Annotated in this window: 53 protein-coding genes (2 of these 53 only partly in view); 24 read left to right on the top strand and 29 right to left on the bottom strand. The window is 59.8% G+C overall.

Features of this window, described 5'->3' with window-relative positions; all coding sequences use genetic code 11:
* Window positions 1–539, top strand: the 3' portion of a protein-coding gene (gene hisF / locus ACQUQP_RS01675; RefSeq protein WP_432697090.1) for an imidazole glycerol phosphate synthase subunit HisF. It extends 235 nt beyond the left edge of the window; only the last 539 of its 774 coding nucleotides appear in the window; its start codon lies beyond the left edge, outside the window; its stop codon occupies window positions 537–539.
* A 204-nt stretch (window positions 540–743) separates the two neighbouring features.
* Here the strand turns inward: hisF and ACQUQP_RS01670 are convergent, their stop codons facing one another.
* The 5 genes from ACQUQP_RS01670 to ACQUQP_RS01650 all read right to left on the bottom strand — a co-directional run bounded on the left by ACQUQP_RS01670 (window position 744) and on the right by ACQUQP_RS01650 (window position 6,298).
* Window positions 744–1,598 carry a DNA ligase gene (locus tag ACQUQP_RS01670; RefSeq protein ID WP_432697089.1) on the bottom strand — a complete coding sequence of 285 codons (855 nt, stop codon included), beginning with the start codon at window positions 1,596–1,598 and terminating at the stop codon, window positions 744–746.
* 69 nt (window positions 1,599–1,667) lie between these two features.
* Window positions 1,668–2,582, bottom strand: a complete 915-nt coding sequence (locus ACQUQP_RS01665; protein WP_432697088.1) for a hypothetical protein — start codon at window positions 2,580–2,582, stop codon at window positions 1,668–1,670.
* Window positions 2,579–4,711 (bottom strand): putative bifunctional diguanylate cyclase/phosphodiesterase, encoded by a 2,133-nt coding sequence (locus ACQUQP_RS01660; protein ID WP_432697087.1) that lies wholly within the window; start codon window positions 4,709–4,711, stop codon window positions 2,579–2,581. The genes ACQUQP_RS01665 and ACQUQP_RS01660 overlap by 4 nt, the downstream gene beginning before the upstream one ends.
* On the bottom strand, window positions 4,708–5,469 hold the full coding sequence (locus tag ACQUQP_RS01655) for a phosphate/phosphite/phosphonate ABC transporter substrate-binding protein (RefSeq protein WP_432697086.1): 762 nt from the start codon (window positions 5,467–5,469) through the stop codon (window positions 4,708–4,710). The genes ACQUQP_RS01660 and ACQUQP_RS01655 overlap by 4 nt, the downstream gene beginning before the upstream one ends.
* Window positions 5,470–5,716: 247 nt before the next feature.
* On the bottom strand, window positions 5,717–6,298 hold the full coding sequence (locus ACQUQP_RS01650; protein WP_432697085.1) for a TIGR00730 family Rossman fold protein: 582 nt from the start codon (window positions 6,296–6,298) through the stop codon (window positions 5,717–5,719).
* Window positions 6,299–6,662: 364 nt separating this feature from the next.
* Between ACQUQP_RS01650 and ACQUQP_RS01645 the strand changes: the two genes are divergently transcribed.
* The 3 genes from ACQUQP_RS01645 to ACQUQP_RS01635 are packed head-to-tail and all read left to right on the top strand — an operon-like array spanning window position 6,663 to window position 8,030.
* Complete coding sequence (locus ACQUQP_RS01645) at window positions 6,663–7,271, top strand: YjaG family protein (protein ID WP_432697084.1); 609 nt, start codon at window positions 6,663–6,665, stop codon at window positions 7,269–7,271.
* Window positions 7,271–7,531: a hypothetical protein gene (locus ACQUQP_RS01640; RefSeq protein WP_432697083.1), complete on the top strand. Its 261-nt coding sequence runs from the start codon at window positions 7,271–7,273 to the stop codon at window positions 7,529–7,531. The genes ACQUQP_RS01645 and ACQUQP_RS01640 overlap by 1 nt, the downstream gene beginning before the upstream one ends.
* Window positions 7,532–7,550: 19 nt before the next feature.
* A complete protein-coding gene (locus ACQUQP_RS01635; RefSeq protein ID WP_432697082.1) occupies window positions 7,551–8,030 on the top strand; it encodes a hypothetical protein in 480 nt (159 codons plus the stop codon).
* A gap of 15 nt (window positions 8,031–8,045) precedes the next feature.
* On the opposite strand, the gene ACQUQP_RS01630 is transcribed toward ACQUQP_RS01635, so the two are convergent.
* Window positions 8,046–8,987: an NADP-dependent oxidoreductase gene (locus ACQUQP_RS01630; RefSeq protein WP_432697081.1), complete on the bottom strand. Its 942-nt coding sequence runs from the start codon at window positions 8,985–8,987 to the stop codon at window positions 8,046–8,048.
* Between the two features lie 94 nt (window positions 8,988–9,081).
* On the opposite strand from ACQUQP_RS01630, the gene ACQUQP_RS01625 reads away from it, so the two are divergent.
* Together ACQUQP_RS01625 and cysZ are read left to right on the top strand one after the other, a co-directional pair.
* Window positions 9,082–9,309 (top strand): hypothetical protein, encoded by a 228-nt coding sequence (locus ACQUQP_RS01625; protein ID WP_432697080.1) that lies wholly within the window; start codon window positions 9,082–9,084, stop codon window positions 9,307–9,309.
* Between the two features lie 9 nt (window positions 9,310–9,318).
* Window positions 9,319–10,101: a sulfate transporter CysZ gene (cysZ, locus tag ACQUQP_RS01620; protein ID WP_432697079.1), complete on the top strand. Its 783-nt coding sequence runs from the start codon at window positions 9,319–9,321 to the stop codon at window positions 10,099–10,101.
* Here cysZ and phoR read toward each other — a convergent pair.
* The 4 genes from phoR to ACQUQP_RS01600 form a co-directional block, all read right to left on the bottom strand.
* Window positions 10,098–11,402, bottom strand: a complete 1,305-nt coding sequence (phoR, locus tag ACQUQP_RS01615; RefSeq protein ID WP_432697078.1) for a phosphate regulon sensor histidine kinase PhoR — start codon at window positions 11,400–11,402, stop codon at window positions 10,098–10,100. The genes cysZ and phoR overlap by 4 nt on opposite strands.
* Window positions 11,403–11,434: 32 nt before the next feature.
* Window positions 11,435–12,130 (bottom strand): phosphate regulon transcriptional regulator PhoB, encoded by a 696-nt coding sequence (gene phoB, locus ACQUQP_RS01610; RefSeq protein ID WP_432697077.1) that lies wholly within the window; start codon window positions 12,128–12,130, stop codon window positions 11,435–11,437.
* A 114-nt stretch (window positions 12,131–12,244) separates the two neighbouring features.
* Window positions 12,245–13,129, bottom strand: a complete 885-nt coding sequence (ubiA, locus tag ACQUQP_RS01605; protein ID WP_432697076.1) for a 4-hydroxybenzoate octaprenyltransferase — start codon at window positions 13,127–13,129, stop codon at window positions 12,245–12,247.
* Between the two features lie 93 nt (window positions 13,130–13,222).
* A complete protein-coding gene (locus tag ACQUQP_RS01600) occupies window positions 13,223–13,744 on the bottom strand; it encodes a chorismate--pyruvate lyase family protein (protein ID WP_432697075.1) in 522 nt (173 codons plus the stop codon).
* Between the two features lie 79 nt (window positions 13,745–13,823).
* Here ACQUQP_RS01600 and ACQUQP_RS01595 point away from each other — a divergent pair, with 79 nt between their 5' ends.
* Window positions 13,824–14,426: a DUF1415 domain-containing protein gene (locus tag ACQUQP_RS01595; protein WP_432697074.1), complete on the top strand. Its 603-nt coding sequence runs from the start codon at window positions 13,824–13,826 to the stop codon at window positions 14,424–14,426.
* 9 nt (window positions 14,427–14,435) lie between these two features.
* Here ACQUQP_RS01595 and phoU read toward each other — a convergent pair whose 3' ends face one another.
* The 6 genes from phoU to ACQUQP_RS01565 all read right to left on the bottom strand — a co-directional run bounded on the left by phoU (window position 14,436) and on the right by ACQUQP_RS01565 (window position 21,811).
* The gene (gene phoU / locus ACQUQP_RS01590; protein ID WP_432697073.1) at window positions 14,436–15,200 is read right to left on the bottom strand and encodes a phosphate signaling complex protein PhoU; all 765 of its coding nucleotides are present in this window, start codon (window positions 15,198–15,200) and stop codon (window positions 14,436–14,438) included.
* Window positions 15,201–15,337: 137 nt separating this feature from the next.
* On the bottom strand, window positions 15,338–16,945 hold the full coding sequence (locus ACQUQP_RS01585) for a methyl-accepting chemotaxis protein (protein WP_432697072.1): 1,608 nt from the start codon (window positions 16,943–16,945) through the stop codon (window positions 15,338–15,340).
* A gap of 103 nt (window positions 16,946–17,048) precedes the next feature.
* Window positions 17,049–17,945 carry a phosphate ABC transporter ATP-binding protein PstB gene (pstB, locus tag ACQUQP_RS01580; RefSeq protein WP_432697071.1) on the bottom strand — a complete coding sequence of 299 codons (897 nt, stop codon included), beginning with the start codon at window positions 17,943–17,945 and terminating at the stop codon, window positions 17,049–17,051.
* 11 nt (window positions 17,946–17,956) lie between these two features.
* On the bottom strand, window positions 17,957–19,228 hold the full coding sequence (pstA, locus tag ACQUQP_RS01575) for a phosphate ABC transporter permease PstA (protein ID WP_432697070.1): 1,272 nt from the start codon (window positions 19,226–19,228) through the stop codon (window positions 17,957–17,959).
* Complete coding sequence (gene pstC / locus ACQUQP_RS01570; protein WP_432697069.1) at window positions 19,221–20,609, bottom strand: phosphate ABC transporter permease subunit PstC; 1,389 nt, start codon at window positions 20,607–20,609, stop codon at window positions 19,221–19,223. Before pstC ends, pstA begins: the two co-directional genes overlap by 8 nt.
* A gap of 164 nt (window positions 20,610–20,773) precedes the next feature.
* The gene (locus tag ACQUQP_RS01565) at window positions 20,774–21,811 is read right to left on the bottom strand and encodes a substrate-binding domain-containing protein (protein ID WP_432698656.1); all 1,038 of its coding nucleotides are present in this window, start codon (window positions 21,809–21,811) and stop codon (window positions 20,774–20,776) included.
* A 225-nt stretch (window positions 21,812–22,036) separates the two neighbouring features.
* Here ACQUQP_RS01565 and ACQUQP_RS01560 point away from each other — a divergent pair, with 225 nt between their 5' ends.
* Window positions 22,037–22,447 (top strand): acyl-CoA thioesterase, encoded by a 411-nt coding sequence (locus ACQUQP_RS01560; RefSeq protein ID WP_432697068.1) that lies wholly within the window; start codon window positions 22,037–22,039, stop codon window positions 22,445–22,447.
* Window positions 22,448–22,450: 3 nt separating this feature from the next.
* Here ACQUQP_RS01560 and ACQUQP_RS01555 read toward each other — a convergent pair whose 3' ends face one another.
* Window positions 22,451–23,785 (bottom strand): SLC13 family permease, encoded by a 1,335-nt coding sequence (locus ACQUQP_RS01555; RefSeq protein ID WP_432697067.1) that lies wholly within the window; start codon window positions 23,783–23,785, stop codon window positions 22,451–22,453.
* A 245-nt stretch (window positions 23,786–24,030) separates the two neighbouring features.
* Between ACQUQP_RS01555 and fucP the strand changes: the two genes are divergently transcribed.
* The 8 genes from fucP (at window position 24,031) to urtE (ending at window position 35,867) form a co-directional block, all read left to right on the top strand.
* Window positions 24,031–25,335, top strand: a complete 1,305-nt coding sequence (gene fucP, locus ACQUQP_RS01550) for an L-fucose:H+ symporter permease (protein WP_432697066.1) — start codon at window positions 24,031–24,033, stop codon at window positions 25,333–25,335.
* Between the two features lie 208 nt (window positions 25,336–25,543).
* Window positions 25,544–28,936, top strand: coding sequence for an ATP-binding protein (locus ACQUQP_RS01545; protein ID WP_432697065.1), 3,393 nt, complete (start codon window positions 25,544–25,546; stop codon window positions 28,934–28,936).
* Entirely contained in the window at window positions 28,933–29,844 is a 912-nt protein-coding gene (locus ACQUQP_RS01540; protein WP_432697064.1) for a response regulator, read from the top strand. Before ACQUQP_RS01545 ends, ACQUQP_RS01540 begins: the two co-directional genes overlap by 4 nt.
* A gap of 387 nt (window positions 29,845–30,231) precedes the next feature.
* A complete protein-coding gene (gene urtA / locus ACQUQP_RS01535) occupies window positions 30,232–31,470 on the top strand; it encodes an urea ABC transporter substrate-binding protein (protein WP_432698655.1) in 1,239 nt (412 codons plus the stop codon).
* Window positions 31,471–31,582: 112 nt separating this feature from the next.
* Window positions 31,583–33,184, top strand: a complete 1,602-nt coding sequence (gene urtB / locus ACQUQP_RS01530; RefSeq protein ID WP_432697063.1) for an urea ABC transporter permease subunit UrtB — start codon at window positions 31,583–31,585, stop codon at window positions 33,182–33,184.
* A 3-nt stretch (window positions 33,185–33,187) separates the two neighbouring features.
* Complete coding sequence (gene urtC, locus ACQUQP_RS01525) at window positions 33,188–34,348, top strand: urea ABC transporter permease subunit UrtC (protein ID WP_432697062.1); 1,161 nt, start codon at window positions 33,188–33,190, stop codon at window positions 34,346–34,348.
* Complete coding sequence (urtD, locus tag ACQUQP_RS01520; RefSeq protein ID WP_432697061.1) at window positions 34,345–35,169, top strand: urea ABC transporter ATP-binding protein UrtD; 825 nt, start codon at window positions 34,345–34,347, stop codon at window positions 35,167–35,169. Before urtC ends, urtD begins: the two co-directional genes overlap by 4 nt.
* The gene (urtE, locus tag ACQUQP_RS01515) at window positions 35,169–35,867 is read left to right on the top strand and encodes an urea ABC transporter ATP-binding subunit UrtE (protein WP_432697060.1); all 699 of its coding nucleotides are present in this window, start codon (window positions 35,169–35,171) and stop codon (window positions 35,865–35,867) included. Before urtD ends, urtE begins: the two co-directional genes overlap by 1 nt.
* 373 nt (window positions 35,868–36,240) lie before the next feature.
* Here the strand turns inward: urtE and ACQUQP_RS01510 are convergent, their stop codons facing one another.
* The 11 genes from ACQUQP_RS01510 to ACQUQP_RS01460 all read right to left on the bottom strand — a co-directional run bounded on the left by ACQUQP_RS01510 (window position 36,241) and on the right by ACQUQP_RS01460 (window position 47,126).
* Window positions 36,241–37,281, bottom strand: a complete 1,041-nt coding sequence (locus ACQUQP_RS01510) for an isopenicillin N synthase family dioxygenase (protein WP_432697059.1) — start codon at window positions 37,279–37,281, stop codon at window positions 36,241–36,243.
* Between the two features lie 170 nt (window positions 37,282–37,451).
* Window positions 37,452–37,928: a nucleoside deaminase gene (locus tag ACQUQP_RS01505; RefSeq protein WP_432697058.1), complete on the bottom strand. Its 477-nt coding sequence runs from the start codon at window positions 37,926–37,928 to the stop codon at window positions 37,452–37,454.
* 25 nt (window positions 37,929–37,953) lie between these two features.
* The gene (locus tag ACQUQP_RS01500) at window positions 37,954–38,739 is read right to left on the bottom strand and encodes an ABC transporter permease (protein ID WP_432697057.1); all 786 of its coding nucleotides are present in this window, start codon (window positions 38,737–38,739) and stop codon (window positions 37,954–37,956) included.
* On the bottom strand, window positions 38,732–39,514 hold the full coding sequence (locus ACQUQP_RS01495) for an ABC transporter ATP-binding protein (protein ID WP_432697056.1): 783 nt from the start codon (window positions 39,512–39,514) through the stop codon (window positions 38,732–38,734). The genes ACQUQP_RS01500 and ACQUQP_RS01495 overlap by 8 nt, the downstream gene beginning before the upstream one ends.
* A gap of 30 nt (window positions 39,515–39,544) precedes the next feature.
* Window positions 39,545–40,534, bottom strand: a complete 990-nt coding sequence (locus tag ACQUQP_RS01490) for an ABC transporter substrate-binding protein (protein ID WP_432697055.1) — start codon at window positions 40,532–40,534, stop codon at window positions 39,545–39,547.
* 113 nt (window positions 40,535–40,647) lie between these two features.
* Window positions 40,648–41,442: an alpha/beta fold hydrolase gene (locus ACQUQP_RS01485; RefSeq protein ID WP_432697054.1), complete on the bottom strand. Its 795-nt coding sequence runs from the start codon at window positions 41,440–41,442 to the stop codon at window positions 40,648–40,650.
* A 3-nt stretch (window positions 41,443–41,445) separates the two neighbouring features.
* Window positions 41,446–42,438 carry an isopenicillin N synthase family dioxygenase gene (locus ACQUQP_RS01480; protein WP_432697053.1) on the bottom strand — a complete coding sequence of 331 codons (993 nt, stop codon included), beginning with the start codon at window positions 42,436–42,438 and terminating at the stop codon, window positions 41,446–41,448.
* Between the two features lie 120 nt (window positions 42,439–42,558).
* Window positions 42,559–43,524 (bottom strand): LysR family transcriptional regulator, encoded by a 966-nt coding sequence (locus ACQUQP_RS01475; RefSeq protein WP_432697052.1) that lies wholly within the window; start codon window positions 43,522–43,524, stop codon window positions 42,559–42,561.
* An 11-nt stretch (window positions 43,525–43,535) separates the two neighbouring features.
* Entirely contained in the window at window positions 43,536–45,755 is a 2,220-nt protein-coding gene (uvrD, locus tag ACQUQP_RS01470; RefSeq protein ID WP_432697051.1) for a DNA helicase II, read from the bottom strand.
* 105 nt (window positions 45,756–45,860) lie between these two features.
* Window positions 45,861–46,835: a homoserine kinase gene (locus ACQUQP_RS01465; RefSeq protein WP_432697050.1), complete on the bottom strand. Its 975-nt coding sequence runs from the start codon at window positions 46,833–46,835 to the stop codon at window positions 45,861–45,863.
* Window positions 46,836–46,844: 9 nt separating this feature from the next.
* Window positions 46,845–47,126, bottom strand: a complete 282-nt coding sequence (locus ACQUQP_RS01460; RefSeq protein WP_432697049.1) for a DUF2782 domain-containing protein — start codon at window positions 47,124–47,126, stop codon at window positions 46,845–46,847.
* 126 nt (window positions 47,127–47,252) lie between these two features.
* Here ACQUQP_RS01460 and polA point away from each other — a divergent pair, with 126 nt between their 5' ends.
* Window positions 47,253–49,994, top strand: coding sequence for a DNA polymerase I (polA, locus tag ACQUQP_RS01455; protein ID WP_432697048.1), 2,742 nt, complete (start codon window positions 47,253–47,255; stop codon window positions 49,992–49,994).
* A gap of 271 nt (window positions 49,995–50,265) precedes the next feature.
* On the opposite strand, the gene yihA is transcribed toward polA, so the two are convergent.
* The gene (gene yihA, locus ACQUQP_RS01450) at window positions 50,266–50,895 is read right to left on the bottom strand and encodes a ribosome biogenesis GTP-binding protein YihA/YsxC (RefSeq protein ID WP_432697047.1); all 630 of its coding nucleotides are present in this window, start codon (window positions 50,893–50,895) and stop codon (window positions 50,266–50,268) included.
* 189 nt (window positions 50,896–51,084) lie between these two features.
* On the opposite strand from yihA, the gene ACQUQP_RS01445 reads away from it, so the two are divergent.
* From ACQUQP_RS01445 to tatA, 7 genes are all read left to right on the top strand, one after another.
* A complete protein-coding gene (locus tag ACQUQP_RS01445) occupies window positions 51,085–51,687 on the top strand; it encodes a c-type cytochrome (RefSeq protein WP_432697046.1) in 603 nt (200 codons plus the stop codon).
* Window positions 51,688–51,830: 143 nt separating this feature from the next.
* Window positions 51,831–52,454 (top strand): DsbA family protein, encoded by a 624-nt coding sequence (locus tag ACQUQP_RS01440; protein WP_432697045.1) that lies wholly within the window; start codon window positions 51,831–51,833, stop codon window positions 52,452–52,454.
* A 139-nt stretch (window positions 52,455–52,593) separates the two neighbouring features.
* Window positions 52,594–54,165, top strand: coding sequence for a GGDEF domain-containing protein (locus ACQUQP_RS01435; protein WP_432697044.1), 1,572 nt, complete (start codon window positions 52,594–52,596; stop codon window positions 54,163–54,165).
* Window positions 54,166–54,226: 61 nt separating this feature from the next.
* A complete protein-coding gene (gene ubiB / locus ACQUQP_RS01430) occupies window positions 54,227–55,858 on the top strand; it encodes a ubiquinone biosynthesis regulatory protein kinase UbiB (RefSeq protein WP_432697043.1) in 1,632 nt (543 codons plus the stop codon).
* Between the two features lie 79 nt (window positions 55,859–55,937).
* Window positions 55,938–56,342 carry a phosphoribosyl-AMP cyclohydrolase gene (gene hisI, locus ACQUQP_RS01425; RefSeq protein WP_432697042.1) on the top strand — a complete coding sequence of 135 codons (405 nt, stop codon included), beginning with the start codon at window positions 55,938–55,940 and terminating at the stop codon, window positions 56,340–56,342.
* Window positions 56,342–56,674, top strand: a complete 333-nt coding sequence (locus ACQUQP_RS01420; RefSeq protein ID WP_432697041.1) for a phosphoribosyl-ATP diphosphatase — start codon at window positions 56,342–56,344, stop codon at window positions 56,672–56,674. Before hisI ends, ACQUQP_RS01420 begins: the two co-directional genes overlap by 1 nt.
* Before the next feature lie 49 nt (window positions 56,675–56,723).
* Window positions 56,724–56,776: the 5' portion of a Sec-independent protein translocase subunit TatA gene (tatA, locus tag ACQUQP_RS01415; RefSeq protein WP_432697040.1), read on the top strand. It continues 202 nt past the right edge of the window; only the first 53 of its 255 coding nucleotides appear in the window; its start codon is at window positions 56,724–56,726; its stop codon lies beyond the right edge, outside the window.

Here is a 56,776-nt window from a genome sequence, read left to right as displayed (position 1 = left end):
CCGTCGGTGGCGGTATCCGCACCTGCGAGGATATCCGCAAGATGCTCAACGCCGGTGCCGACAAGGTATCGATCAATACGGCTGCCGTGTTCAATCCGGAATTCGTGCGCGAAGCCGCCGAGCGGTTCGGCAGCCAGTGCATCGTGGTCGCCATCGATGCCAAGAAAGTCTCCAAGGAAGGCGAACCGGACAAGTGGGAGATCTTCACCCACGGCGGCCGCAAGCCGACCGGTCTGGATGCGGTTGAATGGGCGAAAAAGATGGTGGAGCTGGGCGCTGGCGAGATCTTGCTGACCTCCATGGACCAGGATGGCGTCAAGAACGGCTACGACATCGGCGTGACCCGCGCCATCTCTGAAGCCGTCGCGGTGCCGGTAATCGCTTCCGGTGGTGTCGGCAACCTGGATCACCTGGTCGAAGGCTGCATCGAAGGCAAGGCAGACGCGGTGCTGGCAGCATCGATCTTCCACTTCAACGAGTACACCATCCCGCAGGCGAAACAATATATGCGGGAGAAGGGCGTCGAAGTCAGGCTTTGATCATTTCTCGAAGATCGCTACAGTAAGGCCCCATAAGGGGCCTTTTTTGTACCCTTTTCGTCTGTCATGGAAGTGGCTTTTCGTAGCAGCGACGCCCTCGTCGCGATCAACCAGCGGGGTCTTAAATGACTGCTGTGCCGCATCAATCGGGACGAGGTTTTTATGCCCTTTGGGTGCGTGCCTCGTACATTGCAGGTGAAATGTTTAAATTTGCGGATCATAAATCCGCATAAAACGGGCGAACCGGGGTTTGCCCTGGCTGGTCAGCCCGTTGAACCTGTAGGTTACCAGGCTGCCGATCTTCGGTGGGCTGGCCCGTTCCTCATCACTCAGTCCCGAGCCGATACGAAAGCGTAGGCCTGCTTTGGTTTCTACAATCAGCGCGCCGGTCATCCCCTCGTATTTGCCTTTACCCGGTGTGTAGCCAACCACCCGGGCTTCGGCATCCTCATAACCCTTGTATTTCAACAGCAGGCTGCTGCGGCTGTGTGTGTAGCGGGCGGAAGCGTGATGCAGCATCAGGCCTTCTCCGCCGGTCTGGCGGGTCTGCTCAAGCAGGTTGTCGATCTCGGCTCGTGAGAGTCCGCGTGTCTGTTCGATAACGCTGACAGCCGAGTTATCCACAGCGGCCGCTATGTCGTTGAGTGCCGCAAGGCGCGTTTCGAAGGTGCCCGGATGTGCCGGCAGGTCGAACAGGCGCAGCTGTACCTCATCCCACAGCGGATCACCGGCATCGGCGCGGTGAATCAGGCCGGAGGTTTCACTGAACCGGCCGCGACCCAGCCAGAGCTCCGCATCCAGAGGTACCGGTGGCAATTGCTCTAACAATGTATCGGCTGCATGAATGCGCAGGCCGCTGCGGGTCAGCAGCACCTGGCCGCTCCAGCGGGCACGCACGCCATCGAGCTTTTCGCTGACGAAATAAGCCTGGCTGTCGATGGTCTGTTCCGGCGTGAGTGATTCGGCACTCATCAGTGCGGGCGCCTGGGTGGCGGCGAGGGCGACGGGTGTGGCAACGAAGGCCAGCGTAGCGCCGGCCCAGAGAGGTGGGTTGGACATGGGGGGCTCTCCTTGATCCCTGGAGTTGAACGGAGCTTCCTGCTCCGCCTTTGAGTCACCTAAGGTTAGTCAGAACTCGTAACTGAGCTCAAGTCTGTAGCGGGTATCATCACGGTCGGCGCCGTTGAGCCAGTGCTCGGCACCGATCTCCATTTCAAAGCCGGGCATGGGGGATTCATACTCCAGCCTCAGGGTGCCGATCCACTGCTCCTGGTTTTCCCACTCCCAGGCCTCACCCGGTTTGCGTTCAGCCTGATCTTCAAGCTGCCAGGTAGGGCCAAACATCATCTCCCAGCCGGCTACCGGCATGATCCAGTCGAGCCAGAGTCGGGCTTCGTACTGCAGCTCCTGTTCGGCTTTTTCCCGGTCATCCCGAGCGGTGTTGGTCCAGGCGCTGTACTGTTCATGTTTGATGCTGACTTTAGGCAGCAGATAAAGGCTGTACCAGGGGGTGGGGTATTCGGCCTGAAGCGCCAGTTTGGTTTCGTAGCCCATGCCGCGGCCTTCGATCGGTTTGGCATCCTCTGCCAGGCTGGTAGCGCGGTAGTGCACATCGATAAAGCGATCGTGATAGGCACGCAACGACCAGGCAGCGCCACCCAGCATGGAGCCGAGATCCCGTCGCAGGCCCAGGCCCAGCAACGGGGTCTGGCGCCACTCGGTGCGGGTCTTGTCATTCTTCAGTGAGCCATCCTCGCGGTACTCACGGCTGTGATCCACGGTGCGGCGTGCGTTGTAGCCAAGGCGTGCGCTCCACCGCCATTCAGACTCCGGGTTAAGCTCCGCCGTGACCAGCGTCTCGCTCTCCCAGCGGCTTTTACGTTTGACGTCGCGCTCGTCAAAGCTGCCATCGTCTGCGTATGAAATCTCGCTGCGTTCCTGCCCGTCCAGGTGTTTGAGCCGGGCTTTGATCTCGATATCGGCGAAGGCTTCAGGGACGGGAACCAGCAGCAGTGGCAGGGCGTAGAGCGCAACGCGGTTCATCGGGATAGAGCTTCCTTTTCTATCAGTGAGATCAGTTTTTCGATACGCATGGGGCGGGCAAGGCCGTATCCCTGGGCGTAGCGCACGCCCATCTTTTTGAGCTCTTCGTGCTGGCGGTCGGTTTCGATCCCCTCTGCCACGGTACCGATCGACAGGGAATCCGCCAGCGCGACCATGGCGTCTATCAGCGGGCGGGAGTGGCCGTCGATCAGGTTATGCACGAAGGAACGGTCGATCTTGAGTCCGTCGATCGACAGGCTGTTCAGGTAGGCCAGCGACGAATAGCCGGTGCCGAAATCGTCGATCCAGATATCGATACCTGAGGCCTTCCAGCGTCTCAGCGCCGCTTCACTGCTCTCCAGATGACTGATCATGCTGGTTTCGGTGATCTCGATACAGAGGCTTTTATCCGGCAGCGCCAGGTTATTCTTCAGATCGCAGATGTACTGACACAGCTCCAGCTGGTGCAGCGCCGCGCCGGAGACATTGATCGCCAGGGAGAACTGTTGGCGGTGCCTGAGAAGGGTCTGCAGATCTTGGCTGGCGCGGTTGGCGACCCAGCGGGTGACGTCCTCGATCAGGTCCGATTCTTCAATGATCGGAATAAAGCGGGCCGGCGAGAGCAGGCCATTCTCCGGGTGCTGCCAGCGCAGCAGCGCCTCAGCACCGATAATGCGGCCCGTTTCCATGGAATAAAGCGGCTGGTAATCGAGGAACAGGTGGTCATTCTCGATCGCCTCCCGGATGCCCTGCTGGATCTCCAGGTGCTCCTGGATCTCCTGGGTCATCTGCGGCTGGAAAAAGGCGAACTGGTTGCGGCCATGTTGCTTGGCGGAGTACATGGCAATATCGGCGTGCTTGAGTATTTCGCTGGCGCTGACGCCGTCATCCGGGTACAGCGTGATGCCGATACTGCAGGATATGGAGAAATACTGACCATGGAGCAGGAAGGGCGAGGCCAGGGACAGCAGCAGGCTGCGGGCTATCTCGGCAGCGTCCTCGGCACAGCGGATCGCTGGCAGCAGGACCACAAATTCGTCGCCGCCAAGGCGTGCCAGCTCGGCGCCGGGCCCGCGCTGACCGCGGCTTGCCCTGACGTTGACCTGAAGCCTGCGGGACACTTCGCGCAGCAACTGGTCGCCACGCTCGTGACCGGCGGTATCGTTAACCTGCTTGAAATGGTCCAGGTCGATAAACAGCACCGCGAAGGCGCTGTCCAGGCTGGCACTGCGGTGCATCATCTCGCTGAGCCGGTTCTGGAACCAGCGCCGGTTGGGCAGGGAGGTCACCGGGTCCTCGTAGGCCATCTGGTGGACCTGGTCGTGGCTTTCTTCCAGTGCATCACGCATCCGCTCCAGCGCGCTGCCGAGGCGGCCCAGCTCGTCCGGCCGGTGGAGCTCGAAACTGATATTGCGTTCGCCCTCGGCGTATCGGGTGCTGCGTTCGGTCAGCACCTGCAGTGGCTTCAGCATGCGCCGGGTGATCCAGCGTGCGCTGAACATGCAGATCGGCAATAACAGAATGAAGGTGATCAGTATGGCCCAGCGAACCTGCTGGAACAGTTCGTACTCGGTGTCTTTGCGTTCCCGGGCGTGGATATGCATTGCCGAAAAGGGGCGGACAAAATCGAAGCTGACCGCGATCGCGGCGATAGACTCATCGGCAACGCTGACCGGTGAGTTAAGGTGCAGATGCTCACCTTCCCAGAACCGGTCCTCGCGCAGGCCGGTCAGCAGCTGCGGCGGGGTGTAGTCTGAAACCTCTTTTCCATATAGCGGGATCTCGGCACTGCCATCGTGGATGATCCGGCCGTCGGGGCCATAGACGTAGATATAGTCCAGGTTGCGGTACTGACTCAGTCCTTGCAGTGCTTCGGCGATCGCGCTGAGATCCCGGTTGTAGATCTCGATACTGAGGCCGTTGCTGAGTGTATTGGTGAGCAGCTGGGCATCGTGTTCGAGCTGGCGTTTGGCCACATTGGTCAGCAGTTGCTGACTGGCCTGGTTGGAGTCCTGCAGGTAGCGTTTCAGGGAATCGTCAACGGCCATCATGAGTGCAAGCATGATCACTGCCGAGAGCAGGGTCAGCAGCAGTGACAGGCGGGTGATGACCGAAAACTGGCGTTTCACTCAGGTGTATCCTCCCTGCCGTGGCCGAGTTGGAGCAGAAACTCATGGTCTTTCGGATTCAGCGCACTGAAGCCGCCGGTCTGCTCATAGCGCGCCAACAGGTCGGCATGGCTGTTCTCGCTCATCGCCAGCAGTTCGTCCCTCAGCGCACTGGCCGCGGCTTCTGACAGGGCGGGTGTGGCGATCTCGAATGCCCTGGGGTAGAACTCAGAACGGTGGATAACCTGCAGCTTCGCTTGGATACGGGCCGGTACCCGCGCCCTGTTTTCCCAGTCGCCGTTATTCAGGGCGCCGGCGGCGGCGATCCCTTTTGCCACCCAGAGTGCATTGTTTTTTTCGTTGCGGCTGAACAGGTAGCCGACCTGGCCCGGCGGCACCGGGTCATTGGTATGCTCCAGCTTGACCAGGGAAAGTCCCTGCCGCTCCAGAATCTGCCGGGGCAGAAAGTAGCTGCTGAAGGAGGCCGGATGTTCAAACGCGATCCGTTTGCCGACCAGGTCGTTGAGCTCGTCGATGCCGCTGTCGGCGAGGGTGTAGATCAATGACTGGTATTGAGGCTGGTGATTCTTCCATTTTGTGACCAGTGCCTGGCTGCCGGTCTCCCGGATCAGGCGGGCTGCCGTGTAGGGTGTTTCGCTGATCCAGTGAACCTCACCCCGGCGGACCGCCTCTACAAGCTCGTCGACGGTCCCGTATAGATGGACTTGAGCGCCAGTGAAGCCGTACTGCTCCAGCCGACCGGCCATGTAGCGGGCCATCGGCAGCAACTCCTTGAAATTCTTTTTAGGCCGGTCACTAACCTGTGCGATCACAAGAGTGTCTGCGAATACTAACGCCGGCGCAGCGAGGCCGCCCAACAGCAGTGCACCGGTCAGTTGAGCGATGAGGAGAAGCCTGCTGATGAATAGGGAGGGTAGGTGTCGCATGCTTGTCGGTCGCTTCCAGACTCGTCTGTGGCTGAATGTACGAGAACCCTTAGCGTTTTGCTACCTTGGCGGCCAGGGGTCAGATTTTTTCCGGACTCCAGCGGTTGCCGGAGTGGTCGATGGCTTGGTTCAACTGCTCCAGCAGAGCTGGTATCTCTTCGTCGACACGCAGTAGCGAGCGGCACTGGTCCTGGATAAATCCCTGGCGGCGGGTGTGGTCGAGGAATTCGAGCAGCGGGCCGTAAAAGTTATCCACATTGAGCAGCGCCACCGGCTTGTCGTGATAGCCCAGCTGGGCCCAGGTCCAGATCTCGAACAGCTCTTCAAAGGTACCGATACCGCCGGGTAGCGCGATAAAGGCATCGGCCAGGCTGGCCATACGCGCCTTGCGGGCGTGCATATCGGGCACCACTTCCAGCGAGGTCAGTTGCTGGTGGGCGACTTCAGCCTTGAACAGGCTTTCCGGAATCACGCCGGTGACTTCGCCACCTGCACTCATCACACCCTCTGCCACCGCACCCATCAGTCCGACGGAGCCACCGCCATACACCAGTGATGACCCCTGGGCGGCGATCGCCGTACCGAGTTCGAACGCAACCTTCTCGAAACGCGGGTTCGCGCCTTTGCGGGAACCACAGAAAACGCAGAGTGTTGTTGCCATTCTTCAGTCCTTTTCCTGTGCCGAGCTGAGCCGGCCATTAACGGGGATGCGCAGTACGAAACCACTGCCCCGGCCGGATGCGGATTGGACCTCGATGCTACCATGGAGAAGGCGGTGAACCCACTGGTGAAGCAGATGCCGCCCCTGATCCCTGTGTCCCCGGCCGAGGTGAGAAAGCGGGCAAAAGCACGATAGTCATGTACGATGATCAGATAATTGCTGATTAATGCCCCGAAATACCCGGATTAGTAGCGCCGTTTTGCTATTTACGGCAGCGCAGAGGCGTACCAGCCTGTTGGTATCCGCGTTCAGGCCGTACAATACGCCATCAAGCCTGATCGATATGCAGAGACCGGAGACACCGATGAGTGAGCCGCTGAAACTGGAGAAACAACTCGACCGACTGGAAAGCTGGCAGCTCGTCGCTTTCTGTGCCGCGCTGAGTGAACGGATGTTCCCGAATTTCGCACTGTTCTCGCGTCTGGTGGAGTTCGGTGATCATCAGCAGCTGCGTGGCATTCTTGACGGTATCTGGAACCAGCTGGCCGGCACCGGCGCACGCATCAATGCAGAAGTCCAGCTCGACAACGTCGAGGCGAGTATTCCCGATCTGGACGAGTTTGATATGTATGGCGCAACCCCGGCCCATGCAGCCGTAGTTGGTCTTTACTCCACGCTGACCTGTGTGATCGAGGGGGATGTGGCCGAAGCGGTCGAGGTGGCGAACCTGTCCCACGAGTGTGTGGCGGGCTTTATCGAGATCAGCGAGGGTGATGACCAGATGTCCGATGAGGAGCTGGTACGTTTCATCAATACCCATGAACTGATGTTGAACGAAGAGGCGTTCGTTGACGAGGTGCTGGAGCGACTGCGTGGGCAGCGTCAGCCCACAGCGGCGTTTATCCGTGAGCTGCGTACCCTGGCCGAAAACGAGGGCGTCAGCAATATCGGCATCAGTGATGAAGACGGCTGATGCTGCGACTCGGACTTTTTCTGCTGATCGTACCGCCGCTGGCGTTGATGGCCGGCTTTATGATCGAGCAGGCTCAAGTGGATGCCTGTCTCGATAGCGGTGGTGCCTGGCACTACGCCGAAGCCAGCTGCGAGACATCCGGCGAGTACCCCTTTGTTCCCTTCATGATGCGTCACCCTCTGCTGGTCAACGGCGGGATGCTGCTGGCCGTGGTGGGGCTTTTCTTCTGTCTTATCGGTCTTTACAAGGGCCGTTCCTGAGTTTTCCGGAGTTCTGATAATGGTGAAAAAGATCCTGCTGGCGCTGCTCGCGGTTGCTGTGCTGGGTGTGGCTTATCTCTGGTTCAAAAAGGACGCCATCGTCGCGGAGTTCAACCAGGAACGGGCCGAAGAAGCCCTGGTGTACCGTGAGGCGGGCCTTGAATACGGCCGCAATCACGATCAGCAGGCCTGTCTTGATGAAGCGCTTAAGGAGTTCGATACCCAGTGCACCGGATTCAGCTGCACCGTGCGCTACGGCAAGTTCCTGAACGCCTGCCTGGAGACGGCGGCCGTCTCTGAGACCTTCTGTGACAAGGTACCGGCCTACCAGGAAGAGAAAACCGAAGATGAGAAGATCTGGGCCCGCGAAGCCTGCTGGGCTCAGGATATTCGTGGCGAGGGCTGCCGCCTGTTACTGCGTCAGCAGCAGTATTTCTGCAGTAGTAACCTCGCACCGGGGGATGAGCTGACCGACAGCGCTGCAGCTGCCGGCCAGTAATCTCGATCGCAACGCTTAACCGATGCTCAGCACCAGCTTGCCGCGCTGATGGCCGCTGGCGCTGAGTGCATGGGCGCGGGCCACCTCTGCCAGCGGGATAGACCCGCCCAGTGATAGCTTCAGCTTGCCGGCATCGGCCAGCGCGGCCAGCGCCTCCAACTGGCTGCCGTTGGGCTCGACCCGGATACCCATGACGCGGTAACCGCCCTTCTCTGCCGCCGCCATCACCTCGGCTGCTGTCACCGACGGCAGCGTCACCAGAATGCCGTCCGATTTCAGGCAGTGCAGCGCTTCAATGGCGGTGGCACCACCGACGCCGTCGATAACGATATCCACATCGCTGACACTGACCGCCAGGTTGGCGCTGGAGTAGTCGATACACTCGTCGCAGCCCAGGCTGTGGATAAAGTCCTGGTTGGCGGCGGATGCGGTGCCGATCACGTAGGCGCCCGCCGCTTTGGCCAGCTGCACGGCGATATGGCCGACACCTCCGGCGGCGGCCAGTACCAGTACTTTCTGCCCCGCTTTTACCTGCGCCTTGTCATGCAGCGCCTGCCAGGCGGTGAGGCCGGCAAGGCCAAGACCGGCTGCTGCCTCTGCGCTCAGGGATTCGGGTCGCAGCGCGATCTGGTTCGCCGGTGCGCAGGTGTATTCGGCATAGCAGCCGGCCGCTTCCGGGAAACGGATAAAGGCGAACACCTCGTCGCCCGGTTTGAAGTCACTGACGCCATCACCGACCTTATCCACAGTGCCGGCGCACTCCCAGCCGGGAATGAACGGCAGCTCGCCGATAGCGGCACTGGCGCCACCGCCGGCGCAGGTTTTCCAGTCGATCGGGTTGATGCCGGCGGCGCGGTTGCGAATCAACACTTCACCGCGGCCCGGCTGCGGGATCTCCACCTCGTCCAGGGTCAGGTTTTCCGCTCCGCCGAAGGCGTGGAGTCGTATCGCTTTCATGTTAATCTCCGTTCACTGAAAAAGCCGGGGTAGTGGAAGCCGCTAACAGGCCCGCCTGGCCCCTGTCCAACCCAAGTGCTTGAGAAGGATTACGATGATCTATCTGGCCATAATCGAGCCGTTTCTGTTCTGGGGCGGCCTGCTGGTGTTTGTGACCTCGCTGGGTCTCTACGTCAAACGAACCAGTGACTGGCAGGCGGTAATGCGCTTCTGGCAGCCGCTGATCAGCTTCACACCGCTGGAATTCAGAATCAACCGTATCGGGCTGACCCTGATGCTGGTCGCCGTCGCTATACGTTTTATCGTTTATTTTCTGGCCTGAGGAGGGTCTATGAGTGCCAATCCCGTCAGGGGCGCCAGCTATTTTACGCGCGGACTGGCGATGCTGCCTGAGCCCGGTATCCGCAGTTTCGTACTAATTCCCCTGCTTATCAACGTGCTGCTGTTCAGCGGTGCGATCTGGCTGCTGATCAATCAGTTTGGTAACTGGATCGACTATATGATGAACGCCTGGCTGCCCGCCTGGGAGTGGCTGGACTTTCTGCGCTACCTGCTCTGGCCGCTGCTGGCGCTGCTGATACTGGTGGTGGTCTATTACAGCTTCTCCATTGTCGCCAATTTTATTGCGGCGCCGTTCAACGGCTTTCTGTCGGAGATGGTGGAGCGCAAGCTGCGTGGCACGGTGAGTACCGATGAAGGCTGGTCGGAGCTGGTGAAAATGATTCCCCGCTCGCTGCAGCGCGAGGTGGCCAAGCTGATGTACTACCTGCCCCGGGTGCTGATCCTGCTGGTGCTGAGCTTTATCCCGGTGATCAACCTGGCGATGCCCTTTGTCTGGTTCCTGTTCGGTGCCTGGATGATGGCGATCCAGTACTGCGACTATCCGATGGATAACAACAAGGTGAGCTTCGGGGAGATGAAGCGCCTGCTGAAATCGCAGCGCTTCACCGCAGTGGGCTTTGGCTCGGTGGTGCAGGTCGGCATGCTGATACCGCTGGTGAACCTGCTGATCATGCCCGCAGCCGTGGTCGGAGCGACCATCTACTGGGTAGAGGAACACAGCGAATTGAAAACAGCGGGTGCGTCAGCCACCGGAAAGGTGGTGACGCGCTAGTTGCTGACCGCCTCGATCACCGGGCGAACCATATCCGGCGGGAAGTGGCAGGTGAAGGTGCTGCCCTCGCCGGTTTTGCTTTTGATCGTCAGGTGAGCGCCATGGCGCATCAGCACGTGCTTGACGATGGCAAGCCCAAGGCCTGTACCACCACTGGCTGAAGAGCGGCTCTCATCGACTCGGTAGAAGCGTTCCGTGAGGCGGGGGATATGAATCGGATCAATGCCGATACCGCTGTCCTTGACCGAGAAATGCCCCCCTTTATCATCCACCCACCAGCGAATGCTGATCTCGCCAGGACCTGGAGTGTAACGCACCGCATTGAATACCAGGTTGGAGAGCGCACTGTGCAGTTCCAGCTCCTGGCCCAGCAGCTGGTAGCCGGGCTCGATCTCCACCTGGAAATGGTGGGCGCGATCCCCTGACAGCTCCTCTGCATCGCGATGAATCTGCTCGATCAGCCGTTGGATCCCCACCGGGTGCAGATCGGTGATGTGTTCGGTGGCTTCGAGCCTGGAAAGCAGCAGCAGGTCCGCCACCAGACGTTCCATCCGCGTGGTCTGGTGCTGCATCTGCGACAGCCCGCGATGCAGCGGTCGCGGCAGATCCTGTTCAAGAAAGGTCTCCACGTAGCCGTGAATCACGGTCAACGGGGTGCGCAGCTCGTGGGAGGCGTTGGCGACGAAGTCCTGACGGGTCTGCTCCAGTTTCACCAGTCGGGTGACGTCCCGGGATACCAGTACCCGGTCTCCATCGCCGAAACGGCTGATCTGATGCTGCAGGAAAGTATGAGAGTTTATCGGCGAGACCAGCTGCAGTGGTTCCTGGTACTGCTCTTTCTGGTAGTAGCGGATAAAGCGGGGGTCACGCGCCAGGTTGAAGATCGACTTGCCACGGTCGCTGTCCTGGAACCCAAGCAGGGTTTCCGCGGCCTTGTTCCACCACTCCAGGTTGTTGTCGCGATCGATGATGACGATGGCATCGAAGAGCGATGCGGTGCTCTGCTGGAAGCGGCTGATCACCGCTTTGAGCTTGTCTTCGCGGGCGACAGCGCGTTTGCGGCGTCTTGCCAGCTGATCCAGCAGATCACCCCAGAGGCCGGTGCCTTCCGGTGGCATATCGTCTGCTTCCCGGGATAACCAGCTCATCACTTTGTTGAACTGGCGCGCGTGATAGATGCTCCATGCCAGCATGCTCAGCGCCAGGCCCCAGCCCGGATAGGAAAGCAGGGCTCCGGCGCCCAGCCCTACCAGGGCTGCTCCGATCAGGGGCAGGTTCATCGGTGTGCGTGTGTGACGCATAAAACCTCGTGTCCGTTGGCCGCGGCTGGGGTTCAGGCGACCTGAGAAGAGAAGCGGTAGCCGGTACCGCGAACGGTTTGTACGAGGTAATCATGACGTTCGCCAAGTGCTTTGCGCAAGCGGCGGATATGCACATCTACGGTGCGTTCTTCGACATAAACGTTTCCGCCCCAGACCATGTCGAGTAACTGGCTGCGGGAGTAGGCGCGATCCTGGTGGGTCATGAAAAACTGCAGCAGGCGGAACTCCGTCGGCCCAAGCTCGACCGGTGATGAATCGGCGGTAACCCGGTGGGAAACGGGATCGAGGCAAAGGCCGTCAACGGTGACCGGCTCTTCCACGCCCTTGGGGGTAGCCCGGCGCAGTACTGCTTTGAGTCGGGCAACCAGCTCGCGCGGTGAAAACGGCTTGATAATGTAATCGTCGACGCCGGCCTCGAGGCCCTTCACCTTGTTGTCCTCGTCGGTCTTGGCGGTCAGCATGATGACCGGGATGTCCGCGGTAACCTCATCCTTGCGCAGGCGGCGGGCGAATTCGACCCCGCTGGTACCCGGCATCATCCAGTCCAGCAGGACCATGTCCGGCTTATGATCCAGGATGAGCGCGTGGGCCTCCTGGGCATTTTCCGCTTCCATACATTCGTAGCCGGCCATCTCAAGCGCTACGGCAATCATTTCCCTGATCGGAGCTTCATCGTCAACGATCAAAACCCGTTTTGATGCAGACATGCGTCACTGCCTCTGAAATTTCTGCTGTTGTGAATCGCGACTATTACAAGACGTTTGCGTTACACAAATATGACAATAGCAGAATCAGGCGACTTAAGGTCGGGATAGCGCTCTTTAGGCCAGCGCGTAATCGGCGATGATGCCCACAAGTACCAGTAATTCGGCCCAGTGGTTGTTCAGAAACGCCTTCAGGCAGGGCATGCGTTCGCGCTCGCGGATCAGCCACTGCTGGTAGATAAACAGCACGGCAGCGCCGAAAAGCCCCAGATGGAACCAGACGCCAAGTCCCGCCATGGCGCCGACGATCAGCAGCAGCATCAGGGCGGCGATATGCAGCAGGCCCACCATCAGCCGGTCATGGCGGCCAAACAGGACAGCGGTGGATTTGATGCCGATTTTCAGGTCGTCGTCCCGGTCCACCATCGCGTACATGGTGTCATAGGCCACGGTCCAGGCCAGCTTGGCGAGGAAAATGACCCAGGCGATCAGTGGCAGCTGCTCCTGTACCGCCGTAAACGACATCGGAATCGCCCAGCCGAATGCGGCGCCGAGAAACACCTGGGGCAGATGGGTGTGGCGTTTCATGAACGGGTAGATAAAGGCCAGCGCCAGGCCCGCGAACGACATCAGGATGGTCATCTGATTGGTGAACAGCACCAGCGCAAAGGCGGCCAGCATCAGGCCGGCAAACAGGCTCAGTGCCTCTTTTTCGCTGACGCGGCCGGTGGCCAGGGGGCGGTCCTTGGTACGCTTCACGTGGGCATCGAAATGGCGGTCGGCGTAATCGTTGATCACACAGCCGGCGGAGCGGGTCAGCCACACCCCCATTGAGAAAATAATCAGCAGGTGCAGGGGCGGCACACCCTCAGCTGCGATCCACAGCGCCCAGAGCGTGGGCCAGAGCAGCAGGTAGGTGCCGATGGGGCGGTCGGCTCGCATCAGCTGAATATAGGTGTTGAGCTTGCCCGCTGAGCTGCTGTTGGTCATCGACATAGCCATACTGCCCCTTGGTTAAAAGTGCCCCTGGGTTAAAAGCACGTTTATTATAATTTTTCCTGCATTGTACCGATGAGACGGGGTCAGCAGGTGATATCAGGCCGGATATTGTATGTGTTCCAGCGACGGCAGAAAAACCTCGCACACCAGCAGCGGTTTGTCGTCCAGGTGGAATACCGAGCGCCGCGCCCAGAGATGATCCTCAAGCCGGGCGATCTGTAGCGGCTCGCGGCGCATGCCGGGATCACGAAACAGCAGCGAGCCTAACGAGCGAGTGCCGATCAGTTTCAGGGTGCGGTGACGGCCGCTGAGAGTGGATACGGGGATAACGGTGCGGGCGTAGACCCAGGGCTCGCCGTTACCGCACAGGTAAACCTCGCGGATCAGCGCCTGCTGCCGGGGTTTCAGGCCCAGCGCTACCGCCTCCATGGCACCGGGTCTGGCAAAACCCTGCGCGGCTACGCGCACCGAGAAACGGTTGCCGCTGGCGCGTTTCAACAGCCGTGTCAGTGAGCCGTGATCGGTGAGCCAGCGGCGCAGTCGCCGTGGTGCCCGGATCGGATGTTTGAGGCAGCGCCAGTGGCGCGCGTTTTCTGGCTGGGGACGATCGGTTTTCAAAAGGACCTCGGCAGCGTGTGCGGGTGATTCCTGTGCGTGCCAGAGTGTATCATCAGCACACCTGAGTTAGGACTGGCCTATGAGTAGTGAAAGCGATGAACGTCTGATCGAACAGGCGGAGATATTGACCCGGCAGTGGGTCGAAGCGATGGTGGTTGGGCTCAATCTGTGTCCGTTCGCGGCGCCGGTGGTAAAGGCCGGAACGATTCGCTACCAGGTATCGGACGCGGCTAACGAGGATGAGCTGTTACGGGATTTTCTGCAGCAGCTGTCGGAGCTGGTGGCAACGCCGGCAACGGAGTTATCCACAACGCTGGTGATCACGCCCTGGCTGCTGAGCGACTTTGACGAGTTTCTCGATCTGGTGGCGGATGCAGAGGCACTGCTGGAGCGGGCCGGGGTGGAGGATCTGTTCCAGATCGCCAGTTTTCATCCCGGCTATCTGTTCGACGGCGTCGACGAGAGCGATATCAGTCACTGGACCAACCGCGCACCCTATCCGACCCTGCACCTGATCCGCCAGGACGAAATGAGCCGGGTGCTCGCCAGCTACGGCGATGCGGATCAGATACCGGAGCGCAACATCGCGCGGCTGCGCGAGATCGGGCGGGAAAGGCTGATTGCCCGGTTCCCGCCGCTGGCAGACTACTGGCCGCAGGCTAAAGAGGCCGAAAAAGAGTAAGGCGCGGCCTTACTCCTCTTCGCTATCGTTGCCGGCGCCCTTGCCGCCGGTTTCCTCGCGTACCGTCTGCTTGATGGACTTCAGGCTCTGGTGGCGCACGTCGGTGCCGCTGACCTGGAAGATCAGGTGTTCGGCCAGGTTACGGGCGTGGTCGCCGATACGTTCCAGGCTGCGCAGTACCCAGATCACGTTCATGATGCTGGAGATGGAACGTACATCTTCCATCATGAAGGTGACCAGCGTACGCATGGCGGTGCGGTATTCCTGGTCCACCTTACGGTCCTGCTTGGCCACGCGGTATGCCAGCTCCAGGTCGTTGCGGGCAAAGGCGGTCAGCATGTCACGGACCATGGTGCGAACCACTTCGCCGATATGGCGGACTTCCTGGAAACCGTGCTGGGTGGAGCTGTTGCTCTCGGCCATTTCGATCGCCTGCTGGGCGATACGGGTGGCTTCATCACCGATGCGCTCCAGGTCTGCCACGGAACGGCTGATCGACAGGATCAGGCGCAGGTCAGAGGCCGTTGGCTGGCGCAGGGCGATGGTGCGGGTGCACTGCTCATCAATCGCCAGCTCCATTTCGTTGGTCTGACGGTCGATGAGGCGCGCCTGCTCAGCCATCTCTTCATCATTGGTCAACAACGCTTCGATGGCGTCAAATACCTGACGTTCCACGATACCGCCCATGGTCAGCATCTGCGTGCGGATCTTCTCCAGCTCTTCGTTGAACTGGTGGGAAATATGATTGGAGTAACTATCCTCTTCGTATTGCACGGTTATGCTCTCCGTCGTGGGTTGGGCCAGTCAACAAAGTGGGAATCTGGGGGTGGATATGGCTTGATTATAAAGGGCGCTAACCTACATTGCATATATGACAGTTTGATTAAAAACTGCCGCTATCCCCGGGTGTTTCATGAGGTTTTAAAGCGCGCGATCAGCTGGTGCATGGAGCTGGATTCCTGGCGCAGGGCATCACTGACCGAGCGGGTGTTCTGGACACAGTGCGCCAGTGAATCTGCACTCTCCCGCAGCGCCTGAGCACGCCGGCCGATGCGGCCGCTTTCGTCGCGCTGGGTGGTGATCGCATCGGCCACGCCTTCGCTGTGACGTTCCATCTCCACGAAGCGCCCCTGCAGCTGTTCCAGAAAGGCCTGTAGTGCGGTGATATGAGAGCGGTTCTGGTTGCCGGCTTCGCGCATGGAATCCAGCTGCTGACTGACGCCGTCCACCACTTCGCTCAGATCGCCTACCCACTGACGGATATCCCGGGTGGAGTCGGCGGTCCGTTTTGACAGTACCCGCACCTCGTCGGCAACGACCGCAAATCCGCGTCCCTGTTCACCGGCCCGGGCCGCTTCGATGGCGGCGTTGAGGGCCAGCAGATTGGTCTGCTCGGCAATATCGGCAATGATGTCGATGACCTGGCTGATCTTGCCGCTGGCATCGGTGAGCGAGGTAATGGAGTCGCCCACCTGGCTGATGATCGTGACGGTATGTTCTGCCGCATCGGCGCTGCTGATCATGCTTTTCTGCGCCTCGCCGTTGGCCGTGATCGCTTCATTGACGGCGCTGACCGAGTGGCTAATGGCGGTCTCGATGGACTGGGTCTGATCGACGATGTTCTGCATCGATGTGTTGACGTCTTCAATCAGGCTCAGCGTATTGTCGGAGGTGTTCTGCAGTGACTCCGCCTCGGCATCGAGCTGGGATGAGCGCTCGGTCAGTTCGGTGGCGGCCTGGCGGATATCGCCGATAAAGTGGCGGAAGCGCTCCACCAGGCGGCGGATGGCACGGCTGACGCTGGCGACCTCGTCCTTGCCCTGTAACTCCGGCGTGGTGCGCAGGTCGGTATCGCGCTCCATGGCGATCAGCCCCTGCTCCATGGTGAGCAGGTGGAGGATCACGGTGCGGTTGAGCCAGAGTGTCATGCCGATCACCACGATCAGAAACAGGCCCGAGCCGATAAACAGGAAGTTCTGCTGACCGGCCAGAAAGCTGATCAGTCCCTGAGCGGCGCTGGAGAGCTCCTCGCGGGTCTGACGCTGGCGGTCGCCAATGGCGGTCAACATCGGCTCCAGTGCCGGCGCCAGGTCGAAGTCCACCAGCTTGCCTATCTTATAGTAGCTTTGTGCTTCGACCCCTTCGCCGATCCGAACCATGAGCGCCGAAACACGTTCAAAATCTTCCTGATGCTGCGCTGTCCAGTCGCTAAGACCCGGGTTGGCTGAGGCCGCTTCCCAGTGTGCCGGCAGATCCACCTGCAGCTCGGCGAAAATGGGTTTTATCTCGTCCCAGAGCAGCAGCTGTCCCTTGGTTTTGTAGGCCAGGTCCTGCAGGCGGCGGTGATCCTGACCCAGGTCGTTGAGCAGCCAGCTCTCCTTGAGCTGATGTTCGATCAGACTGTTGGAGGCCGTTTCCGCTTTCAGAATAATGCTCCATGACAGCGCGGCCAGTCCGGCCAGGGCCAGCAGGCAGAGGGCTGCAAAAAAGAGGATGCGGAAACGGACGGTGCCAAACATAACTGCTCCAGCGTCATAGCGGGATATGAACAGGGCAGAGTAGTGGGGAAGTGTTACGGTAGGGTTACAAAAAAGGGCGCCTGGTCAGGCGCCCTTGATCGGTTTAACCGAAACGACCGGTAATGTAGGACTCGGTCATTTCGTGTTCCGGAGCGGTGAACACGGTGCTGGTATCGTTCACCTCCACCAGGTGGCCCAGGTGGAAGTAGGCGGTACGGTGAGACACGCGTGCTGCCTGCTGCATGGAGTGGGTGACGATTACGATGGTGTAGCTTTCCGACAGCTCAGCAATCAGCTCCTCCACCTTGGCGGTGGCGATCGGGTCCAGGGCCGAGCAGGGCTCGTCCATCAGTACCACTTCCGGGCTCACGGCGATGGTGCGGGCGATACACAGACGCTGCTGCTGACCGCCGGACATGCCGGTGGCGGTGGCGTCGAGGCGATCCTTCACTTCATCCCAGAGACCGGCCTTGCGCAGGCTGTTCTCGACGATATCGTCCAGGTCGGATTTACGGTTCGCCAGGCCGTGGATGCGCGGGCCGTAGGCGACGTTGTCGTAGATCGACTTGGGGAAGGGGTTCGGTTTCTGGAACACCATACCCACGCGGGCACGCAGCTCAACCACGTCCTGACGCGGATCGTAAAGGTCCTGGCCATCCAGCTCCAGGGTACCCTTGACGCGGCAGCTGTCGACGCTGTCGTTCATGCGGTTCAGGCTGCGCAGGAAGGTGGATTTACCGCAACCTGAAGGGCCGATGAAGGCGATAACTTCGTTGGTGGCGATATCCAGGCTCACGTTCTTGATGGCGCGTGTATCGCCGTAGAACACTTCCACGTCACGCAGCTTGAACTTCTGGTTGTCTGCGTAAGGTTTGCCGACGGTTTTGCCTTCAACGATAGACGAGCCGGAATGCGGATCTTCAGCCACCGGAGTCTGCTCTACGTTTTCGTCGTGCAGCGGCTTGTCGACGAGTTCGGAATTTGCGGGAATACTAGTCATCTCTGTTCTCCTCACCACCGGCGCTCAAGGCGTTTACGCATCCAGATGGCCAATGCATTCATACTGATCAGGAAGCTCAGCAGCACCATGATGGCGGCTGAGGCGCGTTCGATAAAGGCCAGCTCCGGGCTGCCTGCCCACAGGAAGACCTGGACAGGAAGTACAGTGGCCGCGTCGAGGAAGCCGTCGGGGACATCGACGATAAAGGCAACCATACCAATCAGCAGCAGCGGTGCTGTTTCACCCAGCGCCTGGGCCATGCCGATGATGGAACCGGTCAGCATACCGGGCAGTGCCAGCGGCAGGACATGGTGAAGCACGACCTGCATTTTGGAGGCGCCGATACCGGCAGCCGCTTCACGGATCGATGGCGGTACGCTCTTGATCGCTGCCCGGCTCGAGATAATGATCGTCGGCAGGGTCATCAGGGTCAGAACCAGACCGCCCACTACAGGTACCGAGCGCGGCATACCAAAGAGGCCGATAAACACCGCCAGACCCAGCAGACCGAAGATGATCGACGGTACCGCCGCCAGGTTGTTGATGTTGACCTCGATAAAGTCGGTGAGTTTGTTCTGTGGCGCAAACTCCTCCAGATAGATGGCAGCGGCCACCCCGATCGGGAACGACAGAATCAGCGTGACGAACATGGTCAGCAGGGAACCGACGACGGCACCGAGAATGCCGGCGCGGGACGGATCGCGGGAGTCGCCGCCCTTGAAGAAGGTATCGTTGAAACCGGTTTCAACCACACCTTTATCGGCCAGCTGGTCCACCCACTGCTGTTGCTGCTCACTGAGTTTGATGGAGTAAGCAGCGTCACCGGCGTGTTTGACGTAAACGTCCACATCGGTATGCGCCAGCAGGTTCATCTCGCGGGTGCTGCCCAGCCAGTCCGGGTTATTGACCAGGGCGTCGCGCAGATCCGTGGAGGCGTAGGGGTTGATCAGCTTGCGCACTGCATCCCGGTCCGCCTCGGTGGCGTCCGGAATCTCTTTCATCAGCGCCTGTACCAGCGGCTCGACGAAATCGGCCATGCGCATCTGTTTTGCGTCAGTGGCGTCATCCAGGAACATCATCTCCTGGTTCAGCTCGACTTCCAGATTCAGGCTGGTTTTCATGAAGCCGCTGTAGCCCTTGCCGATGATATCGGAAAACAGCACCACCAGGGCCGACAGGGCGATCGCGATGGCCAGAATACCGTAGGCGCGGAAACGCTTCTCCTTGCGGTAGCGCTTCTTCAGCGATTGACGGACGATCTCCGCCTGAGTTCGATTAGTCATATTGTTCCCGATACTTGCGCACGATATGCAGAGCGAAAATGTTCAGCAGCAGGGTGGACAGGAACAGCATTGCGCCCAGCGCGAATGCAGCCAGTGTCTTGGCGCTGTCGAACTCCTGGTCACCGGTGAGCAGGGTCACGATCTGAACCGTTACGGTGGTCACTGTCTCCAGCGGGTTCGCAGTCAGGTTTGCGGCCAGACCTGCAGCCATCACCACGATCATGGTTTCGCCGATGGCACGGGAAGCTGCCAGCAGCACACCGCCCATGATGCCGGGTAGAGCCGCCGGGAAAATCACCTTCTTCATGGTTTCCGACTGGGTGGCGCCCAGAGCCAGGGAACCGTCACGCAGCGACTGGGGCACGGCGTTGATCACATCGTCGGACAGGGAAGAGACGAACGGGATGATCATGATGCCCATAACCGCACCGGCGGCCAGCGCGCTCTGTGACGAAGCGCTGATGCCGATGGCGGCGCCCAGGTCACTGATAAACGGCGCCACGGTCAGTGCGGCGAAGAAGCCGTACACCACTGTCGGCACACCAGCGAGCATCTCCAGCAGCGGCTTGACGATGCCGCGAACCTTCGAGTTGGCGTATTCGGACAGGTAGATGGCCGACATCAGACCCACAGGTACCGCAACCAGCATGGCGATCAGTGAGATCAGCAGGGTGCCGGTGAACAGCGGGATCATGCCGAAGGCGCCTTCAGCGGCGACCTGGTCAGCACGCAGCGCAGTCTGCGGACTCCAGTGGGTGCCGAAGATGAAATCGAAAAAAGAGACCTTGTGGAAAAAACGGACCGTCTCGAACGCCACCGAGAAGATGATGCCGAGCGTGGTCAGGATAGCCAGCGCGGCACAGGAGAAAAAGATCCACTTCAGAATCGCTTCGACCTGGACACGGGCGTTAAGCGCGGGACGAATACGCACCCAGGCGATAAAGCCTGTGAGTACGGCAACCGCCATCACCAGAGCTGTCATGTACATCTGGCTCTGTTCACGCAGACGGATCAGCAACTCCGAGGCCTGCACGATGGCCGGGTCAGCAAAATCCCTGGACAACGCACCGGTGGCCACGTTGCTGATCTTGCTGAGCAGAAGGCTTGCTTCGCCTTCGTTGTTCGGCAGCAGGTTCTCCGGCAGGGATCCAACAACGATTGTCTGGATCACCTGCCCCTGGAAGGCCGCCCAGAGGGCCAATACGATCAGGGCAGGAATGCCACACCAGAGCGCGGCGCGGGCACCATAGTAAAAAGGAAGCGACTTGAGGTGTCGGATCCCACCCAGGGGCATCGCCAGGGTGCGGGAGCGGAAATATCCCAACCCGTACGCCACAGCAGCGAATACCAGAGTTATAAGAAGCAGGTTTGCCGGTTGCATGTGTCTACCTGTCTGCGAGGTTTTCGTTGGGCGCTGAGTATACTCTAAACAAGGCGCCTACACGGCCGGGGTGCGTGGGTTTATCCGTCGCCCCCCAGAAGTGCAAAAGGGTGTGGGCCTCGAAAGGACCACACCCTGCGGGATCATAGGGCTGATCCTGACGTTTACTTGAGCTCGTCGAGAGTCAGGTTAGTCAGGTTTTCAGCCTTGTCCATCAGGTGAGCCAGCTGCTCACGCGGCGGGATGATCAGACCTACGTCCTTGAGGTAACCGTTCTGGCCCAGAGCACCGTTGCTGGTGAACTCGTTGACGTATTCCTGGATGCCCGGAACAACACCGACGTGTGCTTTCTTCACGTAGAAGAACAGGGAGCGGGCAACCGGGTACTTGTCAGCAGCGATATCTTCAGCAGTCGGAACCATGCCGTTCAGAGTCGCAGCCTGCAGACGGTCAGCGTTCTCTTCCAGGAAGCTGAAGCCGAATACGCCGTAGAGGCCGTGGTCGCCGATCAGTTTCTGAACGATCAGGTTGTCGTTTTCACCGGCTTCGATGAACGCGCCATCTTCACGAACGCTTTCGCAGATCGCTTTGTGCTCATCCTTGCTCAGGCTTTCGGCTTCCGGCAGCTCTTCACAACCAGCACCCAGGGCCAGTTCGTTGAAGGAGTCACGGGTACCGGAAGTCGGCGGCGGACCCATTACGCGGATCGGCTTGTTCGGCAGGCTGGAGTCAACGTCGCTCCAGTTTTTGTTCGGGTTAGCAACCCACTTGCCGTCAACCGGTACCTTGGCGCCCAGAGCCAGGAACAGCTGTTCCAGGGTGAGGTTCAGGTTTTCGGCTTCGTTGGAGCTGGCGATAACGATACCGTCAGAACCGATGCGGAATTCGGTGATGTCTTTAACGCCATTGCTCTGGCACAGTTCGAACTCGGACGGCTTCATGCGACGGGAAGCGTTGGTGATGTCCGGGTGCTGAGTGCCGATGCCGGCGCAGAACAGCTTCATGCCACCGCCAGAACCGGTAGATTCCAGGGTCGGGGTGTTGAAGTCAGTGTTGGTACCGAAACGCTCTGCTACCACGGTAGCGAACGGGTAAACAGTGGAGGAGCCAACGATGCTGATAGTGTCACGAGCAACGGCGGCGTTTGCCATGCCAAGACCGGTCGCGGCGGTCAGTGCGATAGCAAGAGCTCGGGTACGCATGGTCATTCTGTATCCCTCTTAAACTGGATCGATTGGATAGAAACTTTGTAGGCCGGGACTATAAGTCTGGAAAGTTACCGATATATTACAGTCGCCAATCCGGTATAGAGATTTTTCACTGTTCCATCTTTGGTTAGCCGACGAATCGATTATCATAGGTTCGCCGCTCCTCGAGTGCCGCTCAGGCGCAGGTGCGGGCTGGCTGTTGCATTAATTGGAGGGTATATGGGAACCGTCGACAACGAACATCTGCTGCGCCCGGAAGGCGAGCTCAGTCTCCAGCTTCCCGCAGGACATGATGCCGTGAACATGTTCGGTGATGTGTATGGTGGCTGGGTCAGCTCTCAGGCGGTGCTCGCCAGTGAGATCCGTGCCGGTCAGGAAGCCCAGGGGCGTATCGCGACCGTATCGGTGGGGCGGATGGCGTTTATGTCACCGGTGCTGCAGGGAACGATTCTTTCCTTTTATACCCGTGTCCTGGAGCGTGGTCACAGCTCGCTGCGGATTGCGGTGGAATGCTGGGGCCTGTGCCCTGATGGCAAGGCCCCGCGCAAGGTCACCGTCTGCGAATGTGTGCAGGTGGCAATCGATGCCGACGGCCACATTCGTCGCCTGCCGCCGGCAGAGTCAAACTAAGCCTCAGAGCATCAGCATCGCGGCCCCGGTAATGACGGCCGTCATTACCGCGTTAAGCACCACGCCTGTGCGCATCATCTGAGACTGAGGCACGGCGCCAGAGCCATAAACGATGGCGTTAGGCGGTGTCGCCACCGGCAGCATGAAGGCACAGGATGCGGCCACCGCGATCACCATCGCCATCACCACCTCCGGCATTCCCATGGCACCCGCGATGCCGACAAAGATCGGCACCAGCAGGGCGCTGCTGGCGGTGTTACTGGCGATTTCAGTCAGCATCACCACGAACGCCGCAACCACCAGGATAAACAGGATGATCGGCGCGCCGTGCAGCAGGTCGCTGATCGACTGCGCCAGGTAGAGGCTGGTGCCGGTTTCCTTCAGCATAGCCGACAGGGTCAGACCACCGCCGAACAGCAGCAGTACGCCCCAGTCAGCTGATTTCTCGACCGCTTTCCAGGACACCAGCTTGAGCATGCACAGCATCAGGATGGCGGCGATTGCCACCAGTGCGTCGAATCCCTTGGTAACGCCCAGCAGCTTGGAAATCGGGCTGCTGAACAGCCAGAGGCAGACGGTCAGGCCGAACACGCCCAGGGTGGCCCACTGGGAGCCGTTCAGTTTTTCGTGATCCTCACCCTGCTCGAAGTGGTGGTTCAGGTCCGGGCGCATCACCAGCCAGAGAACAAGAATCATCAGCGGGAAGGAGACGATCACGATCGGCAGGCCGATCTTCAGCCAGTCGAGGAAGGTGAGGCCCACGGCTGCGGCCGCGATGGCGTTGGGCGGGCTGCCGACCAGGGTGCCGATACCGCCGATACTGGCGGAGTAGGCCAGGCCGAGCAGGATAAACCAGTAGGTGCGCTTGTTGCCTTCATAGGGCAGCTGGCTCAACAGGCCCAGCACCAGCGGCAGCATCATCGCCGTGGTGGCGGTGTTGGAGATCCACATGGAAAGCGCGGCCGCGGTGACGAACAGCAGCAGTGCGGCAACGCCGAGGTGGCCACGGGCGATGCGCAGCACATGCGTGGAGATATAGTGATCCAGCTTTTGTTCGTGCAGGGCCGCTGCCAGCGCAAAACCGCCGAGAAACAGGAAAATAATCGGGTTGGCGAAGTTCTTCAGCGCATCCGCTGTGGAAAAGACGCCGGTCAATACAGCCAGTACCGGAATCAACAGGGCGGTGACCGTGATGTTGAAGGTTTCGGTCATCCACAGGATGGCTACCAGAGCCAATACCGCCAGACCTGTGCGCAAGGCGGGGTCGAAAGGTGTCAGGAAATAGATCGCGGCGGCGGCGAGCAGCGCGATCAGGAAAGTGATTTTACTACCGGGCACGGTAAGAGCTCCTTAAATCCAATTTGGCTAACCGGTCAGGTCAGCGCCGGGAATTCTACAATGAGCATAGCCTCTCAACCAGCGCAGCACCGGCGTTGGCGGCTCATTACAATTGTTACAACTCCGCTTCGCTCTATTCATTCCCTGTTTTTATAGCTCTGCTGAAATCAACATTCAGGCAAACACTGTCCAGCCAGCGGGTCCCGAGCGGAGCCGCCCAAACAATGACAACAGGCGAGGCAACCATGAACTCACGTACCCCGATCGTTTTCCGGGAGATGATTCTTCCTTTTATTCTCCTCACCACCTGCTTTGCCGCCTGGGGCGTTGCGGCCAACATGACCGACCCCCTGGTGAAGGTATTCAGCAAGATTTTTACCATGAGCGCGCTCCAGTCCGCCCTGGTGCAGTTCGCTTACTACGGCGCCTACTTCTGCCTGGCGCTGCCGGCGGCGTTCATCAACCGCCGCTTCTCCTACAAAGTGGGTGTGCTGACAGGGCTCGGCTTCGCCGCCTCCGGTGCGTTCATGTTCTATCCGGCCAGCCAGTCGATGACCTACGGCTACTTCCTGGCCGCGCTGTTTATCCTGGCGGCGGGCCTGTCGATACTCGAAACCTCCGCCAACCCCTTTGTCATAGCCATGGGACCGAAGGCCAATGCCACGCGCCGGCTGAATTTCGCCCAGGCGTTTAACCCGGTGGGCTGCAATATCGGTGTATTCCTTGGTGCCACGCTGATTCTGACCCAGCTGAATCCGGCCACTGCCGAACAGCGCGCGGCCATGTCCCCAGCGCAGCTGCAGACGATCCAGTCTGCCGAGCTGGACGCGGTGATGCTGCCCTATGTGGGCATGGCCTGTGTCCTGGTGCTGATCTGGTTCGCGATTGCGATGATGCGTATCAGGCCTACCCGAGAGAAAGTGGTCGCTCACTCACGTGATGTGCATTTCGGTGCCACCCTGGGCCGCCTGCTGCGCAATCCGCATTACCGGTTTGGTGTTATCGCCCAGTTCTTCAACGTCGGCGCCCAGACCTGCGTCTGGACCTTTACGATCCAGTACGTGATGGAAGCGCTCTCGGTTAATGAGGCCGCTGCCGGCGAGTATCTGCAGTACAGCCTGATCCTGTTCCTCGTTGCCCGCTTCGCCATGACCTGGCTGATGGGGTATGTCAGCGCCTCGAAACTGCTGACGGCGCTGTCGATTATCGCCGCTCTGCTCTGTGCCTATCTGTCCGTTGGTTCCGGAATGACCTCAGTCTGGGCGCTGGTCGCGATCTCCGGCTGCCTGTCACTGATGTTCCCGACGATTTACGGGATCGCGCTGAAAGGACTGGGTTCGGATACCAAGTTCGGTGCTGCAGGACTGGTTATGGCGATTCTCGGTGGTGCGCTGCTGCCGCTGGTGCAGGGCGCGGTGATCGACACCTGGGGCACCACAGTTTCCTTCCTGGTGCCGGCGGCCTGCTTCCTGGTCATCGCCCGTTACGGCCTGTTCGATATGCAGTCTGGACCGCGTGAGGAGAGCAACGCGGCGCCGGCCCTGGCCTGAAACGCCCTCCGCCGGGACTGATGCCGGCAGCGTCATGCTTACCTGAACAGCCTGGTCCCTTGCGGGGCCAGGCTATTTTTTTGCTCAACCGGATTTCCCTACCGGCAGCTTTTACCGAAAAAGCGGTGCATTTAAGGTAAGATCAAAGCTTCTATTCAGGCTGTGCTCTTTGTTGGATTACGCAGTATATCGGGGAACTTGAGCCGGAATGAGCGCCACGCAACGCATATACAAGGTCAGACGTCGCTACAACAAGTGGGTGGCGGACCAGACGCTGGAAGATTTCGCCCTCAGGTTTACCGCCCGGCAGGGGCGCAGGATGAGCATCGAGCGCGTTGCTATGACGGCGCTTGGCGCCACGGCGTTTCTGGCGCTTGAGGGCATCGCCGCCGCCGTGACCCTGGCCTACGGCTTCACCAATACGCTGATCGCTATCCTGGTGGTCTGTACTCTCTTCTTTATTACCGGCGTACCGATCGTTTACCACGCCGCCAAAAACGGGCTGGATATCGACCTGCTGACCCGCGGCGCCGGGTTCGGCTACCTGGGCTCCACCATCACCTCGCTGATCTATGCCAGTTTCACCTTTATCTTCTTTGCCATCGAGGCGGCGATACTGGCCGCCGCGCTGAAAGCGCTGTTCGGCATACCGATGGCGCTGGGCTATCTGCTCAGTGCCATCGCGGTGATTCCCGTGGTGACCCACGGCATCACCGCGATCAGCCGTTTCCAGGTGGGCACCCAGCCGATCTGGCTGCTGCTGCAGGTCAGCGCCCTGGGGCTGGTGATCGTGCATGAATCGGAGCGCTACGAGGGCTGGACTCTCTTTGTACCGCGGGGGCTGGAGCACGGTGCCGGCTTCGACCTGATGCTGTTTGGCGCCGCGGCGTCGGTGTTTTTCGCCATGGTGGCGCAGATTGGCGAGCAGGTGGATTACCTGCGCTTTATGCCGGAGAAAACCCGCGAGAACCGCAAGCGCTGGTGGTTCTGGATGCTGCTGTCCGGCCCCGGCTGGGTGGTGATCGGTGTTATCAAGATGTTATTGGGCTCCTTCCTGGCCTACCTGATCTTCTCCGAAACCGCCTCTTTTGTCGCCGCCACGGACCCGACGCTGATGTACCAGCGGGTGTTCAACTACCTGACCCACTCCGAAGGTGCCGCGCTGCTGCTGGCCGGGGTGATGGTGATCATCTCGCAGATGAAGATCAATCTGACCAACGCCTATGCCGGCTCCATCGCCTGGTCCAACTTCTTTTCCCGGCTGACCCACAACCACCCCGGGCGCGTGGTCTGGCTGGTGTTCAACGTCACCATCGCGCTGATTCTGATGGAACTGGGGATCTACCAGGCGCTGGAAGCGATTCTCGGCGTGTTTGCCATCGTTGCGGTGAGCTGGCTGGGGTCCCTGTCGGCGGATCTGATGATCAACAAGCCGCTGGGACTGAGCCCGAAAAGGGTGGAGTTCAAGCGTTCCCACCTTTATGACGTGAACCCTGTCGGTGTCGGCTCCATGGCCGCGGCGGTATTGATCGGGTTGCTGGCCTATCTTGGTCTGTTCGGCGACGTTGCCCGCACCTTGAGCCACTTTATCAGCCTGGGTGTCTGTTTTGTCATGGTGCCCCTGATCGGCTGGGCCACTGGCGGGCGCTATTACCTGGCGCGGGAATCGCTGGAGCTGGAACTGATCCCGGAAGGCAGGGCAAACCGCCACATCTGTGGTGTCTGCGAAAACCCGTTCGAACATGAGGATATGAGTTACTGCCCCGCCTATGAGCTGCCGATCTGTTCGCTCTGCTGCTCACTGGACTCGCGCTGCCTGGACAGCTGCAAACCCCAGGCGCGTTTCGGGCACCAGGTGGTGAGTTTCCTGCGGCTGTTTTTCTCGCCGCAGTGGATTCGCCGTATCGACTCCCGCCTGGGCCGCTTTGTCAGCCTGTTGCTGATCATCACCCTGCTGCTGGCTGGGCTGATGGCGATCGTCTACCGGCAGATGGATCCGGTGACGCCGCAGATGGCGCAACTGCTGGCCCAGGCGCTGATCACGCTGTTTTTCGTGATGTTGATCGCCGCCGGTGTGGTGGCCTGGCTGTTCCTGCTGGCGCACGAAAGCCGGGTGGTGGCGCAGCAGGAGTCCAACCGCCAGACGTTGAAGCTGCTGCAGGAGATCGAGGCCCACGAGGAGACGGACCGCGAGTTGCAGGCGGCGAAAGAGGTGGCCGAGCGCGCCAGTGAAGCGAAAAGCCGCTACATGAGCGGGATCAGCCATGAACTGCGCACGCCGCTGCAGTCGATCATCGGTTATGCACAGCTGATCCAGGGCCGGGATTCGCTGGAAAAGGCCGATAGCGAAGGCCTTAAAATTATCCACAGGAGCGGGCAGTACCTGGCGGATCTGATCGAAGGTCTGCTGGATATCTCCCGTATCGAGGCCGGCCGCCTTGAACTCTGTCGTGGGCCGGTGCTGTTGCCGGAGCTGATCGTGCAGCTGGAGCAGATGTTCGCCTTTCAGGCGGCACAGAAGGGGGTGAACTTCATCTCCGAGGTGCCGGAGCGCCTGCCCCAGGTGGTGATGACCGATGAAAAGCGGCTGCGACAGATCCTGATCAACCTGCTCTCCAATGCGGTGAAATACACGCCCCAGGGCGAGGTGCGCTTCCGCCTGCGCTATCGCAACCAGGTGGCGGAGTTCGTCATCGAGGATACCGGTGTCGGAATCGACAAGAGCGACCTGGAGCGGGTGTTCGATCCGTTCGAGCGGGTGCGCACCGCCTCCACGGCCGATCTGCCCGGCAGCGGCCTGGGGCTGACCATCGTCAAACTGCTTACCGAGATCATGGGCGGTGATCTTCAAGCCACGAGTACCCCCGGTGAGGGCAGTCGTTTCAAGGTATCGCTGATGCTGCCCTGGGTGGATACGCCGGCGGCAGTGGCGGTGCAGGCGCCGGTCACCGGCTATGCCGGCGAGCGCAAGACGATCTGTGTGGTGGACGATGATCCGGTGCTGCGGGGGCTGCTTTCCGATATGCTGCAACCCCTGGGCTTCCGGGTTTACGAGGCACGCAGCGCGCAGGCTTGCCTGGAGCTGATAGCGGAGGTGAAACCGGACCTGTTCCTGCTGGATATCTCCATGCCGGGCATGAACGGCCTGGATCTGGCTGCAGAACTGCGCCGCCAGGGGCACTCCGAACCGATCTTGATGCTTTCTGCCGATGTGCAGGAGCAGCGCCGCCAGCCGGCGGGCAGCGCGGTGTATGACGATTACCTGGTGAAACCGGTGAGCAGCCAGCTGCTGCTGGACCGCATCGGCCACTTCCTGAAACTGGACTGGGCCCGCCAGCCGGCGCATAAACCTGAGCCTGTAGTGCAAGCCCCGGCTCCAGCGCCGCTGGTCGAGGGTGCCGGGGATGAGGTGCCGGATCATCCGCTGCTTCGTGAGCTGCGTGGTTATGCGGAGATCGGCTATCGTCGCGGTGTGCGCCAGGTGTTGGAGCAGATTCGGGAAGCGGAGCTGCTCAGCGATGAGCAGCTGGCCAAGCTGACAAATTTATCCGAAGGAATGCAGTTCGGCCGGCTGGCCGAGTATCTGGGACAGGCCAAATGAGCGAATGGAGTGAACGACAGGACCTGGTGCTGGTGGTCGACGATGCGCCGGATGCCCTGAGTCTGATCAACGATACCCTGGAAGCGGCGGGGCTCGATGTACTGGTGGCGCTGGAAGGCCGTCAGGCGATGAGTATTGCCCGGCGGATGCGGCCCGATATCATCCTGCTGGATGCGATGATGCCGCATATGAACGGCTTTGAAACCTGCGAAGCGCTGAAGGCGGACCCGGATCTCTGTGCCATTCCCGTTATCTTTATGACCGGCCTCACCGATACCCAGGATGTGGTGCGCGGCCTGGATGTGGGCGGTGTAGACTACCTCACCAAGCCGATCAACCCGGATGAACTGCTGGCGCGGATGCGGGTGCATCTGAACAACGCGCGGATGACCCAGAACGCCTACTCCGCGCTGGATACCACCGGGCAGCACCTGATTACCGTAACGGAAGATGGGCGCTTCGGCTGGGCCACGCCCCAGGCCCACGCCCTGCTGGCCAAGGCCGATGTGGATGAAAGCCGGGTGCGTGACAAGCTGGAGCCGCAACTGGCCCAGTGGCTGCAGCACTCTCCAGCTGCCAACGAGCGCCTGTCGCTGAAAGGCCTGCCCCAGCCGCTGGCGGTGCGCCTGGTGAGTCGCCAGGAGAACGGCGATTACCTGCTGAAACTGGTGGATGAATCGGATGGCACTGGCCCGACCCTGCTGCAATCCCGGCTGGAGCTGACTCCGCGCGCCGCCGAGGTGCTCTACTGGGTCGCCAACGGCAAGACCAACAAGGAGATCGGCGAGATTCTCGGTATGAGTCCGCGCACGGTGAACAAGCACCTGGAGCTGGTGTATCCGGAGCTGGGTGTGGAAAACCGTACCGCCGCCGCTGGTGTAGCGCTGAGAATCCTCGTAAACGATTGATTTCCAGTAGTAGGAACGACGCACCCAAAGGGCATGACACCCTCGTCGCGATCAACCACCGAGTTTGAAATGACCGCCGTGCCGCATCAATCGGCACGAGGGCGTGCCTCCTACCCTTGAAATTCCCTCCGTGCGTGATGCCGTTGCCCCGTGCCGATAGCCGGCGGCGCGGGTAAAAAAGCGACCTTCCTAACCCACCGCCCACCCCCAACTACGTCAAATGACGTAGTCCACTGCGTCATTAAGCGCATACCCTCAAATTAGAGAGGGAAGAATAATCGGTCCTGTGCTGAGAACTTTTCATCTAATCCCAAGGGGGTTCATGCAATGAAGATCAAATCACTGGCCGCAAGTGTCGCTCTGACCGTAGGTGCAGCTGGCTTTTCCATGGCGGCCTGGGCCGCGGATCCGATCAAGGTAGGTATCCTGCACTCTCTGTCCGGCACCATGGCTATCAGTGAATCCACACTGAAAGACACCATGCTGATGCTGATTGAAGAGCAGAACGAGAAAGGCGGTCTGCTCGGTCGCGAACTGGAGCCGGTGGTTGTCGACCCCGCTTCAAACTGGCCGCTGTTTGCCGAGAAGGCGCGTGAGCTGCTGGCCAAGGAAGAAGTTGACGTGATCTTCGGTAACTGGACCTCTGTATCGCGTAAGTCGGTACTGCCGGTGGTCGAAGAGCTGAACGGTCTGCTGTTCTACCCGGTTCAGTACGAGGGTGAAGAGTCCTCAGAAAACGTGTTCTACACCGGCGCTGCGCCTAACCAGCAGGCGATTCCGGCGGTGGATTACCTGATGAACGATATCGGCGTTGAGCGCTGGGTGCTGGCCGGTACCGACTATGTCTACCCGCGTACCACCAACAAGATCCTGGAAACCTACCTCAAGGATCACGGTGTTGCCGAAGAAGACATCATGATCAACTACACGCCGTTCGGTCACTCCAACTGGCAGTCCATCGTGTCCGACATCAAGGATTTCGGTAGCCAGGGCAAGAAAACTGCGGTGGTCTCCACCATCAACGGTGATGCCAACGTACCGTTCTACCGCGAGCTGGGTAACCAGGGCATCTCCGCTTCCGATATCCCGGTTGTCGCCTTCTCCGTGGGTGAGCAGGAGCTTTCCGGTATCGATACCGGTCCGCTGGTGGGTCACCTGGCCGCCTGGAACTACTTCATGAGCGTCGATGCTGACGCCAACTACGACTTCATCGACCAGTGGACCGCTTACAAGGAAGACGAGAACGCCGTCACCAACGATCCGATGGAAGCGCACTACATCGGCTTCAACATGTGGCTGGAAGCGGTGAAGAAAGCCGGTACCACCGACGTTGATGCCGTCAAGGACGCCATCATTGGTGTCGCCGTGCCGAACCTGACCGGTGGTTACGCCACCATGATGCCGAACCACCACATCACCAAGCCGGTGCTGATCGGCGAGATCCAGGACAACGGTCAGTTCTCCGTGGTCTGGGAAACCCCGTCCACCGTGGCTGGCGATGCCTGGTCCGACTTCCTGCCGGGCTCCAAGGATCTGATCAGCGACTGGCGTAAGCCGCTGTTCTGCGGTAACTACAACGTGGTCGAAAAGACCTGTGGTGGCGCTGAGCAAACCGCCTCCAACTAAGTTGTAGCCTTGCAATACCCGCAGGCACCGTCCGCTACCGGATCGGTGCCTGCGCCCTCCGTCCCGCCTGGGACAGATCCATTTCGAATTAACTCAAAGATAGGATGCAACCATGAGGATCACCCGGTCGCTCAGACTGCTTCTGACTGCCTGTCTGCTTTCGCTGTTTGCGTTTTCCGCCCAGGCGGATGATGCGCAGGCGCAATCCCTGCTGCAGCAGCTGGCCGATGCGCCCAATGCCAAAAAAGGGGAAGTCATCAGCGAAATCGCCGCCAGTGGCGACGAACGTGCCCGCCAATGGCTGGAAGCCTTCTCTGATGGCAAGCTGGCACGTAACGAAGAGACCGGTGCGTTTGTCATCGTGCTGACCAACCGCGGCCGCAACTGGACCGTGGCCGATGCACTGACTGGCGAAGAGATCGGCGAAGTCTCCCGGCGTGATCTGGACAGCATCCGTATCAATAACTCCCTGCGTCGCGAGCTCGATGGCATCCTGTCGGTCATCGATCTGACCGTGGATGATCCGGCCAGGCGCCTGACCGCAGCCCGCGAGCTGCGCGGCAGTGTCGACGCGGGGATGGTCGACCGCATCACCGAACTGATGGATGCGGAACAGAACGCCGATGTTAAAGGTGCCCTGCAGGAAGCGGTGGCGATCTACCGCGTCGAGGAGCTGGGCGATCTGGCAGCGGTGAAAACCCTTGCCGGCAGCCTGAACTCCGATGCTCGCGCGGCGCTGACCACGGCCGCCAACAGCGATAACGCCGAACTGGCCGCGGCAGCGCAGAAGGCGCTGGACGATATTGAGCAGAAGCTGAAGCTTAATGATGCGGCCAAGACGCTGTACTTCGGTATTTCGCTGGGCTCGGTGCTGGTACTGGCGGCGATTGGCCTGGCGATCACCTTCGGTGTCATGGGCGTGATCAACATGGCCCACGGCGAGTTGATCATGCTCGGCGCCTACACCACCTGGGGTATGCAGCAGCTGCTGCCGGGCCAGCCCGGTCTGGCGCTGATTCTGTCTATTCCCGCCGGCTTCCTGGTAGCGGCGCTGGCCGGTGTGGCGATCGAGCGCAGCGTGATCCAGCACCTCAAGGGGCGTCCGCTGGAAACCCTGCTGGCGACCTTCGGTATCAGCCTGATTCTGCAGCAGCTGGTACGTACCGTTATCTCTCCGCTGAACCGCACCGTGATCACGCCGGACTGGATGAGCGGCTCCATCATGATCAACGAAGGGCTGAGCCTGACGCTGAACCGCCTCTATATTATCGGTTTCGCCCTGGTGGTGTTCTTCGGCCTGCTGCTGATCATGCGCAAGACCCGTCTCGGCCTGGAAGTGCGCGCCGTGACCCAGAACCGCGCCATGGCCCGCTCCATGGGGATCAAGGCAACCCGCGTCGACATTATGACCTTTGCGCTGGGTTCCGGTGTGGCTGGCCTTGCCGGTGTGGCACTGTCACAGATCACCAACGTGGGTCCGAACCTGGGCCAGAACTACATCATCGACTCCTTCATGGTCGTCGTATTCGGCGGTGTCGGTAACCTCTGGGGCACCCTGGTGGCCGGCCTGACCCTCGGCACCATCAACCAGCTGCTGGAACCCTGGGCGGGCGCCGTGCTTGCCAAGATCCTGGTACTGGTCTTCATCATCCTGTTCATTCAGAAACGCCCGCGCGGACTCTTCCCGCAGAAGGGCCGTGCGGCGGAGGGTTGATCCATGGCGCATGCAGTTAATTACAGCCAGTCCTGGTTGACCCGACCGTTCACCGAACGCTCCACCCAGATCTTTCTCGGTGTGCTGCTGGGTGCAGTGGCGCTCGTCACCTTCCTTAACCTGGCAATGCCGCAGGACAGCGCCCTGCACGTCAGTACCTACACCGTCACACTGATGGGCAAGTACCTCTGCTATGCGCTGCTGGCGGTGGCGGTGGACCTGGTCTGGGGATATCTCGGTATCCTCAGCCTCGGCCACGGCGCCTTCTTTGCCCTGGGCGGTTACGCCATGGGCATGTACCTGATGCGCCAGATTGGTGATCGCGGCGTTTACGGTAACCCGGAACTGCCGGACTTCATGGTGTTCCTGAACTGGCAGGAGCTGCCCTGGTACTGGTCCGGCTTCGATATGGCCTGGTTCGCCTTCATCATGGTGCTGCTGGCACCGGGTATCCTCGCCTTCGTGTTCGGTTACCTGGCGTTTCGCTCCCGTGTTACCGGCGTTTACCTGTCGATCATCACCCAGGCGCTGACCTTCGCGCTGATGCTCGCCTTCTTCCGTAACGAGATGGGCTTTGGCGGCAACAACGGTCTGACCGACTTCATGGATATCCTCGGCTTTGATCTGCGCACCGATGGTGCCCGACTGGGCCTGTTTATCGCATCCGGCATTGCGCTGGCGCTGGGTTACATCATCTGCCGCGCCATCGTCGGCTCCAAGCTGGGCCGCGTCAGTGTCGCCTGCCGCGACGCCGAAGCGCGGACACGCTTTATCGGTTATCGCGTGGAGCGGGTGCAGCTCTTCGTATTCGTTGTATCTGCAATGTTAGCGGGCGTGGCCGGTGCGCTGTACGTACCCCAGGTCGGCATCATCAACCCCAGCGAATTCTCGCCGCTGTTCTCCATCGAAGTGGTGGTCTGGGTGGCGCTGGGTGGTCGTGCGACGCTGTATGGCGCGGTGATCGGTGCCCTGATCGTCAACTACGCGAAAACGGTATTCACCGGTGTGATGCCGGACGCCTGGCTGTTCGCCCTGGGTGCCCTGTTCGTACTGGTCACCGTGTTCCTGCCGAAAGGGATCGCCGGCCTGTTTGCCAACCTGGGTAAAAAGAAAAAGGCGGATAGCTCCGCCAACAGCGGTACAGAACAGGAGGCTGCAGCATGAGCCTGATGACGGAGCTGACCCGTCGTGACCGGGTCTTCGATTTCCTCGCGCCGACGCAATCCCCGGTGGATGTGCGTCACGGACCGATTCTCTATCTGGAAGGCGTCAGCGTAAGCTTCGATGGCTTCAAGGCGATCAACGACCTGAACCTGACCATCGATGATGGCGAGCTGCGCTGCATTATCGGTCCCAACGGTGCCGGTAAAACCACGATGATGGATATCATCACCGGCAAGACTACCCCGGATCAGGGTTCGGTCTGGTTCGGCAGCCGCCACAACCTGCTGACCATGAACGAGCCGGAGATAGCAACCCTAGGTATTGGCCGCAAGTTCCAGAAGCCGACGGTGTTTGAGGCGCTGACGGTGTTCGAAAACCTGGAGCTGTCCATGGCCGCCGACAAGCGGGTCATTCCATCGCTGCGCTCGCGCCTGAGCGGTGAGCACTACGACCGTATCGATGAAGTGCTCGCTATTATCGGCCTGAAATCGCTGGAAACGCGTCAGGCCGGGATACTCTCTCACGGCCAGAAGCAGTGGCTGGAGATTGGTATGCTGCTGATGCAGAAGCCGCGTCTGCTGCTGGTGGATGAGCCTGTGGCCGGTATGACCGAGCAGGAGATGGAGCGCACCGCCGAGCTGCTGACCAGCCTGGCCGGCAAGCAGTCGGTGGTGGTGGTCGAGCATGATATGGGCTTTGTCCGCTCCATCGCGCGCAAGGTGACCGTGCTGCACCAGGGCAGTGTACTGGCCGAGGGCAGCATGGATGAGGTCTCCGCCGACCCGGAGGTTATCAAGGTGTACCTGGGAGAGGATGACTGATGCTCAACATTGAACAGCTCAATCAGTTTTATGGTGAAAGCCACACGCTCTGGGACCTGAACCTGGAGATCCCCAAGGGCCAGTGTCTCTGTGTCATGGGCCGCAACGGCGTGGGTAAGACCACGCTGATGAAATGCATCATGGGCGAAGAGTCGGTGAAAAGCGGTTCGATCAAGCTGGAAGACGGCGCCGAGCTGACCAAACTCAGCATCGAACAGCGCTCCCGCCACGGCATCGGCTATGTGCCCCAGGGGCGGCAGATCTTCCCGATGCTGACCGTGGAGGAGAACCTGCGCACCGGCCTGGCCGTGCGCAAGGATGGCCTGAAGACTATCCCCGAGCGAATCTACGAGCTTTTCCCGGTGCTCAAGGAGATGAAAAACCGCCGTGGCGGTGACCTCTCCGGCGGTCAGCAGCAGCAGCTGGCGATCGGCCGCGCCCTGGTGATTGAACCCAAGCTGTTGATTCTGGATGAACCGGGCGAGGGGATTCAGCCTAATATCGTCGCCCAGATCGGCGAGGTTATCCGTCGCCTGATGGAGGAGGATGGCCTGACCGTTATCCTCGTGGAGCAAAAATTGCCCTTCGCACGTAAATACGCCGACAGCTTTGCCATCCTGGATCGTGGCCGCATCATGGCAGCGGACAGCATGGATAAGCTCAGCGACGAGCTGATCAAGCATTACCTGGCGGTTTGACGGTCCTGAATAGGACCAGGGTGTTGGACTTCAGCACCCCTTTTCTAGCGCAGCTTTCGCCTGCTGGCGAGTTAAGGGCCTTGTAACGGACAAGGCCCTTAACAATCCCAAGCCGCCCCTGCTGTTTGGTCGGCTGCGCCGACTGCCCTGCGCTTCTCACCTGAAAGAGCGGGTCGACCCCTCACCTTAAAGTAAGTCGCCGCTTCGCGGCTCAGACAGCCCTTCCCTTATTTCTCTTTCAGTCTGCGATGCTCGGCTGCACAGAAGGGGAACCTGGCTGCGATTAGATAGATAGGATTTTCTCGGTTTTCTGTTCACTTCAATGAGATGTTGAATCGCCGGAGCTGGCTTTCCACCTGCTCCGGCTTTTTTATCAGCTATCAGCCTTGGTGAAATTGGCGCGGATGCGCTCGTTGAGGTAATCCTCGGCGGTGATCGGGGCGTATTTGTGCTCCGGGCCTTCGATCATCACTTTCTTATTGGCCTGGCAGAAGAAGGCGATGCTGTAGCGGCTGCCGCAGTACTCCTCTTTCAGCGGCATACGTACCCTGTGCAGGTTGGACTTGAGCTTGTCATCGCTCCAGCGCATCAGCATATCGCCGATATTACAGGTCACCACGCCGCCCAGTGGCGGTACATTGGTCCAGCGCTTGGTCTCGGCTTCCTTACCCGGGCAGACCTGCAGGCCGCCGTGGCCCTCGTGCTGGAACAGCAGGGTGAGGCAGTCAAAGTCGGTGTGGGCACCGGCGCGCCAGATATTTTCCTGTTTATCCACACCCTCGCACGGGTAGTAGTGCAGCAGACGCAGGGTGCTCTGGTAGTCCTCTCTGAACTGGTCGTGGGCGCGGGTGAAGAAATCGCGCTCAAAGCCCAGCTTGTCGGCAAAGCAGGAGAGCACTTTCATACCCAGTTCCCAGCAGCGCTGCTCAAAGCTCAGCGCGTGGTGCTGAAATTCCGGCAGCTCGCCCTCGGTGGGCCAGAGTCCATCCATGTGATAACGGGTGATCTGGTAGGACTCCTTCTGATCCGCCGTGCCGGTGCTTGGGCGCACCTGCGACAGGCTCTCCCAGCCGGCGTTAACCCCCTTGGGGCGCGGATACTGGGATTTGGTGCTTTCCGGCAGTTTGAAGAAGCGGTCTGCCTCGGCGAAGGCGGCATCCACCTCGGCCTGTTCGATACCGGTGTTGCTGAGCTGGAAAAAGCCCACTTCGGTGGCAGCTGCCCAGAGCTGATCGGCAATTTCGGCGCGACGGTTTTCAAAGTCGCTGAGGTCGATAACGCGGATTTCGCGCTGGTCGAAATCCTCGCCGGCACCACCAAAGGTGGATTCACGGTTCAGTTCTTCCAGGCTGTAGTTGGATGAAGAGTCTGAGGGAGTTTCGGACGAGCGGAGTTGTTTTGTAGTCTGAGTCATCGGTTTTCTCCTGTAATGGAGCAATGACCTGATCGAACCCCTGAGGCGGTTCAACCTGACTGCTTCTACTCCGGTTTCCTGTAATCGGTTTCTAAAAGTGGTTAACGTCTTTCAAGTTAACACCGAGCGAGGCTGTTGTTAAGCCCCGCCCGCTCCTGGTGGTGCTGGCATCACCAAAAATTTTCATGCAGGGCGGCGCCCTCATCTTCCAGCAATGGGCCGATCACCTCGACCTGACGCTGGCCGGACTCGAACACGGTACGGCAGGGCAGATCCAACGTCGGGTTTTCCGGGTGGTTGCCGGTGATCTGCTTCAGGCGATGTTCGCTGAGGCTGTAGACCAGGCGACCGAGGCCCGCCCAGTAGGCCGCGCCGGCACACATGCAGCAGGGTTCTGCCGATACATACATGGTGCAGCGAGCCAGAAAGTCCGGGCGGTACGCCTTGCTGGCACGGGTCATCAGCACACGCTCGGCGTGACCGGTCATATCCTGATCCGGCAGGTAGGCGTTGATCTGCTCCATCAACACCTGGCCTTTATCGTCCACCAGCAGCGCGGCGAAGGGGTGGATCCCCTGCTCTCGTGCCGAGGCAGCCAGCTCCAGGCTCTGGCGCAGGAATTTCAGATCGGTTTCGGTGTAGTTCATTCCGTTTCTCTTTTCATTCATCGCATTATTTTTTCTTCGGCAGACTCCAGGGGAACAGCCACTGCTGCGCCCACTGCACCGACTTGAACAGCAGCAAACTGATGATCGCCAGGAAGATCAGACCGGCAAACGCCTGGGGAATCTTGAAGAAGGAGGTGGAGAACTGGATGAAGTAGCCCAGCCCTTCCTCGGCGGCGACAAACTCGGCCACCACGGCACCGATAATGGCCAGGGTGATCGATACCTTCAGACCGCTGAAGATATGCGGAATTGCGTAGGGAATACGGATCTGCCAGGTTTCACGGTAGCGCGGTGCACCCAGCGACTTGCTCAGCTCTACCAGCTCGTCCGGTGTTTCCTGCATACCGGTAGCAGTGGAAACCACCAGCGGGAAGAAGGTGATCAGGCAGGTGATCAGTACGCGGGACGGATCATCGGTGCCCATCAGCACGATGATCAAAGGCGCCACGGCCACAACCGGGGTGGACTGCACTACTACCAGCGCCGGGTAGAGCGTGCGTGACAGCAGCTCGGAGCGCATCATCGCGATCGCCAGCGGGATGGCGATAAAAATGGAGAGCAGGTAACCCATCAGGGCGACACGCAGGGTGGCCCAGAGGTGACCCAGCCAGCGGCTGATATCCACATCGAAAAACGAGGCAAAGATGGCGCTGGGTGAAGGCAGGATAAACGTAGGCACCTGGCCCACACGGCAGATCAGCTCCCAGAGCAGTACCAGGCTGATAAAGAACAGGGCCGGTGCAAAGCGCAGCAGCTGGCGCTGGAACAGGGATGTTTGAGTATCAGGCATGGGCTTCGGGCTCGTAGATATGCTTGCGGATGCGGTCGGTCAGCTCACCGAAGCGGGCATCGCGGATAGTTTCCGGAGAGCGTGGACGCGGCAGGTCCACATCGATCAGGTCCAGCACCGAGCCGGGGCGCTTGCTCATCACCAGCACCCGGTCCGCCAGCAGCACGGCCTCGGAGATGGAGTGGGTGATAAACAGCACGGTCTTGGGCTGGTCGTTCCAGATCTTCAGCAGATCGAAACCTATCTGTTCACGGGTCAGTGCATCCAGCGCCGAAAAAGGCTCATCCATCAGCAGAATATCCGGGTTCAGCAGCAGGGCACGGACGATGCCGACCCGCTGCTGCATGCCGCCGGAGAGTTCGTCCGGCATTTTGTCGGCGAAGCTTTCCAACCCCGCCATTTTCAGCAGTTCATTGGCGCGTTTTTCGTCATCTCGGCTGTAACGGCCGTATTTGTGCTTGAGGGGGAAAAGCACGTTCTTGCGCACGCTCAGCCAGGGCAGCAGCGTCGGTTTCTGAAACACGATGCCGACATCGTCACGGGGGCCGTCCACCTGCTTGTCGAATACGCTGACCTTGCCTTCGCTCGGCACCAGCAGGCCGGACACCATGCGCAGCAGGGTAGATTTACCGCATCCGGACGGGCCGACAACGGCGACAAACTCATGCCGGCGGATCTCCAGATCGATGCCCTGAACGGCCATCGGGCCCTCGGGATCGTAACGGTGCCCGACCCCTTCCATGCGGACGAACGCGCGTTCGTGCGTGGTAGACATAATTCAGCTTTCCTCTATGAAAGTGTGCGCTTACTGCGGCAGGAACTCACGGTTAACAATGCTTTCCGGATCCAGCGCACTTTCTTCCAGGCCGTTTGCTTCCGCAACATAGGTCCAGGTGCTGGCCAGACGCTCAGGTGTCAGGGTGCCGAAGCCGTCCGCCTCGGTGACATCGTTGTAGACCAGGTTGTAGATGCTGCTGATCTGGGCGGCGGCCACGTCGGCGTCCACCTCAGGTACCAGCGCGTGGATATCGGCGCCGGCCTGTTCCGGGTTGGCGTAGGTGTATTCCAGTGACTTGGCGTAAGCGGCGATGAAGCGCTTGGCCACGTCTGGGCGCTCGGCGAGGAATTTATCGGCGGCGATCACCGAGGAGCTGTACAGCGACAGGCCGGATTCGGACCAGGGCATTACGGTGATCTCTTTTCCGGCTTCCTTGGCCTGGTTCTCAAACAGGGCGATATTGGTAACCCAGGCGATGACCGCGTCGGTATTGCCGGTCATCAGCATCGGACCCAGGGCGCCGGGATCGGACTTGGTCAGGCTGATCATCTCTTCGTTCATGCCGTTCTCTTTCAGCACCAATGGCAGAAAGGCGTTGGAGGAGGTGAACGGAGAGGTGGCGACTTTTTTGCCTTCGAGATCGGTGATCTTGTCGATACCGCTATCAGCCAGGGCGAAGAACGCGTGCGGAGCCTGGGTGAAATAGGGGTGAACAACAGAAACAGGTACGTCGTCCTGGGCCCGTGCGGCCATCAGCGCGCCGATATCGGCTGAGCCCACGTCGGCCTGTCCGGTCGCCAGCTTGGTGATGGCGTCGGTAGAACCGCGGCCGTTGGAGATTTTGACTTCAAGATCCGCGTCGGCGAAGAAGCCTTGCTGAATACCGACATAAACCGGAGCCTTGTCGCCACCGGGCAGCCAGTCGAGCTGGAAGGTGACCTGATCGGCGGCAAATGCCGGGGTCGTGCAGGTGATTGCAGCCGCCATCATCAGCGGGTGGGTCAGTTTCTTCAACATCTTGGATTCTCCGCTTTGGGTCGGGGTTTGAAATCCGAACCGTTCTTGATCATTTAGACAGGTTTGTTTCATATTCAGCAATTAGCGTGCCCAATAGTTGTCAGCCCCATTATTCAAGGGGTTGAGGCGACTGGGCGGGATGGAGCTGATAAAGGCTTCGCTGTACCGCACAGAAATGATGCAATTTCTTGGATAAGTTGGTGCGGCTGGCTTAGTTGTGGTGCATGGCCGCTGTTCAGCGTCACCCTCCGAGCACCGGGTACCAGTCGTTGCATCTCCTTTTGAAGCACTGGCAGTACCGAGCGATCCTCGCTTGCCTCCACGTAAAGACGGGGAATCTGGCCAAAACACGCGTTGCTCCAGCGGGTGGTCATCGAGCGTGTGCTTTCTGGTTGCTCGACCAGGCTCGCGGCGGCATTGGCTGCCTCATCACGGGGCATGTCCTGGAAGAAGATCTCTATGGCGGCCTCGGGCGGCACCCGGCTGGCGCTACGATCTGCGTTCCACTGCAGGTGAGGACTAATCCCCGCCAGATCCTGTTTCACGCTCAGGCTCTGAACCAGTTCGGCAAACCCCATTCCCGAGGGCAGCATCATGCCGGCGATATAAACCACGCCGCGGATGCGCTCCGCCATCGCCTCGGCCAGGGCGGTCGCGATCACCCCACCGCCGGAGTGCGCAACCAGGCTGACCGGACCTTCCAGGCTGTGAATCAGTCGAGTCAGTCGCTGTACCGTGGCTTCCAGATTCAGCGGCTGATCCGGTTGGTCATCAGTGCCGTCTCCAGGCAGGGAGACCGGGTGCACGCAGAAACCTTCGGCTTCGAACAGCGGGGTTACCCGGGACCAGATGCCCGGTGTCGCCCAGGCGCCGTGAATCAGAATCAGGTGATGTGCATGAATCGGCATAGCTCAGTACTTCCTGCCGTAGGTCTTGCCATACATTTCGCGGTAGTGGGCATCAACGGTGGTGGGCGGATAGAGCGGCTCGGCGCCGGGCGCCAGACAGCCGGGCAGGCATTCGACGCGGTGATCCGGGTTGCCGCTGTAGAAAAACGGCACGGAATAGCGATCGCGACCGGAGCGGTTGATCACCCGGTGCAGGGTCGACTTGTACAGATCGTTGGTCCAGCGGGCGAACATATCGCCGATATTGACCACGTAGGTGCCCGGGATTGGCGGTGCATCGATCCACTGCTGATCCTGATGGTTCCAGACCTGCAGGCCACTGTTATCGTCCTGCAACAGCAGGGTCAGGCCGCCAAAGTCGGTATGAGCACCTGCGCCGCGCTGGTCGCGGGCGGCATCCACCGGCTGCGGCGGGTAGTGCAGCAGCCGCAGCGTGGTCATCGGATCGGTGCAGTAGCTGTCGAAATGGTCTTCATCCAGCTGCAGGGACAGCGCCAGGCCGCGCATCAGCAGCTCCGACAGTCCGATCATCTGCGCCAGGTACTCTTCCATCACCGGGCGGAAATCCTCTGGCTGCGCCGGCCATTGATTTGGACCCTGGTTGAACTTGCCGGCGAGCACATCGGGATGATCCGCAGCCAGCTCGCGGCCCAGGTAGAAGCCTTCCTTCAGGTCCGGCGGCGTGCCGGCTTCCAGTGTCTGCCCACCGAGCGGCTCGTAACCGCGGTTGGCGATGGAGAGCGACTTATCCACAGCGCGCTTGTCTGTATCGGGGCGGGCAAAGAACTGCTGTGCCTGGTCGAATACCGCCTGCTGAAGTTCGCTGGCGATACCGTGGTCGCGGATCAGGAAAAAGCCGGTGTCCAGGCAGGCTCTGCGTATCGCTTCGCCAACGGCCTGACGTGCAGATGCATCGCCCTGACGCAGGTTGGTCAGGCTGATGATTGGCAGGGTCTTGCTGGACTGTGGATTGGATTGGGAACTGGGCTGGGTCACGCCGCCTCTCTCCGTTTAATAAACGATAGAGAGAGTTGTACGACGTTTTTGCCGTCCCCAAAAGAACATAATTTAGCGCAAGGCGTTGCTTTTATGGCAACAGCAGTGCGCGGAGGATGCTCAGGCGTCGGCCGCCGGGCTCAGGTCGCCGATGATTTCCTGTTCGGCCTGGGCGCGGCGTTCGATCTCCGCGGACAGGATCTGGGCAAAGGCGTCGACCGCCACGGGCAGTGCCCGCTGGGCGCGGATGTAGAGCCCCAGGTCACTCATGATCGGGCCGTTGTTGATGATCGGGATATGAACCAGTTTGCCCGCCTCCAGTTCCTCTTCGATACCGATGCGGGTCTGGAAGGCGATGCCGTCGCCGCGCAGGGTGAGTTTTTTCGCCAGCTCCACAGAGCCGGTTTCGGCTATCGGGCGGCCCCAGTTAGGGGCCTGGGCGATGGCGGGGGCCAATAGATGCGCGATCGACAGCTCCGGCTTGGCCAGGATCAGCGGGTAGGCGGCGCAGGTGGCAAAGCGCAGTTTTTTTGCCCCAGCCAAGGGATGGTCCGGACGCATGATGGCGCCCAGATGCAGGTGGGCACGGATCAGCTGATGCAGGTTATCGTTACGTTGCAGGGCAAATGCCAGACCCAGATCGGCGTTACCGCTGGCGATGGTTTCGGGGATGCCGGTGGAACCGTGAATCGAGACGCCCACGGAGACCTGGGGATAAAGTTCGCGCATCCGCTCGATGGCCACCGGCAGCAGGTCCACGGTAACGCCTTCGACCGTGGCCAGCTCCACATGACCGCTGCGCAGTCCCTTCATCGCATCGAGCTGGGATTTTACCCGCTCGGTATCCTGCATCACGGTGAGTACATGACGGGCGAAAACTTCTCCGGCGGCGGTGAGTTGAAGCCCGCCGGGCAGACGCTCGAACAGTGGTGTGCCGAGTTCATCTTCCAGCTTAAGGATCTGCCGGTTCACCGCCGAGGAGGCCACATTCAGCACCCGGGCCGCTTCACGGAAAGAGCCACAGCGGCGCACGCAATCGAAGTAGAGGATTGCGGGCGCGTGGATTCTGAGGCCCGGGCGCTTCATCCTGTCAGGCCTCAGATCGCTTCAAGCTTGGCAAAGCCCACCACCAGCCACTTGCTGCCTTCGTCGTCGAAGTTGATCTGCACCCGCGCTTTTGGGCCGCTGCCCTCGAAGTTGGTGACAAAGCCTTCGCCGAACTTGGGATGGCGCACGCGCTGGCCCAGGCTCAGGCTGGTGTCTGGCACTTCGCTGCTGCCGAGGCTTGATGAGCTGCCGAACAGCGAACCGCCTTCATCCTGATAACCGCTGCTGCCGTAGGGACGACGCACGCTGGCGTTGAGGCGCACCTCTTCGATGTACTCGTTGGGGATCTCCTGGATAAACCGGGAGGGGCGGTTGTAGTTTTCCTGGCCATGCAGGCGGCGCGATTCGGCGTAGGTCAGGTAGAGCTTCTGCATGGCGCGGGTGATGCCCACGTAGCAGAGGCGGCGCTCTTCCTCGAGGCGGTTCGGGTCCTCGGCGGACATGCTGTGCGGGAACAGCCCCTCTTCCATACCGGCCAGGAACACCAGCGGGAACTCCAGCCCCTTGGCGGAGTGCAGGGTCATCAGCTGGACACTGTCGGTGTGCACATCGGCCTGGGCTTCGCCGGCATCCAGTGCCGCCTGATCGAGGAAGGCGGCGAGTACGGAGTTGAACCCTTCCGGTGTCTCGTCTTCCTGCCACTGGCCGGCGAACTGGCGCGCGGCGGTGACCAGTTCCTCAAGGTTCTCGATGCGCGACTGGGCTTTTTCGCCCTTCTCTTTCTCGTGATGCTGGATCAGGCCGGAGTGCTGGACCACATGCTCGGTCTGCTCGTGCAGTTCGGTTTCGGTGGTGTCGGAATCCAGCTTGTTGATCAGGTCGAGGAAACTCTGCAGGGCGTTGCCGGCGCGGGCAGCCAGCTTGCCGTACTCGATGATCTCGTTTGCGGCGCGCCACATGGAGACGCCTTCGGCACGGGCGTGTTCGCGGATCTGCTCGATGGTACGGGTGCCGATGCCGCGGGTAGGCACGTTGATCACCCGCTCCATGGCGGTATCGTCATCGCGGTTGGCCAGCAGGCGCATGTAGGCCAGGGCGTTCTTGATCTCCAGGCGGTCATAGAAGCGCTGGCCGCCGTAGATGCGATACGGAATCCCGGCGCGGATCAGCATCTCCTCGAGCACACGGGACTGGGCGTTGGAGCGGTAAAGAATCGCGCTTTCGTCGCGGCGGTTACCGTCATCGACCCACTTGCTGATCTGGTCGACGATAAAGCGCGCTTCGTCCTGCTCGTTGAAGGCGGCGTAAAGGCTCAGCGCTTCGCCGTCGCCGAGGCTGGTCCAGAGCTGCTTGCCGAGGCGACCGAAGTTGTTACTGATTACGGCGTTGGCCGCGTTCAGGATGGTGCCGGTGGAGCGGTAGTTCTGCTCCAGGCGGATTGTCTCGGTACCGGGGAAGTGTTCCGGCAGGTTCTGGATGTTCTCAATGCGGGCGCCACGCCAGCCGTAGATCGACTGGTCGTCATCGCCCACCGCCATCAGCTTGTCTTCGCCCTGGCAGAGCAGGCGCAGCCAGGCATACTGGATGGCGTTGGTATCCTGGAACTCGTCCACCAGCACGTAGCGGAAACGCTCGCGGTAGTGCTTGAGCAGCGCCGGAGCGCGGTCGCGCAGCAGTTCCAGCGCGCGCAGCAGCAGTTCGCCGAAGTCGATCATGCCGCCGCGGTCGCAGGCCTGCTCGTAGGCTTCGTAGGCACGCACCATGGTGTCCTGGAACATATCGCCGGAGCGCTCGATATGGTGGCTGCGCAGGCCTTCATCCTTCTGCGCGTTGATGTACCACTGGATCTGCTTCGGCGGCCAGCGGGTTTCGTCCAGGTTCATCTCTTTGCACAGACGTTTTATCAGGCGCAGCTGGTCATCGCTGTCCATGATCTGGAAGTTGTCGCGCAGGCCCGCATCCTGCCAGTGAGCCCGCAGCAGCCGGTGCGCCAGACCGTGGAAGGTGCCCACCCACATGCCGTGGGTGTTCAGGCCCAGCAGATGTTCGATACGTCCACGCATCTCGCGCGCGGCCTTGTTGGTAAAGGTCACGGACATGATGGAGTAGGGCGAGAGGCCTTCGGCTTCGATCAGCCAGGCGATGCGGTGCACCAGTACGCGGGTCTTGCCGGAACCGGCACCGGCCAGCACCAGCAGGTTTTTGACGTCGGCGGTGACCGCCTGGCGCTGGGCATCGTTGAGCGAGTCGATGATGTGGGTAACGTCCATTGGGTCTGTGCAGCTATCTAAGAGAGTAAAAAAGGAAAGACGCAGTATAACGAAGTCGCGAAATACTGGAAAAGTATACAGGAAAAGGGCCCCTGAGGGCCCGTTTCAGAGGCTGGAGGGCTGCTTGATACGACCCAGCAGAATCCGTTTCAGTTCATCCGGATCCTTGAGCTTCATCTCGCCGCCCTGGCGTGATGCCTGGCTGATACCGAGCCAGGGGATCAGGCGCGAGAGCCAGAAACGCATGGCGGCGGTGCGGCACAATTGTGGCCAGACCTGCTTTTCGACCGCCTCGAACGGGCGAACAGCGGCGTAGGCATCGAGCAGTGCACGTTCGCGGGCTGCGTCGATACTGCCATCCGGGTTGACGCACCAGTCGTTCGCGACGATGGCCAGGTCGAACAGCAGATAGGCGGTAGCGGCGTTGTAGATATCGAGAATGGCATCCACGTTATCACCTATAAACAGCGCGTTATCGTGGAACAGATCGCCGTGGATGATACCCATCGGCATCTCTTCACCGTGCTGCTCGCGCAGTTCATCGAACAGGCGCACCTCTTCGGTCAGCAGTTCGGCGTCCTCTTTATCCAGGCGCGCGACGATGTTTGCGCTCTCCCGGCGCCACCAGAACACACCGCGGTGGGCCTGGCGGGTGAGGAAAAAGTCCTTGCCGGCCAGATGCAACTTCGCCAGTGCTGTGCCGATGCTGGCGCAGTGAGCCGGCGTCAGATCCTGCTGGTCGACGTGGCCGCCTTGGAAACGCGGCTGCAGAAACGCCGGACGGCCGTTCAGCTGCTTCAGGCCGATGCCGTTGCGATCCTCGATGGCATAGGGCACGGGCACGCCGCGCTCGGCCAGCCATTTGCCCAGCTCGACGAAGAATGGCATCTCCTCGTAGCTGAACTCCTCGAACAGAGTCAGGACATACTGGGTCTGCTCTCCGTCAGACTCCAGAGTCACAAAATAGTTGGTGTTTTCGATACCGCCATCGATCCCTTTCAGGTCGATGCAGCGGCCCAGGTCATAATCGGCCAGCAGCTTGTTGAGCTCGGCCTCGGATACGGGGGTATAGACTGCCACAGTGGATAATTACCAGCGAAAAATAACCCATTTGGGGATCAGGAGCTGAGACTCGCCGGCCCGGATAAATTTATCGGAGCCTTCAGCGGGTACCAGATAGTAGGGTTTGCCCACCTTGGGGACAACCTTGATCTCACGAATCTCTCCATTGATGGAGTATTCGTAATAGGTGGCCTCACCATCGTGGGTAATGTTGATTTCCGGTTCGCTGGTTTCCGTGTCGGTGACAACTTCGGCCTGGGCCAGGGGCGCCAGTGCCAGTAGACCAGCCAGCAGAATCGCTTTTTTCATCGCTATCTTCCTGTTTAGCTTGGGCCGTCCCGCATTGGTCGAAGCGGCCTGATTTGTCTATGATTGTGGGCCTTTGAGGCGGGCCGAACAAGTCCGATCTACACCCACCAGTCGATGGATACACCGATGAGCGCACAGAAACCACCCGTTATTCTAGTTGACGGCTCCTCCTATTTATACCGGGCGTTTTTTGCTTCCCAGCAGGCGGACCTGAGAACGGCGGAGGGTTTCCCCACGGGGGCGGTACGGGTTGTAACCTCGATGATGCGCAGCCTGCTCAAGCAGTACCCGGACAGCCCGGTGGCGGTGGTGTTCGATGCCAAGGGCAAAACCTTCCGCGACGATGTCTACCCCGAGTATAAGGCGCAACGCCCTCCCATGCCGGATGACCTGCGCGACCAGATCGAGCCGATTCACGACATTATCCGCGCCATGGGCATCCCGATGTTCGTCGAAGAGGGGGTCGAGGCCGATGATGTGATCGGCACGCTGGCGCGGCAGGCGGAGGCGTCCTGTTGCGACGTGGTGATCTCCACCGGTGACAAGGATATGGCGCAGCTGGTGGATACCAAGGTCACCCTGATCAACACCATGAACGACACGGTGATGGATGTGGATGGGGTGAAGGAGAAGTTTGGCATCCCGCCCGAGCTGATTATCGATTATCTCGCCCTCATGGGTGACAAGGTGGATAACATCCCCGGCGTGCCCGGGGTCGGCGAGAAAACCGCGCTGGCGCTGCTGCAGGGGATCGGCAGCATCAAGGATCTGTACGACAACCTGGACAAGATTCCGGAGCTGGGCTTTCGCGGTTCCAAGTCGATGCCGAAAAAACTGGAGGAGAACCGCGAGATGGCGGAGCTCTCCTACCTGCTGGCCACCATCAAGACCGATGTGGAGCTGCATGTGGGCCTCGGCGATATCACCCTGCCGGCGCCGGACAGCAGCAAGCTGATTGAGCTGTTCAAGCGCTTCGAGTTCAAGACCTGGGTGCGTGAGCTGGAAGAGGGTGGCGATGACGCAGCCGCAGCCACAGCCGAGGAGCAGCCGGCGGCCATCGCAACCGAGTACGAAACCCTGCTGGAGCAGGCGGAGCTGGATCGCTGGCTCGATAAGCTGCGTGAAGCGGGCAGTTTCGCCTTTGATACCGAAACCACCAGCCTCAACTATATGGAAGCGGAACTGGTGGGTGTTTCCTTCGCCGTGGAAGCCGGCAAGGCCGCCTATGTACCGCTGGCTCATGATTATGTCGGCGCGCCGGACCAGCTCGATCGCAACGCCGTGCTGGCGCAGCTGAAACCGCTGCTGGAAAGCGAAGAGCTGAAAAAGATCGGCCAGCACATCAAGTACGATATGAATGTGCTGGCGAAGTACGGCATCGAGATCCGTGGTATCGGCTCCGATACCATGCTGGAATCCTATGTGCTGAACTCCACCGCCAGCCGTCACGATATGGATACCCTGGCGCAGCGCTATCTGAACCATGAGACGGTGAGCTTTGAAGCGATCGCCGGCAAGGGCAAGAAGCAGCTTACCTTTAACCAGATCGACCTGGAGCAGGCTTCGCCCTACGCCGCGGAAGACGCCGATATCACCCTGCGCCTGCATGAAACGCTGACGCCGAAGCTGGAAGCGGAGGGTGATCTGATCAATGTGCTGCATGAGATCGAACTGCCGCTGGTACCGGTGCTGTCGCGTATCGAGCGCAACGGCGCCCTGGTGGATGCCACGCTGCTGGCCAAGCAGAGCCAGGAGATAGAAAAGCGTCTGGTCGAACTGGAGCGGGAAGCCCACGAACTGGCGGGCGAGCCGTTCAACCTTGCGTCCACCAAGCAGCTGCAGGAGATCCTGTTCGAGAAACAGGGCCTGCCGGTGAAGAAGAAAACCCCCAAGGGCGCGCCGTCCACCGCTGAAGAGGTGCTGCAGGAGCTGGCGCTGGATTACCCGCTGCCCAAGGTAATTATCGAAAACCGTGGTCTGTCCAAGCTCAAGTCCACCTACACCGACAAGCTGCCGCAGATGATCAACAAGGCCACGGGGCGGATCCACACCTCCTACCATCAGGCCAATACCGCCACCGGGCGATTGTCGTCGTCAGATCCCAACCTGCAGAATATTCCGGTGCGCACAACGGAAGGGCGCCGTATCCGCCAGGCGTTTATCGCGCCCGAGGGCTACAAGATAGTCGCGGCGGACTATTCACAGATCGAACTGCGCATCATGGCGCACCTGTCCGGTGACAAGGGGCTGCTGGAGGCGTTCTCGCGTGGAGAAGATATCCACAGAGCCACCGCCGCCGAGGTGTTCAAGGTGAAGGTGGATGAGGTGAGCGCCGATCAGCGCCGCAGTGCCAAGGCGATCAACTTCGGTCTGATCTACGGCATGTCCGCCTTTGGCCTCGCCAAGCAGATCGGTGTTGGCCGTAAGGATGCCCAGACCTATATCGATCACTACTTTGAGACCTATCCCGGCGTGCAGCGTTACATGGATGGTACCCGCGAGCGCGCCCGCGAACAGGGCTATGTCGAGACGATCTTCGGCCGCCGCCTCTATCTGCCGGAGATCAACGCGCGTAACCCGATGCGCCGCCAGGCGGCGGAGCGTACCGCGATCAACGCGCCGATGCAGGGCACCGCGGCGGATATCATCAAGAAGGCGATGGTGCAGGTGGATAACTGGCTGACCGACAGCGGCTTCGATGCGCGCATGATCATGCAGGTGCACGATGAGCTGGTGTTCGAGGTGCGGGAGTCAGAAGTTGAGGCGTTTCTGGCCAAGGTTCACCCGTTGATGGAGCAGGCTGCCAGCCTGGATGTGCCGCTGCTGGTGGAGGCGCAAGCGGGGGATAACTGGGAGCAGGCGCACTGATGCCTGTTTTTTGAACAAATTTGCCAATTTTTTGATCAGCGGCGGAACTTTACTGTCGCAGCACCCTCTCACTAATTGGAAGTCGCGAGAGTTCAGGACGTAGCGAGTTAGAAAAGCGGCTTCCCTGTCATGACACATCGACTGACCCCGGCACCGTTCCTCCCCTTCACGGTGCCGGGGTTTTCTTTTTTCAGCGGCTATATATCCACAAAGTCCGAGCCCGCCTTATTCGCAACTGGCCGGTTGATCTGAATCGGCCGATCAGCTCCTTTTATTCCTCTGCGGCGGGCAGAAACCAGCTATCCAGCCTGTCCCTCAGCTGATCGACACCGGTTTTCTTCAACGCTGAAAACGTCTGTACGGAGACATTGTCGCCCAGCGCTTCCTTGAGGGATTTGCGCAGTGCCAGCAGGGTACTTTGCGCCGGCCCTTTCTTCAGTTTGTCCGCCTTGGTGAGCAGCACATGCAGAGGAACGCCGGTGGACTCGCACCAGTGCACCATCATCTGGTCGAACTCTTTCATCGGATGGCGGATATCCATAACCAGGACTACGCCGCGCAGGCATTCGCGGTGCTGCAGGTAGGCGTCGAGGTGCTTCTGCCAGTGCTGCTTCAGTGCGATCGGCACCTTGGCGTAGCCGTACCCGGGCAGGTCGACCAGGCGTAACCCTTCCAGATTCAGGTCGAAAAAGTTGATCAGCTGGGTGCGCCCGGGTGTCTTGGAGACACGGGCCAGCTGGCCCTGCTGGGTCAGCGCATTGATGGCGCTGGATTTGCCCGCATTGGAGCGTCCGGCAAAGGCGACTTCGGCGCCCTCATCTTCGGGACACTGGTTGAGCTTGGAGGCGCTGGTAAGGTAGCGTGCGGAGTTGTAACGGATGACCGGTTCGGTGGAGGACATTTGGATTCGCTGTCTGGCCCCCTACGAACATATACGTTCCAGTTTGTAGGGTTATTGGTTTATAATGCCGCCAATTTTACCCGCGATCTGGTTTGCGCTCCAGTCAGGGATAGTACGACTACGGATGTTTTCGCCGTAAAGGCGGTGGAAACGACACACAATTTGTCTTACAGGGGTCTGGGTTAATCAATGAACAAAATTCTGATCAGTTTACTGGTAAGCCTCGGTATCACCGGCGTTGCCCACGCGGCAGGCGATGCAGCGGCGGGTCAGCAGAAAGTCGCAGTCTGTGCTGCATGCCACGGCGCTGACGGCAACAGTCCTGCACCCAACTTTCCGAAACTGGCCGGGCAGAACGAAAATTATCTGCTCAAGCAGCTGAAGGATATCAAGGGTGGCGCGCGTACAGTGGTCGAAATGACCGGTATGCTGGATGCCATGAGTGAGCAGGACCTGGCGGACATCGCGGCCCACTTCTCAAGCCAGAATGTTCAGATTGGTCAGGCAGCGGCTGATCAGGTTGTTGCAGGTGAAGAGATCTACCGCGCCGGTATCGCCGATAAGGGCGTTGCCGCGTGTACTGCCTGCCACTCTCCGAACGGTAAGGGTAACAACGCAGCGGGCTTCCCGGCTCTGAGCGGTCAGCACGCTACCTACGTAGAGAGCAGCCTCAACAAGTTTGCAGCCGGTGAGCGTAACAACGATCCGAACGCCATGATGCGTGATATCGCTGTAAAACTGAATGAAGCCGAGATGAAAGCGGTTTCCCAGTACGTTCAGGGTCTGCACTAAGCCACAGAGCTTGGTATCCTGACAGTTAAATTAAGGCAGCTTCGGCTGCCTTAATTGTTTGCGGACCTATGGCTTTTTTGGGGAACTAACCCCGCTGACACAAGTCTTTGCTTTCAAGTAATTACAACCGGAGATCATGACTTATGAAGAAATGGGTGCTTGCCATCGTTGCGGCTTGTTTCTCGATTACCGCCTGGGCGGCTGATCCAGCTTACCAGGAAGGTGTTCAGTACAAGCGGATCGCTCAGCCGGTCCCGACCACGACCGGGGACGGCGTTGTCGAAGTGGTCGAAATGTTCGGTTACCTCTGCCCCCACTGCAACAGCTTCGAGCCGCTGCTGGAGCACTGGAAAGCACAGCAGGCTGATGATGTGGAACTGGTCACCATTCCGGTCGTATTCGGCCGCAGCTGGGAGCCGTTCGCCCGTGCCTTCTACGTTGCCGACCTGCTCGGCAAGGTGGATGAAACCCACAAGCCGATGTTCGATGCGATTCACCTGCAGCGTAAACGTATGCGTTCAGAGGATGATCTGGCCGAGTTCTACGCCGACTTCGGTGTAGAGCCCGATGAGTTCCGTAAGCAGTACAACTCATTTGCCGTGAACATGAAGCTCAAGCAGGGTGATTCCAAGGCACGTGGCTATCAGATTGAGGGGGTTCCCTCGATGATTGTGAACGGCAAGTACCTGGTGACTGCCGGCAGTGCCGGCGGACACGAGCAGATGCTCAAGGTAGTCGATTACCTGGTTAACAAGGAACGCGAGTAACCAACGCCGCACGCAGTGATCCACCGCAGAGAAACCGCTCACTTGTGAGCGGTTTTTGCTTATGTGAGGCGCGGCCGTGATATATTCGGAAGCAGGAAAAGGCGGGTGGCAGCATATGCCCTGGCGTGGAGTGAGCTAGGTGACACTAGAGCAGGACGACTGGAAAGCAAAGTACAAAGCACTGGCCGAAGAGCACGACCAGCTTCTCAAGGCGAAGGAGAAGTCAGAGCTTCGTGCCCGGGGGTTGGCGACGCAACTGAACCTGGGACTCAGGGGGCAGAGCTCCGCACTGGATACTGAGCTGGATCTGCTCTACAAGCAGATGGTCCAGACGGATGGTAACGGCCAGTTCGACCAGGTATTCCGCAAGGTCGAGAGACAGATCAAACTGCTTGAAGACCAGCGTCTCTCCGTATCCCAGGATCTCCACCATGCACTGGAACGCTGGCTCGGGCAGATGCGCGAGCTGAGTAGCAGTGAGCCGTTTCTCAACGTGCTGAAAAGTACCGAGCGGCGTATCCCTGATGCCACCGAGCATCTCTATAAACTCTCTGCCCTGCTGCTGGATATGGTTGACCTCCAGAAAGGCTTGCGGCCGGTGGAGCGCCGTAGCGAGCAGGGTTTTGCCCTCGCCGGGGACGAGGGTGCCGATGCTGTCGATCTCGAGATTCTCGAGAGCCGGGTTGCCGCCCAGATGCTGCTGTTGATCGAGACACTGAACATCGAGTCAGAAGGCCTGCCGCTGGCACGCAAGCTTATCGCCCGTCTGGAAAAGGGTGTAAAAGCGGCGGAGCTGCCTGAGTTGATGGCGGAGCTGGTCAATCTGGCGGGCTATGCCACCGGGCTTGAGCATGAGGAGTTCGAGAATTACCTGCTGAACCTCAATGAGCAGCTGGCATATGTGCAGGACTTTCTGTCACAGAACCGCGTCGAAGAGGGGACGGCCTTCAATGCTCATAAAGAGCTGGATAGCCAGGTGCGCCAGGATGTGAAACGGTTGCACCAGAGTGTGCGGACGTCGACTGAACTGGCAACGCTCAAGCGTGAAGTGTCCCGCCAGTTGTCCTCCATCGTAAAAACCATGGACCATTTTCGTGACCAGGAAAACGAACGTGAGCAGCGTATGCAGCAGCGTTACGAGGCCCTGCTCGAGAAAGTGGAACAGATGGAGCTGGAAACCGGCCGGGTCAAGTCGCGGATGGAGGAAGAGCAGCTGCGCGCCCGCACCGATCCGCTGACCGGTTTGCCAAACCGGGTGGCCTACGATGATCATATCGCTGCTGAAATGCTTCGCTGGGAGCGCTACAACACAACCTTTTCCATCGCCATCATCGATCTCGACCGGTTTAAGGCGATCAATGATCACTATGGCCACCTGGCCGGTGACAAGGTTTTGCGTCTGGTTGCCAGGGTGTTGCAAAAGAACCTGCGGGCCAGTGACTTTATCGCCCGTTTTGGTGGCGAGGAGATCGTCGTGCTGTTCCCATCAACTGTACTGGCTGATGCGATGATCGCTGCGCGTAAGCTGAAAGACGCTGTAGCGGGTAGTCCGTTCAACTTCCGGGGTGAGCCGGTGCAAGTGACCGCCTCTGTGGGTGTGAGCGAGGTACGTGGCGGCGACAGTGTCGATTCCATTTTCTCCCGGGCCGATCAGGCGCTTTATCAGGCCAAGGAAAGCGGGCGTGATCGCGTTCAGGAGTTCAGCGATTAGCCTTAGGCCACCGCGTGGTGGATAATCCCCTTCGTTTTTCGCTTTTTCCGGAGTCTTCTTCGTGCGAACGGTTTTCCGTCTAATCAAGATTGCGCGTGTGTTCGCGCTCTATCGCCTGGATACCTTTATCCAGGAAGCCCCGATACCCCGTATCCTGCGCTTTCTGCTGCTGTTTCTTCCCTCCCGCTGGTTTATCCGTGCCCGGGCGCCACGCGGTGAGCGGCTGCGACTGGCATTGGAGTCCCTGGGGCCTGTGTTTATCAAGTTCGGTCAGATGCTGTCGACCCGCAGAGACCTGCTGCCCGATGATCTGGCGGTAGAGCTGGCACGCCTGCAGGACCGGGTGCCGCCGTTCTCCAGCGAGGATGCGCGAAAGATCATAGAGCGCTCACTTGGCAAGCCGGTCAATGAACTGTTTGCGGAGTTCAGGGTTGATCCGATCGCTTCGGCATCGGTGGCCCAGGTACATGGAGCGCGCCTGCATAGTGGTCAGGAGGTGGTGGTAAAGGTTATCCGCCCCGGTATCGCCTCGGTGATTCGTCAGGATGTGGGCCTTCTCTATATGCTCGCGCACCTGGTTCAGCGGCTCTGGTCCGAAGGTCGGCGGCTGCGCCCTGTTGAGGTGGTCGCCGAATACGAGCAGACCATCTTCGATGAGCTGGACCTGCGCAAGGAGGCGGCCAACGGTTCTCAGTTGCGCCGTAACTTCGAAGGCTCCGAGATGCTTTATGTGCCGGAGATATACTGGGATCTGACCCGTCAGCAGGTGCTGGTTATGGAGCGGATCTACGGTGTGCCGGTGGCCGATGTTGCGCAGCTCAAGCAGCGCAACGTGGATATGAAACTGCTGGCTGAGCGTGGGGTGGAGATCTTCTTTACTCAGGTGTTCCGGGACAGTTTCTTCCATGCGGACATGCACCCGGGGAATATTTTCGTATCCTGTGAAGATCCGGCCAACCCGCGTTACATCGCCGTCGACTTTGGCATCATCGGTGCGCTGACGCCCGAAGATCAGAGCTACCTGGCGCGCAATATCCTGGCATTCTTCAAACGTGACTATCGCCAGGTGGCGCAGCTGCATATCGATTCCGGCTGGGTGCCGGCGAATACCAATGTCAATGCGTTCGAAACGGCGATCCGCAGTGTCTGTGAGCCTATCTTTGAGAAGCCACTGAAGGATATCTCCTTCGGTATGGTGCTGCTGGGTCTGTTCCAGACCGCCCGGCGTTTCAATATGGAGGTGCAGCCCCAGCTGGTGCTGTTGCAGAAAACCCTGCTCAATATCGAAGGCCTGGGCCGCCAGCTTTACCCGGATCTGGACCTGTGGAAAACCGCGAAGCCCTTCCTCGAGAAGTGGATGCGAGAACGCATGGGGGTGCGGGCTGTCTATAAGAAGATGAAACAGCAGGCGCCGGACTGGCTCGACAAACTGCCGCATATGCCACAGCTTGTGTACGACAGTTTGCAGCAGATGCGGCACCTGGAAGCGACCAGCCAGGAGTTGCTGCGTCAGCGCCGCAGGGAAACCAAGCGGGAACGCCGTCGCGCCCGTCGTGGACTGGTACTGGGTGGCGTGCTGCTGGCCCTGGCCGTTGCCAGTGGCATACCTGAAGGGAGGCAGATGATCGAGCAGCTGACCTGGTACGGCTGGGTCAGCGCCGCCCTGGGTATGATCCTGCTTTGGCGCGCCTGATGTGGCGGTGGTGGCGATCAGGATCATCGGGTATTCTCGACGTTTACGTATAACGCAAGACAGGCAATAAAAGGGTCTGATGAGTAACGACTGGCTGGAAGAGATTAAGTGGGACGCTAGCGGCCTGGTGCCAGCTATCGCCCAGGATGTGAACAGCGGACGCATATTGATGGTTGCCTGGATGAACCGCGAAGCGCTCGAGCTGACCGTTCAGGAACAGCGTGCCATCTACTGGTCACGTTCCCGCGCTAAACTCTGGCGAAAAGGTGAAGAGTCCGGGCACGTGCAGAAACTGCATGATCTGCGTCTGGACTGCGATGCGGATGTGGTGCTGCTTACGGTAGAGCAGCTTGGCGGTATCGCCTGCCATACCGGTCGTGAGAGCTGCTTCTACCGTCGCCTGGATGAACAGGGGCAGTGGCAGGTCACCGATGAAGTCCGCAAGGACCCGAGTGCCATTTACGCGAAGCAGGACGATAAATAATGAGTGATGTACTCACGCAGTTGGGTGAGGTGCTTGAACAGCGCAAGGCAGCTGCACCGGATTCTTCCTACGTTGCCAGTCTTCATGCCAAGGGCTTGAACAAGATCCTGGAAAAAATTGGCGAAGAGGCTACCGAGACGATTCTGGCCGCCAAGGATGCACAGGTATCCGGTGACAATACTGACCTTGTATATGAAACCGCCGATCTGTGGTTTCATTCCCTGGTTGCGCTTTCCCATCTTGGCGAATCGCCGGACGCGGTGCTGAAAGAGCTGGCGCGGCGGTTTGATCTTTCCGGTCTGGAAGAAAAAGCCTCCAGGGCAAAGAAGTAACGAATTAACTTAGAAGGTTCGAGCAAAGCTCGGCAGTGGAGAAGTAGTTATGGGTTTTGGTGGAATCAGTATCTGGCAGCTGGTGATTGTTCTGGGGATTAT

Origin of the sequence: Marinobacterium sp. YM272 (assembly GCF_050908845.1) — a bacterium.
In the GTDB taxonomy this organism is placed as follows: Bacteria; Pseudomonadota; Gammaproteobacteria; order Pseudomonadales; family Balneatricaceae; genus Marinobacterium_D.
This window is presented reverse-complemented; position numbering and strand designations above follow the sequence as displayed.

Bases quoted from the DNA above. Each gene is read 5' to 3' on its own strand.
- ACQUQP_RS01670 (WP_432697089.1), bottom strand. From the start codon at position 1,598: ATGTCCAACCCACCTCTCTGGGCCGGCGCTACGCTGGCCTTCGTTGCC.
- ACQUQP_RS01665 (WP_432697088.1), bottom strand. From the start codon at position 2,582: ATGAACCGCGTTGCGCTCTACGCCCTGCCACTGCTGCTGGTTCCCGTC.
- ACQUQP_RS01655 (WP_432697086.1), bottom strand. From the start codon at position 5,469: ATGGCCCGCTACATGGCCGGTCGGCTGGAGCAGTACGGCTTCACTGGC.
- ACQUQP_RS01650 (WP_432697085.1), bottom strand. From the start codon at position 6,298: ATGGCAACAACACTCTGCGTTTTCTGTGGTTCCCGCAAAGGCGCGAAC.
- ACQUQP_RS01645 (WP_432697084.1), top strand. From the start codon at position 6,663: ATGAGTGAGCCGCTGAAACTGGAGAAACAACTCGACCGACTGGAAAGC.
- ACQUQP_RS01640 (WP_432697083.1), top strand. From the start codon at position 7,271: ATGCTGCGACTCGGACTTTTTCTGCTGATCGTACCGCCGCTGGCGTTG.
- ACQUQP_RS01635 (WP_432697082.1), top strand. From the start codon at position 7,551: ATGGTGAAAAAGATCCTGCTGGCGCTGCTCGCGGTTGCTGTGCTGGGT.
- ACQUQP_RS01630 (WP_432697081.1), bottom strand. From the start codon at position 8,987: ATGAAAGCGATACGACTCCACGCCTTCGGCGGAGCGGAAAACCTGACC.
- ACQUQP_RS01625 (WP_432697080.1), top strand. From the start codon at position 9,082: ATGATCTATCTGGCCATAATCGAGCCGTTTCTGTTCTGGGGCGGCCTG.
- cysZ (WP_432697079.1), top strand. From the start codon at position 9,319: ATGAGTGCCAATCCCGTCAGGGGCGCCAGCTATTTTACGCGCGGACTG.
- phoR (WP_432697078.1), bottom strand. From the start codon at position 11,402: ATGCGTCACACACGCACACCGATGAACCTGCCCCTGATCGGAGCAGCC.
- phoB (WP_432697077.1), bottom strand. From the start codon at position 12,130: ATGTCTGCATCAAAACGGGTTTTGATCGTTGACGATGAAGCTCCGATC.
- ubiA (WP_432697076.1), bottom strand. From the start codon at position 13,129: ATGGCTATGTCGATGACCAACAGCAGCTCAGCGGGCAAGCTCAACACC.
- ACQUQP_RS01595 (WP_432697074.1), top strand. From the start codon at position 13,824: ATGAGTAGTGAAAGCGATGAACGTCTGATCGAACAGGCGGAGATATTG.
- ACQUQP_RS01585 (WP_432697072.1), bottom strand. From the start codon at position 16,945: ATGTTTGGCACCGTCCGTTTCCGCATCCTCTTTTTTGCAGCCCTCTGC.
- pstB (WP_432697071.1), bottom strand. From the start codon at position 17,945: ATGACTAGTATTCCCGCAAATTCCGAACTCGTCGACAAGCCGCTGCAC.
- pstA (WP_432697070.1), bottom strand. From the start codon at position 19,228: ATGACTAATCGAACTCAGGCGGAGATCGTCCGTCAATCGCTGAAGAAG.
- pstC (WP_432697069.1), bottom strand. From the start codon at position 20,609: ATGCAACCGGCAAACCTGCTTCTTATAACTCTGGTATTCGCTGCTGTG.
- ACQUQP_RS01565 (WP_432698656.1), bottom strand. From the start codon at position 21,811: ATGCGTACCCGAGCTCTTGCTATCGCACTGACCGCCGCGACCGGTCTT.
- ACQUQP_RS01560 (WP_432697068.1), top strand. From the start codon at position 22,037: ATGGGAACCGTCGACAACGAACATCTGCTGCGCCCGGAAGGCGAGCTC.
- fucP (WP_432697066.1), top strand. From the start codon at position 24,031: ATGAACTCACGTACCCCGATCGTTTTCCGGGAGATGATTCTTCCTTTT.
- ACQUQP_RS01545 (WP_432697065.1), top strand. From the start codon at position 25,544: ATGAGCGCCACGCAACGCATATACAAGGTCAGACGTCGCTACAACAAG.
- ACQUQP_RS01540 (WP_432697064.1), top strand. From the start codon at position 28,933: ATGAGCGAATGGAGTGAACGACAGGACCTGGTGCTGGTGGTCGACGAT.
- urtA (WP_432698655.1), top strand. From the start codon at position 30,232: ATGGCGGCCTGGGCCGCGGATCCGATCAAGGTAGGTATCCTGCACTCT.
- urtB (WP_432697063.1), top strand. From the start codon at position 31,583: ATGAGGATCACCCGGTCGCTCAGACTGCTTCTGACTGCCTGTCTGCTT.
- urtC (WP_432697062.1), top strand. From the start codon at position 33,188: ATGGCGCATGCAGTTAATTACAGCCAGTCCTGGTTGACCCGACCGTTC.
- urtD (WP_432697061.1), top strand. From the start codon at position 34,345: ATGAGCCTGATGACGGAGCTGACCCGTCGTGACCGGGTCTTCGATTTC.
- urtE (WP_432697060.1), top strand. From the start codon at position 35,169: ATGCTCAACATTGAACAGCTCAATCAGTTTTATGGTGAAAGCCACACG.
- ACQUQP_RS01510 (WP_432697059.1), bottom strand. From the start codon at position 37,281: ATGACTCAGACTACAAAACAACTCCGCTCGTCCGAAACTCCCTCAGAC.
- ACQUQP_RS01505 (WP_432697058.1), bottom strand. From the start codon at position 37,928: ATGAACTACACCGAAACCGATCTGAAATTCCTGCGCCAGAGCCTGGAG.
- ACQUQP_RS01500 (WP_432697057.1), bottom strand. From the start codon at position 38,739: ATGCCTGATACTCAAACATCCCTGTTCCAGCGCCAGCTGCTGCGCTTT.
- ACQUQP_RS01495 (WP_432697056.1), bottom strand. From the start codon at position 39,514: ATGTCTACCACGCACGAACGCGCGTTCGTCCGCATGGAAGGGGTCGGG.
- ACQUQP_RS01490 (WP_432697055.1), bottom strand. From the start codon at position 40,534: ATGTTGAAGAAACTGACCCACCCGCTGATGATGGCGGCTGCAATCACC.
- ACQUQP_RS01485 (WP_432697054.1), bottom strand. From the start codon at position 41,442: ATGCCGATTCATGCACATCACCTGATTCTGATTCACGGCGCCTGGGCG.
- ACQUQP_RS01475 (WP_432697052.1), bottom strand. From the start codon at position 43,524: ATGAAGCGCCCGGGCCTCAGAATCCACGCGCCCGCAATCCTCTACTTC.
- uvrD (WP_432697051.1), bottom strand. From the start codon at position 45,755: ATGGACGTTACCCACATCATCGACTCGCTCAACGATGCCCAGCGCCAG.
- ACQUQP_RS01460 (WP_432697049.1), bottom strand. From the start codon at position 47,126: ATGAAAAAAGCGATTCTGCTGGCTGGTCTACTGGCACTGGCGCCCCTG.
- polA (WP_432697048.1), top strand. From the start codon at position 47,253: ATGAGCGCACAGAAACCACCCGTTATTCTAGTTGACGGCTCCTCCTAT.
- yihA (WP_432697047.1), bottom strand. From the start codon at position 50,895: ATGTCCTCCACCGAACCGGTCATCCGTTACAACTCCGCACGCTACCTT.
- ACQUQP_RS01445 (WP_432697046.1), top strand. From the start codon at position 51,085: ATGAACAAAATTCTGATCAGTTTACTGGTAAGCCTCGGTATCACCGGC.
- ACQUQP_RS01440 (WP_432697045.1), top strand. From the start codon at position 51,831: ATGAAGAAATGGGTGCTTGCCATCGTTGCGGCTTGTTTCTCGATTACC.
- hisI (WP_432697042.1), top strand. From the start codon at position 55,938: ATGAGTAACGACTGGCTGGAAGAGATTAAGTGGGACGCTAGCGGCCTG.
- ACQUQP_RS01420 (WP_432697041.1), top strand. From the start codon at position 56,342: ATGAGTGATGTACTCACGCAGTTGGGTGAGGTGCTTGAACAGCGCAAG.